This is a genomic window from Thalassospiraceae bacterium LMO-JJ14 (genome assembly GCA_021555105.2).
Lineage (GTDB): Bacteria > Pseudomonadota > Alphaproteobacteria > Rhodospirillales > Casp-alpha2 > UBA4479.
On sequence record CP134604.1, the window covers coordinates 518,836 to 576,506 of the forward strand.

55 protein-coding genes (2 of these 55 only partly in view) are annotated in these 57,671 nt (G+C 58.8%); 7 read left to right on the forward strand and 48 right to left on the reverse strand.

The genetic code is table 11. The annotated features are described in order from the left end of the window. The 41 genes from L2D14_02465 to L2D14_02665 all read right to left on the reverse strand — a co-directional run. Positions 1 to 367: the start of a hypothetical protein gene (locus L2D14_02465; GenBank protein WNK00298.1), read on the reverse strand. 686 nt of this gene lie to the left of the window's left edge; only the first 367 of its 1,053 coding nucleotides appear in the window; its start codon is at positions 365 to 367; its stop codon lies beyond the left edge, outside the window. After that, a complete protein-coding gene (locus tag L2D14_02470) occupies positions 364 to 1,380 on the reverse strand; it encodes a class I SAM-dependent methyltransferase (GenBank protein ID WNK00299.1) in 1,017 nt (338 codons plus the stop codon). Before L2D14_02470 ends, L2D14_02465 begins: the two co-directional genes overlap by 4 nt. Next, on the reverse strand, positions 1,377 to 3,170 hold the full coding sequence (locus L2D14_02475; GenBank protein ID WNK00300.1) for a carbamoyltransferase: 1,794 nt from the start codon (positions 3,168 to 3,170) through the stop codon (positions 1,377 to 1,379). Before L2D14_02475 ends, L2D14_02470 begins: the two co-directional genes overlap by 4 nt. 4 nt (positions 3,171 to 3,174) lie before the next feature. Beyond that, the gene (locus tag L2D14_02480) at positions 3,175 to 3,327 is read right to left on the reverse strand and encodes a DUF5989 family protein (GenBank protein ID WNK00301.1); all 153 of its coding nucleotides are present in this window, start codon (positions 3,325 to 3,327) and stop codon (positions 3,175 to 3,177) included. A 13-nt stretch (positions 3,328 to 3,340) separates the two neighbouring features. Beyond that, positions 3,341 to 3,727 (reverse strand): SxtJ family membrane protein, encoded by a 387-nt coding sequence (locus tag L2D14_02485; protein WNK00302.1) that lies wholly within the window; start codon positions 3,725 to 3,727, stop codon positions 3,341 to 3,343. Next, positions 3,724 to 4,788, reverse strand: coding sequence for a Gfo/Idh/MocA family oxidoreductase (locus tag L2D14_02490; protein ID WNK00303.1), 1,065 nt, complete (start codon positions 4,786 to 4,788; stop codon positions 3,724 to 3,726). The genes L2D14_02485 and L2D14_02490 overlap by 4 nt, the downstream gene beginning before the upstream one ends. A gap of 28 nt (positions 4,789 to 4,816) precedes the next feature. Further along, a complete protein-coding gene (locus L2D14_02495; protein ID WNK00304.1) occupies positions 4,817 to 6,565 on the reverse strand; it encodes a sulfatase-like hydrolase/transferase in 1,749 nt (582 codons plus the stop codon). Then, positions 6,565 to 7,269 carry a class I SAM-dependent methyltransferase gene (locus L2D14_02500; protein ID WNK00305.1) on the reverse strand — a complete coding sequence of 235 codons (705 nt, stop codon included), beginning with the start codon at positions 7,267 to 7,269 and terminating at the stop codon, positions 6,565 to 6,567. Before L2D14_02500 ends, L2D14_02495 begins: the two co-directional genes overlap by 1 nt. A 176-nt stretch (positions 7,270 to 7,445) precedes the next feature. Then, complete coding sequence (locus L2D14_02505; protein WNK00306.1) at positions 7,446 to 8,564, reverse strand: phosphonoacetaldehyde reductase; 1,119 nt, start codon at positions 8,562 to 8,564, stop codon at positions 7,446 to 7,448. Positions 8,565 to 8,568: 4 nt separating this feature from the next. Further along, on the reverse strand, positions 8,569 to 9,936 hold the full coding sequence (locus L2D14_02510) for a hypothetical protein (GenBank protein ID WNK00307.1): 1,368 nt from the start codon (positions 9,934 to 9,936) through the stop codon (positions 8,569 to 8,571). Then, positions 9,929 to 10,738 (reverse strand): phosphocholine cytidylyltransferase family protein, encoded by an 810-nt coding sequence (locus L2D14_02515; GenBank protein ID WNK00308.1) that lies wholly within the window; start codon positions 10,736 to 10,738, stop codon positions 9,929 to 9,931. The genes L2D14_02510 and L2D14_02515 overlap by 8 nt, the downstream gene beginning before the upstream one ends. Before the next feature lie 116 nt (positions 10,739 to 10,854). Then, entirely contained in the window at positions 10,855 to 11,961 is a 1,107-nt protein-coding gene (locus L2D14_02520; GenBank protein WNK00309.1) for a Gfo/Idh/MocA family oxidoreductase, read from the reverse strand. Positions 11,962 to 11,970: 9 nt separating this feature from the next. Beyond that, positions 11,971 to 13,572 (reverse strand): hypothetical protein, encoded by a 1,602-nt coding sequence (locus L2D14_02525; GenBank protein ID WNK00310.1) that lies wholly within the window; start codon positions 13,570 to 13,572, stop codon positions 11,971 to 11,973. Positions 13,573 to 13,591: 19 nt separating this feature from the next. Then, complete coding sequence (locus L2D14_02530) at positions 13,592 to 14,509, reverse strand: FkbM family methyltransferase (GenBank protein WNK00311.1); 918 nt, start codon at positions 14,507 to 14,509, stop codon at positions 13,592 to 13,594. A 1-nt stretch (position 14,510) separates the two neighbouring features. After that, the gene (locus L2D14_02535; GenBank protein WNK00312.1) at positions 14,511 to 15,281 is read right to left on the reverse strand and encodes an SDR family oxidoreductase; all 771 of its coding nucleotides are present in this window, start codon (positions 15,279 to 15,281) and stop codon (positions 14,511 to 14,513) included. A 69-nt stretch (positions 15,282 to 15,350) separates the two neighbouring features. Next, positions 15,351 to 16,163 carry a sugar phosphate isomerase/epimerase family protein gene (locus tag L2D14_02540; GenBank protein WNK00313.1) on the reverse strand — a complete coding sequence of 271 codons (813 nt, stop codon included), beginning with the start codon at positions 16,161 to 16,163 and terminating at the stop codon, positions 15,351 to 15,353. 76 nt (positions 16,164 to 16,239) lie between these two features. Then, a complete protein-coding gene (locus L2D14_02545) occupies positions 16,240 to 18,039 on the reverse strand; it encodes an ABC transporter ATP-binding protein (protein ID WNK00314.1) in 1,800 nt (599 codons plus the stop codon). A gap of 177 nt (positions 18,040 to 18,216) precedes the next feature. Beyond that, a complete protein-coding gene (locus L2D14_02550; protein WNK00315.1) occupies positions 18,217 to 19,173 on the reverse strand; it encodes a class I SAM-dependent methyltransferase in 957 nt (318 codons plus the stop codon). Positions 19,174 to 19,375: 202 nt separating this feature from the next. Beyond that, positions 19,376 to 20,260, reverse strand: coding sequence for a sugar nucleotide-binding protein (locus L2D14_02555; protein WNK00316.1), 885 nt, complete (start codon positions 20,258 to 20,260; stop codon positions 19,376 to 19,378). Then, a complete protein-coding gene (locus L2D14_02560) occupies positions 20,257 to 20,952 on the reverse strand; it encodes a class I SAM-dependent methyltransferase (protein WNK00317.1) in 696 nt (231 codons plus the stop codon). Before L2D14_02560 ends, L2D14_02555 begins: the two co-directional genes overlap by 4 nt. A 25-nt stretch (positions 20,953 to 20,977) precedes the next feature. Next, positions 20,978 to 22,177 carry a class I SAM-dependent methyltransferase gene (locus L2D14_02565; protein ID WNK00318.1) on the reverse strand — a complete coding sequence of 400 codons (1,200 nt, stop codon included), beginning with the start codon at positions 22,175 to 22,177 and terminating at the stop codon, positions 20,978 to 20,980. Continuing rightward, positions 22,143 to 22,805, reverse strand: a complete 663-nt coding sequence (locus tag L2D14_02570; protein ID WNK00319.1) for a class I SAM-dependent methyltransferase — start codon at positions 22,803 to 22,805, stop codon at positions 22,143 to 22,145. Before L2D14_02570 ends, L2D14_02565 begins: the two co-directional genes overlap by 35 nt. Continuing rightward, positions 22,792 to 23,229, reverse strand: coding sequence for a sporadic carbohydrate cluster protein, TIGR04323 family (locus L2D14_02575; GenBank protein ID WNK00320.1), 438 nt, complete (start codon positions 23,227 to 23,229; stop codon positions 22,792 to 22,794). Before L2D14_02575 ends, L2D14_02570 begins: the two co-directional genes overlap by 14 nt. Further along, positions 23,222 to 24,040, reverse strand: coding sequence for a hypothetical protein (locus L2D14_02580; GenBank protein WNK00321.1), 819 nt, complete (start codon positions 24,038 to 24,040; stop codon positions 23,222 to 23,224). Before L2D14_02580 ends, L2D14_02575 begins: the two co-directional genes overlap by 8 nt. 36 nt (positions 24,041 to 24,076) lie before the next feature. Further along, positions 24,077 to 25,006, reverse strand: coding sequence for a transketolase C-terminal domain-containing protein (locus L2D14_02585; protein WNK00322.1), 930 nt, complete (start codon positions 25,004 to 25,006; stop codon positions 24,077 to 24,079). Next, the gene (locus tag L2D14_02590) at positions 25,006 to 25,845 is read right to left on the reverse strand and encodes a transketolase (protein WNK00323.1); all 840 of its coding nucleotides are present in this window, start codon (positions 25,843 to 25,845) and stop codon (positions 25,006 to 25,008) included. Before L2D14_02590 ends, L2D14_02585 begins: the two co-directional genes overlap by 1 nt. Before the next feature lie 8 nt (positions 25,846 to 25,853). Next, on the reverse strand, positions 25,854 to 26,882 hold the full coding sequence (locus L2D14_02595) for a hypothetical protein (GenBank protein ID WNK00324.1): 1,029 nt from the start codon (positions 26,880 to 26,882) through the stop codon (positions 25,854 to 25,856). Between the two features lie 10 nt (positions 26,883 to 26,892). Further along, on the reverse strand, positions 26,893 to 27,591 hold the full coding sequence (locus L2D14_02600; GenBank protein ID WNK00325.1) for a hypothetical protein: 699 nt from the start codon (positions 27,589 to 27,591) through the stop codon (positions 26,893 to 26,895). Next, positions 27,588 to 28,847, reverse strand: coding sequence for a TIGR04372 family glycosyltransferase (locus L2D14_02605; GenBank protein ID WNK00326.1), 1,260 nt, complete (start codon positions 28,845 to 28,847; stop codon positions 27,588 to 27,590). Before L2D14_02605 ends, L2D14_02600 begins: the two co-directional genes overlap by 4 nt. Before the next feature lie 158 nt (positions 28,848 to 29,005). Then, the gene (locus L2D14_02610) at positions 29,006 to 30,007 is read right to left on the reverse strand and encodes an NAD-dependent epimerase/dehydratase family protein (GenBank protein ID WNK00327.1); all 1,002 of its coding nucleotides are present in this window, start codon (positions 30,005 to 30,007) and stop codon (positions 29,006 to 29,008) included. 11 nt (positions 30,008 to 30,018) lie between these two features. After that, a complete protein-coding gene (locus L2D14_02615) occupies positions 30,019 to 31,575 on the reverse strand; it encodes a PfkB family carbohydrate kinase (GenBank protein WNK00328.1) in 1,557 nt (518 codons plus the stop codon). Position 31,576: 1 nt separating this feature from the next. Beyond that, positions 31,577 to 32,566: an SDR family oxidoreductase gene (locus L2D14_02620; protein WNK00329.1), complete on the reverse strand. Its 990-nt coding sequence runs from the start codon at positions 32,564 to 32,566 to the stop codon at positions 31,577 to 31,579. Positions 32,567 to 32,758: 192 nt separating this feature from the next. After that, positions 32,759 to 34,615: a hypothetical protein gene (locus L2D14_02625; protein WNK00330.1), complete on the reverse strand. Its 1,857-nt coding sequence runs from the start codon at positions 34,613 to 34,615 to the stop codon at positions 32,759 to 32,761. Between the two features lie 88 nt (positions 34,616 to 34,703). Then, positions 34,704 to 35,870, reverse strand: a complete 1,167-nt coding sequence (gene neuC / locus L2D14_02630; GenBank protein ID WNK00331.1) for a UDP-N-acetylglucosamine 2-epimerase — start codon at positions 35,868 to 35,870, stop codon at positions 34,704 to 34,706. Then, positions 35,852 to 36,889, reverse strand: coding sequence for an N-acetylneuraminate synthase family protein (locus L2D14_02635; protein ID WNK00332.1), 1,038 nt, complete (start codon positions 36,887 to 36,889; stop codon positions 35,852 to 35,854). The genes neuC and L2D14_02635 overlap by 19 nt, the downstream gene beginning before the upstream one ends. 41 nt (positions 36,890 to 36,930) lie before the next feature. Next, complete coding sequence (locus L2D14_02640) at positions 36,931 to 37,758, reverse strand: SDR family oxidoreductase (GenBank protein WNK00333.1); 828 nt, start codon at positions 37,756 to 37,758, stop codon at positions 36,931 to 36,933. Further along, positions 37,755 to 38,750 carry a hypothetical protein gene (locus L2D14_02645; GenBank protein ID WNK00334.1) on the reverse strand — a complete coding sequence of 332 codons (996 nt, stop codon included), beginning with the start codon at positions 38,748 to 38,750 and terminating at the stop codon, positions 37,755 to 37,757. The genes L2D14_02640 and L2D14_02645 overlap by 4 nt, the downstream gene beginning before the upstream one ends. A gap of 41 nt (positions 38,751 to 38,791) precedes the next feature. After that, positions 38,792 to 40,138, reverse strand: coding sequence for an aminotransferase class III-fold pyridoxal phosphate-dependent enzyme (locus tag L2D14_02650; protein WNK00335.1), 1,347 nt, complete (start codon positions 40,136 to 40,138; stop codon positions 38,792 to 38,794). After that, positions 40,135 to 40,875 carry an acylneuraminate cytidylyltransferase family protein gene (locus L2D14_02655; protein WNK00336.1) on the reverse strand — a complete coding sequence of 247 codons (741 nt, stop codon included), beginning with the start codon at positions 40,873 to 40,875 and terminating at the stop codon, positions 40,135 to 40,137. Before L2D14_02655 ends, L2D14_02650 begins: the two co-directional genes overlap by 4 nt. Positions 40,876 to 41,019: 144 nt before the next feature. Then, positions 41,020 to 41,523: a transcriptional activator RfaH gene (locus L2D14_02660; GenBank protein WNK00337.1), complete on the reverse strand. Its 504-nt coding sequence runs from the start codon at positions 41,521 to 41,523 to the stop codon at positions 41,020 to 41,022. After that, positions 41,520 to 42,173: a winged helix-turn-helix transcriptional regulator gene (locus L2D14_02665; protein WNK00338.1), complete on the reverse strand. Its 654-nt coding sequence runs from the start codon at positions 42,171 to 42,173 to the stop codon at positions 41,520 to 41,522. Before L2D14_02665 ends, L2D14_02660 begins: the two co-directional genes overlap by 4 nt. A 199-nt stretch (positions 42,174 to 42,372) precedes the next feature. Here L2D14_02665 and L2D14_02670 point away from each other — a divergent pair, with 199 nt between their 5' ends. Together L2D14_02670 and pgl are read left to right on the forward strand one after the other, a co-directional pair. Beyond that, the gene (locus tag L2D14_02670) at positions 42,373 to 43,650 is read left to right on the forward strand and encodes a nucleotide sugar dehydrogenase (protein WNK00339.1); all 1,278 of its coding nucleotides are present in this window, start codon (positions 42,373 to 42,375) and stop codon (positions 43,648 to 43,650) included. Then, complete coding sequence (gene pgl / locus L2D14_02675; GenBank protein ID WNK00340.1) at positions 43,647 to 44,324, forward strand: 6-phosphogluconolactonase; 678 nt, start codon at positions 43,647 to 43,649, stop codon at positions 44,322 to 44,324. Before L2D14_02670 ends, pgl begins: the two co-directional genes overlap by 4 nt. A gap of 168 nt (positions 44,325 to 44,492) precedes the next feature. On the opposite strand, the gene L2D14_02680 is transcribed toward pgl, so the two are convergent. Together L2D14_02680 and rsmB are read right to left on the reverse strand one after the other, a co-directional pair. Beyond that, the gene (locus L2D14_02680) at positions 44,493 to 46,004 is read right to left on the reverse strand and encodes a heparinase II/III family protein (GenBank protein WNK00341.1); all 1,512 of its coding nucleotides are present in this window, start codon (positions 46,002 to 46,004) and stop codon (positions 44,493 to 44,495) included. A gap of 92 nt (positions 46,005 to 46,096) precedes the next feature. Beyond that, positions 46,097 to 47,413: a 16S rRNA (cytosine(967)-C(5))-methyltransferase RsmB gene (gene rsmB / locus L2D14_02685; GenBank protein WNK00342.1), complete on the reverse strand. Its 1,317-nt coding sequence runs from the start codon at positions 47,411 to 47,413 to the stop codon at positions 46,097 to 46,099. Positions 47,414 to 47,624: 211 nt separating this feature from the next. Between rsmB and L2D14_02690 the strand changes: the two genes are divergently transcribed. From L2D14_02690 to cysN, 3 genes are all read left to right on the forward strand, one after another. Continuing rightward, positions 47,625 to 48,320: a phosphoadenylyl-sulfate reductase gene (locus L2D14_02690; GenBank protein WNK00343.1), complete on the forward strand. Its 696-nt coding sequence runs from the start codon at positions 47,625 to 47,627 to the stop codon at positions 48,318 to 48,320. A 126-nt stretch (positions 48,321 to 48,446) separates the two neighbouring features. Further along, positions 48,447 to 49,340 carry a sulfate adenylyltransferase subunit CysD gene (cysD, locus tag L2D14_02695; protein ID WNK01637.1) on the forward strand — a complete coding sequence of 298 codons (894 nt, stop codon included), beginning with the start codon at positions 48,447 to 48,449 and terminating at the stop codon, positions 49,338 to 49,340. Further along, positions 49,340 to 51,205 (forward strand): sulfate adenylyltransferase subunit CysN, encoded by a 1,866-nt coding sequence (cysN, locus tag L2D14_02700; protein ID WNK00344.1) that lies wholly within the window; start codon positions 49,340 to 49,342, stop codon positions 51,203 to 51,205. Before cysD ends, cysN begins: the two co-directional genes overlap by 1 nt. 34 nt (positions 51,206 to 51,239) lie before the next feature. Here the strand turns inward: cysN and htpX are convergent, their stop codons facing one another. Continuing rightward, positions 51,240 to 52,094, reverse strand: a complete 855-nt coding sequence (htpX, locus tag L2D14_02705; protein ID WNK00345.1) for a zinc metalloprotease HtpX — start codon at positions 52,092 to 52,094, stop codon at positions 51,240 to 51,242. Between the two features lie 111 nt (positions 52,095 to 52,205). Here htpX and L2D14_02710 point away from each other — a divergent pair, with 111 nt between their 5' ends. Both L2D14_02710 and L2D14_02715 read left to right on the forward strand, forming a co-directional pair. Then, a complete protein-coding gene (locus tag L2D14_02710) occupies positions 52,206 to 52,382 on the forward strand; it encodes a DUF1674 domain-containing protein (GenBank protein ID WNK00346.1) in 177 nt (58 codons plus the stop codon). 209 nt (positions 52,383 to 52,591) lie between these two features. Next, the gene (locus tag L2D14_02715) at positions 52,592 to 53,980 is read left to right on the forward strand and encodes a tetratricopeptide repeat protein (GenBank protein WNK00347.1); all 1,389 of its coding nucleotides are present in this window, start codon (positions 52,592 to 52,594) and stop codon (positions 53,978 to 53,980) included. Between the two features lie 52 nt (positions 53,981 to 54,032). On the opposite strand, the gene acs is transcribed toward L2D14_02715, so the two are convergent. From acs to L2D14_02735, 4 genes are all read right to left on the reverse strand, one after another. Continuing rightward, positions 54,033 to 55,979: an acetate--CoA ligase gene (gene acs / locus L2D14_02720; GenBank protein ID WNK00348.1), complete on the reverse strand. Its 1,947-nt coding sequence runs from the start codon at positions 55,977 to 55,979 to the stop codon at positions 54,033 to 54,035. 156 nt (positions 55,980 to 56,135) lie between these two features. Then, complete coding sequence (locus tag L2D14_02725; protein WNK00349.1) at positions 56,136 to 56,471, reverse strand: Rieske (2Fe-2S) protein; 336 nt, start codon at positions 56,469 to 56,471, stop codon at positions 56,136 to 56,138. Next, complete coding sequence (locus tag L2D14_02730; GenBank protein WNK00350.1) at positions 56,468 to 56,881, reverse strand: EVE domain-containing protein; 414 nt, start codon at positions 56,879 to 56,881, stop codon at positions 56,468 to 56,470. Before L2D14_02730 ends, L2D14_02725 begins: the two co-directional genes overlap by 4 nt. 37 nt (positions 56,882 to 56,918) lie before the next feature. Then, on the reverse strand, positions 56,919 to 57,671 hold the 3' portion of the coding sequence (locus L2D14_02735) for an NAD(P)H-dependent glycerol-3-phosphate dehydrogenase (GenBank protein WNK00351.1). 252 nt of this gene lie beyond the right edge of the window; the window shows 753 of its 1,005 coding nt (coding positions 253-1,005); its start codon lies off the right edge, out of view — the gene reads right to left on this strand; the stop codon is at positions 56,919 to 56,921.

Sequence of the window (57,671 nt, forward strand, 5' to 3'; positions counted from 1 at the left end):
CCGCGGAATACATTTCATTCCCCTCGACGCCCCAGCCGAAGGCCATGGAATCGCCGATGACCCAGATACGTCCGTCCGCCGCGCCGACCGGCTCAGCGTCGCGCATCCCGAAATCGTTGATCGCGATATGGGCGCGGAAGTCCCCGTTATTCTGCGAGAAATACCCATCAAAGCCCTTGCGGCCGATAGCGACATCCCCAAATCCCGGTACATGTTCGACGGTCAGAAAGCGCCCGGCGAAAAACTCGTTCCATGTCGGATAAACGACGCGGACAACGGCTTCGGAAACACCGATGAGCAACACCAGCCCCAACAGCAAGGCGATCAGGCCGCCCTTCCAGTTTATCCTGACGTCCTTGTCGCTCACGATGCAGCCTTCTTTCCGATAACGTCGAACAATGCCCCTTCGCGGGCGATGGTGCCGAGCCAGGTAAGCTGCGTCACGCAACGCTGATAGCGTGTGCCGGGCGAGGTTTCGGCGAACAGGTTGTCGGCGTCCTCGCCATCGGTGCCGAGGATCGCCGGCGAAGCGTTGAGGTAATCGACATTGTTCTCGTGAAACCAGCCCATGACCTCGTCCAGCGAATGCCATGTCTCATGCGGGTTATAATACTGATCGGCGATCCAGATCGCCGCCTTGCGCTTGTCGCGGATACGCGAGCGCACGACGAAATCGATGTTCGGGCCGAACAGGCCGATCAGCTTGGAGCGGATAAGTGTCGGCAGGCGGGCCGGGCGGTTGTAAAGGCCGACCATGATGATGCCGCCGGGCTTCAGTTTCTTGACGATTTCTGCGAAGGCGCGCCGGGCGTCGAAGGTGTGATGCAGGACGCCGTGCGAAATCACGACATCGAAGCTGTTGTCCTTAATCGCCAGGTTGAAGATGTTCATCTGTGCGAAGGAAGCGCGCATCAGGGCATTTCGGTTCTTATGTTCGACGGCGAGGCCGAGGCTCGCCAGCGACATGTCGATACCCAGCACGTGATTGTTGTTGAGTTGCAGGTAATGCGACAACTGGCCGGTGCCGCAGCCGCATTCGAGGATCGTCTTGTTATAGCCGATGGCGTCCAGCAGGTTCTTGGAAAAACTGTTGGCATGTCCCTTGGTGACCAGCTCGCCGAATTCCTCCAGCCCCTCGTAACTCGGGAACGGGTTCTCTTCATAGAACGAGCGGACTTTTTCGGTGACGTCCTTGCCTTCGCCCGGACTTGGCGCGAACAGTGACGGAATGCCGTTGATGACCGGAAACGTTTCGCCGGTTTCCGGGCAGCGGAACGCATCCCCGTCCTGAACCAGCGATGCCTGATCGCTGGCGCCAGGCGCGCGCAGGCGCTCGAGAATGCGTTTCGAAAACAGCGACGGGGCGGTCTGTGTGCTCATTGTGCGTCTTTCCTGAGCACGAAGTTGCCGAGCGCCAGCATGTCCATTTCCGTTGCCATGAAACAGCGGTAGGCGTCATCCGGTGAGCACACCACGGGCTCGTCGCGGACGTTGAAGCTCGTGTTCACCAGAACTCCGTTGCCGGTGCGTGATTTGAAGGCGCTGATCAGGTCATAGAACCGCTTGTTGCTGTCCGGCGTCACGGTCTGGATGCGCGCCGAATAATCGACATGCGTAATCGCCGGCAGCTTGGCGCGGACGACGTTCAGGCGGTCCAGCCCGGTCTTGTTCTTGTCTTCGTCGCCTAGTTCGACCCGGTCCTCGTCGCGGACCGGTGCGACGATCAGCATGTAGGGGCTGTCGCCATCGAACTTGAAGTGCTCGGCGGCATCCTCCCTGAGAACGGCCGGCGCGAACGGGCGGAAGCTTTCACGGTATTTGATTTTCATGTTCAGCGTCTTTTGCATCGACGCCGACGCCGGGTTGCCGAGGATCGACCGGTTGCCGAGTGCGCGCGGGCCGAATTCCATGCGGCCCTGGAACCAGCCGACGATGCCGTCGGCGGCCAGTGCATCGGCGACGGTGCCAATCAGCTTGTCGTCGTCCAGGCGTTCGTAAGCCGCACCATTTCCATCAAGCGCGGCGCGGATTTCTTCGTCATCATAGGCCGGGCCGAGATAGCTGCCGTGCATGGCGTCGTGGCCGTTTCGGCGTGCCGGCACGCGTGTCTCGCCGAGAAGATTGGCGGCCGCTAGCGCAATTCCGAGCGCCGAGCCGGCATCGCCTGAAGCCGGCTGGATCCAGATGTTTTCGAACGGCCCCTCGCGGGCGATCAGGCCGTTGGCGACACAGTTCAGTGCGACACCGCCGGCCAGGCACAGATTTTTCGAACCGGTCAGCCGGTGCGCTTCCAGGCACACGCCCATGATCAGCTGTTCCGCGACCGCCTGAACGGAGCGTGCGATATTCATGTGAAAATCCGTCAGCGGATCGGCCGGATCGCGGCGCGGCTCTCCGAAAATCCTGGCGAACTTGTCGTTGGTCATGGTCAGGCCGGTCGTGTAGTTGAAATACGACATGTCCATGCGGAACGACCCGTCGTCTTTCACATCCAACAGCTTGTCCATGATCTGATCGGCAAAGATCGGCTCACCGTACGGCGCCAGGCCCATCACCTTGTATTCGCCGTCATTGACCTTGAAGCCGAGATAATAAGTAAACGCCGAATACAGCATACCCAGTGAGTGCGGGAAGCGTACCTCGCGCTCGAGTTTGATATCGCGGTCCTTGCCGTAACCGATCGAGGTCGTCGCCCACTCGCCGACACCGTCCATGATGACGATGGCCGCCTCGTCGAACGGCGACGGATAAAAGGCCGCGGCGGCATGGGAATGGTGGTGATAGCCGAACAGGATCGTCTCTTCGTTGATCGTGCCGCGACCGAGGCCGTTGAGCCCCTTGGCGATCCGGCTTTTCTGCAGAAGCTTGTCCTTGACCCAGATCGGGATCGCCTTGGCGAACGACCCGAAGCCGCTGGGCGCATAGGCGAGATAGGTCTCGAGCAGCCGGTCGAAGGTCAGCAACGGCTTGTCGTAAAAAGCGATGTGATCGACGTCGTCCAGCGAAATCCCGGCGGCATCCAGGCAGTACGCGGCGGCGTTCACCGGCAGATCGGAATCGTTCTTCTTGCGGGTAAAGCGCTCTTCCTGGGCGGCGGCGACGATTTCGCCGTCGCGGATCAGGGCGGCGGCGCTGTCGTGGTAGAACGCGGAGAGGCCGAGAACGATCATAAGTCTAGAAAATCGCGTAAATGAACGGTGTGATGGCGGAACTTTGCGCGGCGATCAGCAACACGCCGAGCGCCAGCAGCCCAAGGATCAGCGGTGCCATCCAGAACTTGCGATAGGCACGCATAAAACGAAACAGCTCTTTTATCAGTGAGATCATGGGTTACCCGTTCTCAATACATGTCCCGCAGCGTGTCGCGATCAAGTTGCCGCGCCGGTTGCTGCCAGTAGGTTTCCTGTCCGCCGCGTATTTTCCGGGTCATCGGGTCGCGACCGGCGAGGCGCATGACGAGACCGAACGGAATCATGAACAGAATATAGAAAAGACCAAGTATAAGCTTGTTGTTGATATGCCCCAGCTTACCGCCGAACCACGACCACAGCCGGTTGAGCGGTAATAGCACACCGGGGACCGCCAAGGCCAGAATTGCAAACACGCCGGCGGTGATAAACGGCCATAAAACCGGCGCGCCGCCGAAGAACCACAAAACGCCGCCGATAATCGTGAAAACGGCGGCAAAAGTAAGGCCGAAGGCCCGGTCTGTCTGTCGGATGCTCATGACGTCTGTTCCTGCGGATCACATTCCAGCTGCCACATCTCACGCCAGCGGGGGTCGGCGCAATATATTTTATAGACAAGCTGCATGGTTTTCAGCGCATCCATCGCCGAGCCGTTGACGATTTCACCGCCGCGCAGGATGGCATCGGCAAACTCGCCGACCTCAAGCGTCCAGGACGGATCGCGGTTATAGCGCCGGGTTTCCTCGTGCGGGTCGCCCATGTCGTCTTCGCCGCGCCGCGTGATGGTCAGCGTTTCGGCGCCGTAGCTTTTCGACCCCGACAAAATCCCCGAAAGCGTCAGCGCGCCCTTGGTCATGCCGATTTCAAGACGGAAGCGATGACGCCACTGCGACGCCGACGAATGCAGCATGGCGACGACGCCGGCATCGGTCTGCATCAGGGCATAAGCGTTGTCTTCGACGTCGTGACCCCAGACGTTGTTGGTGACGAAGCTTTTGATGTCGGTGAACTCGCCGCCGAAAAGCCGGATCAGGTCGAGCATGTGAATGCCCTGATCGAGCAAAACGCCGCCGCCGGCGAGCGCGCGCTCGGTGCGCCACGACGTCTGGTCGAAGGTGATCAGCTGCGACTTGCCGTATATGCCGCGCATGTTGATGACGTCGCCCAGCGTGCCGGCCGCCAGGACCGCGAGGGCATCCTGGACGGAATCGTGATAACGGTGATTGAAGCCGTATTTGAGCTGCTGCGACGGCCGCGTGCGATGACAGGCGACAACGGCCTCGATGTCGGCGACGTCGCGCCCCGGCGGTTTCTCGCAGAACACATGCAGCCCGGCTTGGAGCCCGGCGATGGTCACTTCGGCGGCGATGTCGTTGGACATGCAGACGAACAGGACGTCGAGATCCTCGCCCAGCAGCGCCTGATAGGCGGTGAAATACCGGACCCCGTCGTCGAACGTGCCGCTGCCGTCAAGGGTGCGGTCACAGACGGCGACGGTCTGCAGGTCGTCGCGGGCGTCGATGACGTCGCGGCGGCGCTTGCCGACAACACCGTATCCGGCGATGCCGACTTTCAGCTTGTGGTGAAGGGCCGCGCTCATAACCTGGGAATCCGGTAATGGGAGGTAATCATGCCGCGCCCGTTTGGAGCTTTCCGTCATACCACGGAAAAGCCTTGGCGATGCGTGCGGCCGGGACTTCCGCGATCGCTTCCATGCGTTTGGCGATGACTTCTTCCAGGGCTCTGAGCGCGGGATGGTCGTCACGGTAAATATTCATGCGCTCTTCGGGGTCCTGCTTGAGGTCGTACAATTCGCATCTGCTCCCAGCGACTGTGTCGCTCGGGTCGATATATTCGCGCCAGACCAGAAAATAATCTTTTGTACGTACAGCAAAATAGAGCGGCCGATGTTCGAACAGGCAGTTTCCTGCATAGAATGATTCGAACAGAATATGATCTTTTCCGTCTTCTTTCGATGCAAAACTTTGCCCTTCCCAGCCCTCGGGCGCAGGAATTCCCGCCAGATCGGCGAGCGTCGCGGGAATGTCCATTATGGAGTTGAAGGCCTTGATCTTGCGGCTTTCGATGCCCGGGCCGTGAATCACGCAGGGCACATGCGTTGCCGGCCGGGTCAGGCGGAAGAAATGACCGAAATGCCCGGTCTCACCCAGTTCCTCGCCATGGTCGCCGGTGATGGCAATGATTGTATTGTCCTCAAGGCCCGCATCACGGACGGCATCGATTACCCTGCCGATCTGTTCGTCCGTCGAGCGCAATGCGGCATCGTAGAGCGCGGAAAAGCCGCGGGCCTCTTCTTCGGTTTCCGGTTCCGGCTTGAATGCAAGGGCCGGCGGCGTATCGGGATCGTAGCCGAGTTGGCGCAGGTAGCCGGGCGTTTCCTTGTACCAATGCCGCCCGCGGCCGGATACATACGGCAAGTGCGTGTCCATGAAATGCGTCCAGGCGAAGATCGGTTCGCCGGTTTGCGCGGCCTCCTTGATCATATCGATCAGGCGGTCGGTGACGGACGGCACATCCGTGTAAATCTTGAACCGCTTTGCACGGGCATCGGCCAGGTTCGGGTTGAACGTGCGCAGCAACCTGTTCCCGGCCCGGTGAATAAGCTCGCTGGCGAGTTTGGTTTTGCGCCGCGCATAGTACCATTCCTTGGGCAACCAGCGCTGCATCCATTCAGAGCCCTGCGGCGAGGGCAGCAGATACTTTTCGACGTAAGCAAACCCGCCGGCATTGAACTCGTCCTCGTGGCGGCGTGTGATTTTAAGCAATTTGGCGTGGTCGTACCCGGAATTCATGGCCGCGGAATCGGCGAAGTATTTGTTCAGTACCGGCAGCTGGGCATCATGATTTTCGAAATAACCGACGAGGTTGGCAAACAGGCTCCGGAGCACCGGTTCCACGTGGCTGTATGCCTCGGCGGCATCGATGTCGCCATTTTCATAGGCCCGCAACGTGCCGCGCATCATGGCGAAAGCGACGCCAGGCAGGGTGATCACGCCGAATAACTGGTGCTCGTCATCAACGCCGTCGTTGTAGCCAAAGAACCGGTTCACCCAATGCAGGGTGCTGAGTGAAATCGTCCTGTAGCCGGCATCCTTGAAGACCCTGAAAATGGTCGAGGGACGGCCGACCGCGCCGCTGTCGTAGCCGCCGAAAGACAAAGGGCGTGTCGCCGTCAGCAGTTGGATCAGGGCCATCTGCGTGACCGGCCCCAGCGAATGACAGTTTTCAAACAGCATGCCGTTGCGGGCCAGCCGCTTGAGGTTCGGCGTCGTATTCCGCGCATAGCCGAAAAGCGAGGTGCGATCGGCCCGCGTCGCATCCACCGTCAGGAAAATAACGTTTGGCTTTTTATGCATCATGATTTCTGTGTGGGGATGTCGTCTGCATGGAAGACGACACGCGCAACGTGTGCATCCTCGGTTTTGTATTTTGCCATGCCAAAACTTTCGATGAAGTAGTCTACCTTGAAGCCCCTGGCCTTGATGTCCTGAATGAATTCAATCGGATCTATGAACCTGCGGTAATGCGGCTGGGCAATCTTGGACTGGCCCTGGTCGCGGTGGGTGCGGAATTCAAAGGCGTACATCATGCCCGGATCGCTCAACCGCATCAGCAGATCGAGAAATTTCTTCTGCTCCATGGCCGTCAGGATGTGAAGGAAAAACCGGGCGTAGACCATCGTTGCCCGGGCCGGGTCGAGACTGCCCAGAATATGGCTGGATAATTGATCCAGTTGTTTCTCATCCCAGCTTTCCTCGACCAGAAGACGTCGAAACTCGGCCGTCTCGGCAAGCGTCCGGGCGGCTTCGCGGTGGCAAATGTCGATCGCCGCGCCCGAACCGTCCAGCCCGACAACCTTGTAGCCCTGCCAGGCGAAGAAAATGGAATCCCGGCCCGAGCCGCATCCGAACTCGACGATATTCTGATTAGCGCTCAGGTAGTCGCATACGAAGACCGCGAACTGGCTGGGATAGGGCGGGACGCTGCTTTTCTTGTAGGCCTGATCCCAGTGTTTGAGGCGTTCAGCCAGACTTTTACTGTCTTCGGGCGTTGTCGTCATTGATTGCGGTTTCCTGATCCTTTGTCCGATTGCAAGGCATTGCTTTCGGATGACGTTGTGGAAAATTCTGAAATTGAAATTTGAATGAACCTGTTTCGGCCCGGGCCTTGTATGCGTTCATGACCCGTGCGCCCTGCGGCCCGCAGCGACAGGCCATGCAGGCACCATTTAACAAATCAGGGTATCAGGTTTTTGAGGCTCTTTCTGGCAATATCACGGGCGATATCGCTGTCGATTTCGCGGATATTGTTGGCGGCGCGGGCGCGCGTGATCAAATTGTCGCCGAACGAATCGACAGAGTCCGGCTGCACATACGCCGATATCATGCGTCCGACGTCGAGGGTTTTGAACCAGTCATAAAGGCATGAAGTAAGAGCATCCGGCGGGCAATCCAGGGCGTCGGCGATGAGGGCGGTTCTGTCGGGACCGGTTGCGCCGTTAAACGCCGCCATTTCCGGCAGTGTGAACGAGCAGGCCAGCCCGTGCGGCACGCCGTGCACGGCGGTAAAGGGATAGCTGATCGAATGGCACGCCGCCGTTTGCGTGACACTCATCGCCATACCGGCAAGCGTCGCGAACGTCTGCGTTTCACGTCTGGCGTCAATCGAGAGCGGGTCGGCGAGCGATACCGGCAACGTCCTGTATATGCCCCGGATGGCCGCCTGTGCGAGCGCGTCTGTAATGCTGGTGGCATTGTTGTTCCAGATGGCTTCCATCGCATGGCTGAGCGCATCGAGACCGGAAGCGACCGTCAGGTGCGCCGGCATGCTGACGCAAAGCGCGGGGTCGAGAACGGCATACTTCGGATATAGTGCCGGGTGATTGACGGAGTACTTGATAAGATCGTCACCCCAGATGGTCCCCCATCGGGTTACTTCCGAGCCCGTACCGGACGTCGTCGGGACGGCAATAATCGGTGTCGCTTCGAGGTCGTCGGGCAGCGGCGCGCCATCGCGCAGGTGCGCCCAAAAGGCATCCATGTCGCCGTTCAGCCCCTTCAGCGCGACAACCCCTTTCGCCGCATCCATGACGCTGCCGCCGCCGATGGCGACGACATAATCGACATCCGGGAACTTTTCATAGCTGGCGCGGACTTCTGAAAGCTTGGGGTTCTCATGCACATCTGAGATGACGGCTTTCGGCGCGCCCTGCGCGTTCAGAAAGGGCTGCAGGCTCGAGCGGTCGAGCCAGCCCTGGCTGGTGACGAGGGCCCAGGACCTTTCCCGGATCAAGCTTGGTATGATTTCAGCGACGTGACCTTGGTGAATAACCGTCGGCGTAACGAAAGGTCTCATTAAGTTAAAACCACACTTTTGTTTCAAAGAACAAGCGATCGCGCTGATCGGGATTGTAGGCGGCAAACTCGGCAAAAACCTCGTCCGTCATCAGGCCGGGGACGCGAAGGACGCAAAGCTCTGCGGCTTGACTGTCATTCCCGGTCTGGGCGAATGAATGCGAAACGCCGGGCCGGATATAGGCTGAATCGCCGGTCTCCAGGGTTTCTTCCAAGCCGTCCGCCCAGCGGATCGCCGCAGGGGTTTCGCCGTAATTATAAATATACTGGTGACCCGAGTGGATCAGCTCGGCACCGCCCTGATTCATGATCTTGAGATCGAAGCCCTTCAGGTTGGACTGATGCGGGGTGCGGGCCAAAGGCGCAATCCGGTACGCGGGCTCGTTGCTGGCGGGATAGTTCCGCCATTCGGCATCGCGTGCGTAGGAGATAACGACCTCCTGCTCAGGGGTCATCAGCTCGCTCATCAGGTCTGCGGCGCGAACGTTGAGAATATCGGCAACCTGCTTAAGCTGCGCGGCGGGGATGTCGCCGGTTTCAAGTATGGCGTTCACGGTGTCCCCATCCATGCCGCAGTCCAGTAGTTTTGTGCGGAATGTCTGAAGGTCCAGCATCTCGGCAGCCAGGCGCCGGTGCAGCAGATTCAGCCTGATTTCGGGGTTCCTCAAATCGCCGGCAAAATGTGCGGCAGTATCTGAATCCATCCTTGCGAATTCGCCAAGACAGCGGCGCAATGAACCGCCATATGTCACCGCGATGATCAAGCCCGGATTGTCAGGGTCCCGGCTGGCAAAGCTGTGCGGCACATACGGGGTGATATAATTTGAATCGCCGGTATTCATTTCGCAGCAGTAACGCTTGCCGCGAATTTCATAGTAGAAATTAACTGCCCCGATAAAGAACGTGCACTGATGCATCAGGTGGCCGTGGTTATAGGCGACGTCCGGATTATACGGGTCGTTGTCACTGACGGTTCGGAGCTCTTTGATCCATTCCGGCTTGAAAGGGCCGAGGCGGCTCATCGCCGTATCGCGATATTCGTAGTATGGCGTTTTATCGCCGTTTCGGTCGTCGCGGTCGAAAACGCGCGAGGACGCTTCGCTTTCAGCCGCGCGCATCACGCGCACGCCGTCATTTGTGTCGTCATCGTCGAGCCAGAGGTCTGCAATGCTGACGGGATAAGTCCGCGACATCTTGTGGAGGATATCCGCTGCCGCACTGGCCCCGGCGGCACCGGAGATAATATTGCTCAGGGTTTCGGCAGAGATACCGATTTCACCGGCAAGTGCATCGGGCGTCCGCTTCAGATCGTTCGCCTCGCTCAAAATACGGGCGCCGAGTAATTCTGCATACCCATTTTTGACGTCAGACATCATGACTTCCTAAATATTTAGTCAATTCAAACATGCGTTGCCGCACCGTAATACCAGGCAGCCGTTCATAATCCTGCACGGTATCCAGTTCGGCCCAACCTCTTTCGATCAAAGCGGAAGAAACGGCGCCGCCGTTGTCGATAATTTCCTGCAATATATCGGTGATGTAGGCTTTTTGCCATTCCTTTGCGTTCTGGAACGGCTCTGTAAGCGTCAACCGGGCTTCGATCTGCTCGAACATATCGACGAACTGCCTGGCCCCGTCCGGGGTCATGCGCCACAACCCGAGGAACTCGCCAAACAGCATGTCAGATGCGTCGTCGGCCGTCAGGTGTTTGCCGATTCTCACGATACCGCCGTCCGGCCCGACGACGACGCTTTCGGCTTCCGACAGGGGATGCTCGGTGCGTCCCTGATAATAAGGCTCCCAGTCCTTGTCGACAGCGATAACGATATCACCCGAGGCGGCGCACAGGGTTTCGTAAATATCCGGTTCAACCCAAATATCCGAGTAAGTGATGATCACGTCGCCTTCGATGTAAGGTTTGGCGTACATCAGTGAATGAAGGATGTTGTTGTCTTTGAAATTCGTGTTTTCCACCCGCACAAGGTCATCGCGCTGGATGGCGTCGGCGCAGTGTCCGGTAATGATGACGATTTCCTCGCAGCCGTTAGCCCGTAGCCGCTCGACGGTAAAATCGAGCAAAGTCCGCTCGCCGATCGGCAAAAGACATTTCGGACGCTCCCTGGTCAGCGGCGCCATCCGTATGCCCCGCCCTGCTGCTATAATGATTCCACGCATTGCCAATCCTGTTTACCCGAAATTGGAACGGTCTGTTTGCATCTTACCAATGCCGTTTCCCACATGTGCCTTATACATTTATTGGCGCCGCGCCGACGCCGACATTCAGCGTCCGCTCAAATTCGCGGCGTCCGGTACAAATCGGAAATCGCATCGTCGGGACGGCCGAGCCGCGCCGATTCGCCGCCAGAGGCAACATCGACCCATGCGCCGGCTTCGTCGGAGCGATAAAACGCGTGCAATAGCTCCAGCGTTTTCAGGCAGTCCTCGCGCTGAACCGGATAGACGGCATCGCCCCGGAAATCGGCGACGATGTCACGGTACATTTCGGTGTGACCGAAGCCGTAAACCGCGCCGTGGCCCTCGATCCCCTTGAAGTCCTCGGAGTTGGCCGCGCAGGCATCGGGATCGGGGGTGAACATCTGCAGCTCGTTGACGGCGATGCCGCCGATCTGTGCCAGACCTTCCGAGCAGACGAACGAAATCGAAGCTTCGAAATCGTCGGGCCGTGCGGCGGTCGTCGATTCCAGCGTGCCGACGGCACCGTCGACATAGGAAAGCGTGGCCGCGGTCGTATCCTCGACCTCGATATCGGCGCCCAGCGTGCGCATGGTTGCGTTGACGCGGGCCACCTCGCCGCCGAGATGACGGAGCAGGTCGACGTGATGAATGGTCTGGTTGGTCAGTGCGCCGCCGTCGTGCGAGAATGTGCCGCGCCACGGCGCCAGATCGTAATAGCGCTGCGGCCGGCACCAGCGGAGCCGCACGGAGACCGTCCGGATGTCGCCAAGCTCGCCCGTCTCGAGCGCCTGTTTCACGCGCCGCACGGCCTTGTTGTAACGGTTCTGGAACACCGGGAAGATACGCGCCCCCGCGGCATCGGCGGCGGCGTAGGCGTCGTGTAACTGTCCCGGCCGCATGAAGGTCGGCTTCTCCATGACGATATGCTTGGCGAAATCCCGGATGACCTCGAGGCCGTGCTCGTAATGCATGCCGCTGGGTGTGATCACGGCGGCGATGTCGATCGCCGGTACGTCGTCGAACATCCGGCGGTAATCAGTAAACGCGGGGACGCCGAATTCCTGCGCATAGGCGTCGGCTTTTTCGATGTCCAGATCGCACACGGCGGCCAGTTCGACGCCATCTACTTCGGCGATGGAGCGGCAGTGATGTCCGGCGATGCGGCCGCAACCGATCAGGGCGACTTTCAGGGATGTGTTCATGCGACTTGTTCAGTCCGTTCGTTGATCATCGTTCAGCAGGCGTTTCCAGAGCTCCATATCGGGCGGCGGAAACAGGGTCTGCGAGGGGTGATTAACCGCTTCGGGCGGGTTCTGCAATGCCTGGGACAGGCCGGCGGCGCTAACGGACAGCGGCTGCATGCCGTCAGGCTGGTTCCGGGGCAGGATATCCAGCGCGACGCCACCGTCAGGCACGAAGCGGATCGTCGGTACGCCGCCCAGCAATCCCTCCAGTCCGGTAGTGCCGGTACAATATATAAGGGCGCGGATCGCGGGCAGCTCGGCAATCGGGGCGCGGGTGTAGCCGAACTGTTCGCTTTCCGTGACCGGGTACGGGCTCAAGGGGTGATCCTTGACGATAAACGGCTGCCCGGACGATGCCAGCGGCCGTGCGGCGTCGATCATCTGGCGGGCGAAGGCCGGATTATTGGAAAGCGCCAGAAAAACCGGTCCGTCGGGATCGTACTTTGGCAGGTTGCGGGCACCGATGCGATGCGATCCGGCGATCTGCATGCGCGCGTCCGGAATGCCCCGCGCCGCCAGATCGCCCCGGTATGCCGGTCCGTTCAGCAGAATAAGCGCCGGTATGCTGTCCAGCCCATCCAGGTTGGCGTCGCTACCCTGATTGTACATGTGCCGGCCGACTACGGTGTGCTGATAGCCCAGTGTCTGTGTGCCGTTGGCGCTGGCCTGGCGGACGAAATCGCGTTCCCACGGATGGTTTTCCCAGGGCCAGGCAACGGTTTTCGGATTGGCTTCCTTAAGCCAGTTCGCGTGACACGTCATTTGCCAGCGGCTCATGGCGGCGGACCCGCCACTGCCTTCAATCGCGGCGGCGCGCTTGACGAGCCACGCGGTCACGGCGTCGAGTTTCGAAGTATCCGGCCGCCAGCGCTGAAACGGCAGTGTCAGCGCGGTCATGACAGATCCCCACGCATGCAGGGAGTGTGTTCGTCCGTCAGCGGCGAGCCGCAGCGCGTAATCGGCGCGGCAGTCCGTATGCATCAGCCGCTTGAGGCCCGGAATCTCGCGCATCAACCGGCCGAAATAGGCATCCTCGCCATCGGCGTTGCTGTCGGGGTGGCCGTATACGAGGATCCAGTTTTCCTGCACGGCACAGTCCCGGTGATGGCGGGCCCCGATGCGTGCGCCGAGACAGCGGAGGGAGGCCCGTGTTCTGGCCAGGATGCCACGACAAAAAAACCGGAGCCGCTGCGCGGCTATCCCCGGCGCCGGATCGGCTTTAACACCAGGCAACAAGGAAAGTGCTCTGTATAGCCAGGGATCTTTACACGCGACGCAGGTTTCCGCCGAATCGTTCGCCAGTTCACGTACGACAGAGACCCATGCCAGCATCATACCGAAATCGGAAGCATACGTGCTCATCGTCGGCATGTGGGCAAGCGCCGACGTTTTCTGGCTTTGCAATGCAAGGGCTGCCACCCGCCATGGTGCGTAGGCGGCATCGAAAGCGTTCTCCAGCCGGTCCGCCATATCGGGAATTGTTGGCGGAGGGAGCCCCTGCATATCGATGGACAGCCGATGATCGGACCGGGCGTAGACATCCGGATCATGGGTCAGAATAACGCTCACAATAAGAGCCGGCAGCCCCTCACGACGTGATGAGTTTCGGCAACAACAGAAGATTGACGGCAATTTCCGGCGGCTCGCCTTCGAGCGGCTGCAGGTTCAGGAACGGATTAGCCGGGGTCACCGGATGAATGATGTAGATGTGATAATCCGCAAAAGTTTCCGTATACCAGCCAAAGTTCAGACCGACTTCCTTCAGTCGATTTGAATGTGCTTCGACCAACAGTGCAGGACGGGTTTTCCGGAGCGTCTCGAGCGCGCCGCGTATGACCATCGGCTCAAAGCCTTCGGTATCGATCTTGACGAAATTGATGCGATCGGAAATCCCGAGACCGGCGGCGATATCATCCAGGCGTTTTACCGATATGGTGCGTTCCTCATAACGGTCCGGGCGATTGGCGACATGGACCGATGCAATCATCGAATTGGTGCCTTCCATGCCCGGGTCGCCCAGATTGGCCTGAATCGTTGCCTCGCCCGTTTCTTCGCCCAGCGCCGAGCGGATCAGGGTCACGTTGTCGGCACGGTTGAAGGCACAGTTTGCGGAAAGCCTGTCGGCCATCTCACTGACAGGCTCGAAGGCAATGACGCGGCCGTTGCCGACAAGCCCTGAAAGGAAGACCGTGTGCAGGCCGACATTGGCGCCGATGTCGAGCACGACATCGCCCGGGCGGACGAGCTTGCGCATCAGGAACGAGATATCGGTTTCATAGTCGCTGCCGTCAAACGCCATGCGCGCGCCCTGGGGGGAGCTCAGAAACAGGTAGCTGTCGGCATTGGTGATGTAGTGACTGTCTTCGCGTTCTATGACGAACGTCGACAGGTGAAACGGATTGCGCAGACCCAGCAGATATTCACGTTTATGTGTCGCCCGCCCAAAGGCGCCGAGCAGTCTGCCGAATATCGGATGGTCACATATTGAAAGGATAAATTTTTTCATCTTACAGCCAATCCCCACCGGTCAGCGGAATCATCTGGCCGGTGATGAAGCCGGCCCAGTCGGAAAGAAGATATGTCATCAGGGCCGCCGCTTCATCGACATGGCCCCCTCTTTTGAGCGGCACCAGTTCGGCGCGTTCCGCCATTTGCTCCGGCGTGCGGTCGTGCCAGCGCTGGTGAAAACCGCTTTCGATGTATCCGAAGCGGATACCGTTTACAAGAACGCCGCTGGGCGCGCCTTCGCGTGCCAGGCCCTGAACCATGCACTCGGTGCCACGCTTGGCGACGGCGTACGGGAACGAGGTTGCCGATCCGCCGTGCAGAGCGGATTCGGTGCCGGTCAGCAATATCCGCCCGCCCTCGCCTGCCGCCGTCATATGCTTCATAGCGGCCTGGGCCAGAAAAAACGGCTGGTTCAGATTGACGTCGATTTCGCGCGACCAGCCTTCGCCGCTGATGTCCTTCCAGTGGCCGGTGTGGCGGATCGAACCCGACAGAACGACCAGCGCATCGATGCCGCCCGCGGCATCGGCGAAGGCATCGACCGTTTCGCGGCAGCTTGCGTCATCCGTAAATTCACGCTGTAGCGCAATGACCCGATCGCTGTCCGATTTCGGCCGTTTCGAGGCGCCGTGCGCGCCGATGATGCAGTCGCTTCCATTCAGCAGCATCTCGACAAGTGCGCTGCCCAGTCCGCCGCTGGCGCCCGTGACAAGGATGCGCATGCCATCGGCAACGCTGGGCGTCCAGTCCGGTCGTGTGAAGGTTGTCATGACAGGGCATCCTTAGCGATTGCAGTTGCCGCGTCCGCGCCGTCGGCGATCGGATACGTGCCTAGCTTTTTATCCATGATAATGCCGCCTCAGTTGTTCATAGCTTTTCGTGGCATCGGTCATGTATGCCGTTTCGGAGAGCATGCGTTGCTCGGCCGAGACAAAGGCATCGTAGCCGATATCCGCAAGCATGGCGCCGATGCGCGCGTGATCGATACTGCCGCTTGCGCCCAGCACATCAAGGCCGGGCTCATTGGCATGGACATGGACCAGATCGGCCCTGACCGTATCGACGATGCCGGGATCGACCTCGTTGTTGTCGACGAGTGCCTTGACGTCGATCTGTATCTTCAGGTTGTCGCGTCCGACGGCATCGGCAATGGCTTTTGCTTCCACCACACCGTTGACGAAATCCGAGTCCTTCGGTCCCAGCGGCTCGAAGCAGAAGACGGTGCCGTGATCGCGGGTGCGTTCGCAAAGCGTATCCATAAAGGCAATCGCCCGCTCCGTCGCCGTATCGGCAGGGACCTCGCCGCGCCGGCGACCGCCGCCCCAGATCAGGGTGCGCCCGCCGAGATCGCGGCACAGGCCGGAAAGATGAACCATGAAATCCTGCGTTGCGCGGGCCGACGCCGCATCGCCGAACAACTGCAGCTCGGGGTGATCGAAAACAAGAGAATGCAATCCAACGACAACAAGCCCGGCGTCTTCGACGGCCTGCCTGTAGGCGGCAACATCTGCGGATGAAAGATCGTGCCATGTGTCTTGCCAAACCCGGCTTGGCGCGACTTCAAGACCCCGGTAGCCGATTTGCGCGAGCTTATGCAGGTCCTTGATGTGGTCATATGCCGGCAAGGCAATATTTGAGATTGCGTAATCCATCAGCGGTCTTTCAGTACGAGCAGGACCTTAATTTCGAAGTTTCAAACCGGAAACGAAGCCGAGACGCTCGCGTACATTAAATATGAGCGAAGGAAGCCAGGTTCTTGAAAACCTCATTCTCTTCGCGGAGCTTCTGAAACGGGCCGACACCCACCAGCTCTCCGTCTTTCATCACCAGCAAGCGGTCACAGTTTTTTATGGTGCTTAGGCGATGGGCAATCAGGATCACCGTTTTCAAGCCTTTGAGTTCGTCAATGGATTGTACGACTTCCGACTCCGTTTCGTTGTCGAGAGCAGAGGTCGCCTCGTCAAAAATCAGCACAGCGGGATTTCGATAGAGCGCCCGCGCGATGCCGATGCGCTGCCTTTGTCCGACAGAAAGCCGAACGCCGCCTTCGCCGATCACGGTGTGCTTCCCTTTCGGGGAATCTGCCACGACATCGCTCAAACGGGCGAGCTTGATTGCCTGATCGACCGCCTCGTTGTCGATCTCGGCTTCTTCAATCCCCAGTGCGATATTGTTCTGGATGGTATCATCCAGCAGATAAATCGTCTGCGGCACGTAACCCACGTGCTGCTGCCATTCTGTAATCACCTCTTTTTGATTGTATTCGTCCAGCAAGATCCGGCCTTTCGTCGGCGATAAAAGGCCGAGCAACAAGTCGACGATCGTGGTTTTGCCGGCGCCCGAGGCTCCGACGATGCCGATCGACGTGCCCGCGGCGATATCAAAGTTCAACGACTTGATGGCATCTCTGTCGGCGTTGGGGTATCGGAAGCTGACGTCTGAAAAGACAATTTTCCCGGTGAAAGTTTTGGACGAGCCCGGTTTCTCGGGTCTGCGCGTGGGCAGAGCCTTGGCCGCTGAAATATCTTCCGCGACAATCTCGATGGATTCTCTTGAGTTGTTGATGACGTTCGTTGCGCCGATTATCCGATTGGCTGAGGGGACAAGGCGCATAGCGGCGACAGCGTAAACAGACAGATAGGGGAATATCGATGTGGGCTCGTCCAGCGTCATGGCGAAATAAAGAATGGCCATAAGCCCGAACGACACAATCACTGTCTCGATCCATAAGCGCGGAATGACCGCCATGATTTGGCGAATGAATGTGAACTTCAGGGTGTCGTCAAAAGCCCGGCTGAATGACGTGACAAAAAAGTCTTCTTTCCCCAGTACGCGCGTCTCTTTGATGCTTCCAAGACCATGGTGTAATGATTTCAAAGCAATTTTTCGTGCCTCGATTTCACGTTTGCCCCACGCAATCAGCCGCTTTCTGAACACTGCGTAATAAACAAGTATGAGCGCGGAAAGCGTCGCCACAATGAATAAGGTGATGAAAAAATCAACGAACAATAGGAAAGAAAGCATGCCCAAAACGACCATGCTTTCGGAAAGAAGAATTAAATAACTCATCAATGCCCCGCCAAAAGCTTGTCGGCACGCGCTGTTGATGTTTTCGAAAAAATCCGCGGAGTTGCGTTCAATGTGCAGCGTATAGGGCGCGTACATATAATAATTCATCATCTTACGCGCAGCTAAATCTGTATTATTTTTAGTATACTTAGCCTGTATCCAATGTACCGTTAAAAGGAAGAAGTTTTTAAGTACAAACAGCCCTAATAGCAAAAACGCCAAGGCCATCAGGATATTATTCTTATCCATCAGGTCGAAAATCGGAAAAAACTCATTGAACCGCGAAACAGCCGTTGGCAATTCGCTCGGGTCGCTGAGCATGCCGACGAATGGAAATATCGTCGCGATACTGATCGTCTCGAGGAACATCGCGACCCACATCGACAAAAGAACGACTAATGCCTGGTTTCGCGTCGAACGGTCGATAACGGATATAAGCTTTAAAAAATCTTTGATCATTAATTATCCGGGGGCTGTCTGCTGTTTCTAAACGGCTTAGCGTTGCTTGCTAAGACAAGGAATCCATGCGCCGGCGACGGGCGGAACATCGAGGCGCATGACGTGCATTGTTGCGGGTGTCCGCTCTTTGACTCGAACTGGATTGATCGGCCCTCCGGGCATTCATAATGCTCGGGGTTAAACGCTGTTTTGTGCTTTCGCTAAACCGGGGTGGATCACCTGCAAGCCATGACTGCGCAGTCGCTCTGCGACATTTCTGGCCGCCTCTGGTGCCAGCGGCACCAGCACTTTTACTCCCGACGAGGCACTGTCCACCGAAATGATGGGCTGGCCCAGATGCCAGTTGCCGATCCGGCTCACGTCCTCGTCGATAAAATAATCCGGCAGCCGGCCAAGCTCGCTGACCGCCCAGGAAGCCCCTATCGCCGTTCCGAAGATCGCAAAAGGACCGCTTGAAACCTCGGATTTCGCGCATTCGGCGAATTCGTGAAGCCACGCCAGGGCGCTTTCGGCGATCAAAAGGGCATTATCGGCGCCCGCCCGGCGGGCTGTCGTTTCAGGGCTGTCCAGGCGGCAGAGCACCGACAGTTCCTTGAAAACGACACGATCGGAAATCCATTCTATGACGAACCCGGCACGGCCGAGAATCTCCGTTATGCTATCGGCCGTAAAATGAGAACAGTGATCGAAGATGGCAAGATCGAACGGGTTTTCACCGAGGTTGGGCACCTGAATGAAAACCCGGCCGTTGTCGTGCAGATACGTCGAGAGCGTTCGCAAGTATTCACTTGGGTTCGGAATGTGTTCAAGAAAGTGAATCATCGAAATCAGGTCGTATCTTTCTGTCCCTACGTTTTTCAGGTCGGTGTGAAAATTGCCGACCTGCGGCAAGGCCCTTATAGCTTCGGCGTGCTGTTCATCCCATTCAAGACCCGACAAGGACCATTGCGGAAACATTCGATGGAAGCTGCGCAGCATGTTGCCATTGCCGCATCCGATATCCAATAAAGCGCCGGTCTCATTCAGCGTATCCTGATGCAAAAGCGCCTCGACGACGCGCATCGAGCGTTCGCTCGCGAGCGGCCCGGAAAGATCGAAAGATACCTGCTCCTTACCGTCGCTTTGCGGATACATCGTATAGCTGCTGTAAATGTTCCGGCAACTTTCCTGCCAGGACGCGGAGGTGCATTTCTGTACCAGACCGCATGAGGGACAGCAGGCCAGTGTTATCGGTTCCGGCCACGGGCGGCAATCCGACGTCACCGCGGCGATGGCAGTATTTTGCCCGAGCGCACGTAAAGCCGCGCTGCAAACGTGACAGGTTAGGGATGTATCGTCAGCTGTTGGAATTTATCGGACTTTCGCCAAGTCGGTTGAACTGTTCAAGCACCCGGTCCAGCGGGTCGAATGCAAGATCTAACGCGGTGCACGTTTCTCCGGTATCGAGCGATGTAAATGGCGGGCAATCCTCGGCCGGAACATCGCGATCGACGGCCCGGACAGGGATGACCTGATCGGCACTTGCGCCGATCAGCCGCGCCAACTGCTGGGCGGCTTCGAAATAAGTGACGTCATCGGGACCGGAAAAATGATGAACGCCGCAGAGTGACGTTTCGATGGCGCGGCGAATGCCATCGGCGGCGGCGTGTGATGATAACGGTGCCAGCGTCTTATCGGTGAACGCTTCGATTTTCCGGCCCGCCAACAGGGCCGCCCGCCATGTTCTGAACAGGGTATCCGAGGGGGCCAGAACCTTGGTCAGCCGAATGACAAGGCCGTTCCCTGTTTTCGCGGCCACGATTTTCTCGGCTTCGGCTTTTTGGCGGCCGTATTCGCTCATGGGGCAGACGGCATCTGCGGTTTGACGTTGCGGTATGCTGCCGTCGAAAACCTTGTCACTGGATAAATAGATCAGGTGCACACCATTCGTGTCGGCGCGCGCGGCAAGGTGTTCGACCGCCCCGACATTGATGCGATGGCTCCCCTTTGGATCGTCTTTACACGCTGCCAGACGCGATATCGCCGCGGTTAAAACCCAGGTATCTGCCTTTGGGAAAGCCGGCCAGGTATCCGGCGAAGCACCGAGATCCAGATATATCGCCTCGCTCAGCGGCGATTGCCGGCGTGTGGTCTGGGCGACATGGTGTCCGTGAGATTCCAAATTCCCGGCCAACGCCGCGCCGATCATGCTATCGCCGCCAATAATCAAAACCCGCTTCATTGCGTATGGGGGGACGTCCGTTTGGCGCTGCAGATCACAAAAAGGTAATGGGCAAGCGGATGAAAACCGGTATGAACGACTTCGTCGTTCATGGAAAAAAGCAACACGGAATCGAAATAGGCCTCAAAAGCGGCTTTTAAATCCAGACCCGATTTACAGTTCACGTGGCCCGCTTTACTCGCCGGCGAGGCATGGTTTTGCGATTCCAGGCTCGGCATTCCGACAATCAAGATACCGTTGCCGCTAAGGCTGGCGTGCAGGTTTTCGATATAGCGATGCTCGTTGCTCGCCGGAATATGCTCCATCACGTCGAGGCTATAAATCCCATCGAACGATCCGTCTACGGGGCCGTCCATGATATCATGCACGGCAAGTTCGACGGGCCACCTTGGGTCGACGATCTGTTTGCCGTCCTCGATAAAAACCGGATCAAAATCGATGCCGGTTAACTTCCCGACGCTCTGGCGAACGATACGCGATCCGAAACCGTCGCCGCATCCAACTTCAAGAACATTGTCGCGCCCCCCAAGCATTTTGCTGACGAATTTGTAACGCGACAGCATGAACACCAGGCGCTTCGGGTCGTCGTGCCAGACGTATCCGCTCATCAGGCCGAATCGCGGCAGACCCTGTTTTTCACGCAGCTCTACGCACACGTTATATTGCGGCTCTTTGGTCTGGTCGTCGTTCATGGCTTTTGCATCCCGGGCTTCGTTATCAGCGCTCTTTTGTGTAAGAGGCATACATCATTTCGCGCCCGAAGAACGGCGCGAGGGCGGTCATGCCGGCAACATCGGCGGGCGTAATCGCGGGCTTTGAAAAGGCCGCGATGGTCTCGGCGACCGCCGCGCCGGCGTTCGGGGAAACGGGCTGCACCGCGGCCTGGATGCGCGCCAAGGCCGCGAGGAGTTCGGATTCACTGCCGTTGTTGTACTCGAACGACATGGCGGCCTCGAGAAGGTCGGTTGAGGCGGCTTCAATCTCGCGGGCATGATCGGGGTGGGCGCTGTTTTTGATTTCTCTGTAATCCAAAAGATTATGAGCGGCGCTATAAAAGCTCTCGAGGAACACCGAATTGAAACGGCGCTGCCCTCCATAGAGGCTTTTGTACCAACGCCAGTCGCAAATGAACTTTGGCGAAAAACCGAAATGATCGAAGGACGGCTCCAGTGCCTTAACGGTCATTGCCGGCGTCAGACAAACGCCGTACCAGGCGGGGTTGATCATGTTGTCGACGATCCAGTCTTCGTGCGGGCGTGACATATCCGCAAGGGTCGCAAGATGCGGGCCGAACGCTGCAAGAAGGGGCGCCAGCCGCTCTTCCATCGCACCGTCAGGACAAAGCCGAACGGCAAGAATTCGCCTTAGCGTATTTGCCAGCAGCCCGATCGGCGATACCAGCGAAACGCAAAGCACCCCGCCCTGACAGACGAAGCCGCCAAGTTTGGTGAGCATGGTTTGCTCGTGCGCCGCCGATCCAAGCCACCCCTCGCAGATGACAAGGTCGAAGGGATGATCCGGGGTAAAGTCCTCAAGGCGCGCTTGCACGACATCCGGTGTCGTGTGCTCAATATCGAGTTGACCGTACAGTTCCTCTATCTCGCGCACCGCGACGGGGTTTGGCTCCACCATCGTGAACTGCTGCGGCTTACATGATGCGATGAAGATACTATTGTGCCCCGACCCGGGGGCAACTTCCAGAACGCGCGCGCCCTCAATCAGTTTCGGCAGCACACCTAAGGAACGATACAACGACCGGCGGCGGTCGAGGTGGCGCGCCAGATCGGAAATATCCTGGTGGACAGGCGAGACGCCGCGTTCAAGATAGAACTCGAGGTGTGTATTCGGCGCTTTCAACGCAGGCCCCATTTGTTCAATTGCCTCATTCGAAAAATATAAATCCGATGTCGCCGTCATACCCGGCACGTTCAGCTTCCCAGATCCACTCGTCCGTGCTCATAAAGCTCATGCATGTGAGCTGCCAGTAAAGCAGATTCATTTTTTCGCGTTCGTTACGGTAGGACTCTATGCACAAGTATGCATCTTTGCGCCGCACCCGCTGCATTTCCTTGAGAGCTGCGTCCAACTCGTAATTTCGAAGGTTATGAAACACGTTCAGCGAATAAACAAAATCGAATGAATTGTCCTCGAACGGCAGGCTCTGGCAGTCGCCAACCTTCAGAAAAGGCCGCACTTCCTCTTTTGCGTTTTCGATTCCGTAGGCAGAGATATCGATGCCGCTCACTTCTATGCCAGGAACAACCTGCGTGAATTCATACAACAGGAAAGCCTTGCCGCAGCCGATATCCAGAATCCGGTCGCCTGCCTTGAGCCCGTAATGAGCCGCCATTTCTTCGGCGACCACGCGCCAGCGGCCGTCGTACGAGTAGCCGCCGTAACCGAACTGCCGCTCGCCATCCCAATAGTCATATCCCCACTGCCGCGCCACGGACGCGCATTCCGCCTTGTCGTGTTCGACGACACGCTGGACGTAATCGCGTTTGGTGGCGGTATGCAGTTTGCCGAGAAAATCAATTTCCTGCATGGCGTCCGATCCCTTTCGGGCAATGCGGCATCGTCAAGTGAAGCCGCCAGATGGTTTCGATCCGTTGGATGTCGTCTTCCGTCTGCACCGTGTAGTCTTCGACGGCGGCATACACGGTACCGCCATGACGGCGCAGTTTATCCCATAGTTTGGCGCGCCGCTCGTGCTCGGCGGGCATCATGAACAAGCTGTAAAGTACGACCCCCTCGACGGACGGCAGTTCGTCGAAAACCCGCTCAAGCATCATATAACAATTTTCCATCGCGTATTCGGTCGCGCTCAGCAAAAACTGTTTGTCCAGCCTGGTGCAGAAATTCCGGATAACCAGATTTTGCACATGTTGCGGCGCGCGTGATCCATAATACGAGCGCGACCCGATATAGCCGCGAAGGCCATGTCTGGCCGATGCAGGGCGGTCATTCATCGCCGAAGCCTTGTGGCAGGTTGTAATCTAGGGCCATTTCCGTGACCGCGCGCATGGTGATGGGTTCGAAAAATTCACCCAGCCGCTTGTCCGCATAAGGAGAGAACAGGCTTTTGAAGCGACAGTTCATCGACCAGCGGGTCTCGGGCTCTTCGTTGACGCGGTTGCCGTGCATAAGCGTCTGCGAAAAAACCAGCACATGGCCATATGGGACATTCATCCACTCGACATCGTTCTCAATGGCGGCGAACAGGTCTTCCTCGCTGGACCCCTTGAAGTCGCTGCTCATGTTGTTTTGTATTTTTCGGTCAGGTCCCGGCGGCGTCAGGTACATCGATTTGGTGTCATGGCAATCGACCAGGGGCACCCAAAGGACAATCTCGAAAGGGGAATCGCCGGACCAGACATCCGCATGGACCGGCAGGATCGAACTTTGATCGTCGGGAAGCTGGATCGACAGATTGACGCGGCGCTGCATGGCGAGTTCGTTGCCGACGATCGAATAAATCGCGTTACGTGCCAACGCAAAATATGCCGGACGGAGCCAGGTTTGCCGATTGAGCGCTTCAATGACGGAGAGTCTGACGCCGTTCAGCTCATCGACGCTGATGTATTCATGAAACCCGTTCAGAAAGGCGTCAATATCTTCGGGGATTCCCCTGCCCAACGCGACGGCCGCGTGCTCGGCGGCACAGGCACGGATGGCGTTCAGGGCCTGCATGTCTTCGACCGGTTGCAGAATATACCCTTTATCCATGAAGGTTTTTGCTGCGTGCGCGGCGTCAGGTTCTATGAATGTGTAATCGGACATACGTTTCTCTCGACTAGGAATAATTCCCGCTTCCACTCAGCGCCGGGCATCCAGCGCTTTTTGAATGCTTTCGGCAATGCCGGCCGGTTGCAGGCCAAAGGCTTCCAGTAGTTCGTCCTGCGAGCCGTAATTCAGCGGGAAGATATCATCGAGGCCAAGCCGGACGATACCCAATTCGGGCATGACATGCCCGTCGATCAAAAGCTCGCTCACGGCGCTGCCCAGCCCCCCTGATTTGAAATGCTCCTCGAGCGTGACGACAAGCTTGCTCCGAGCCGCCGAAATGACGGCGTCCAAGTCGAGCGGCTTGATCGTCGGCAGATGGGTGACGCCTGTCGATATGCCTTCTGCATTCAATGCATCGGCGGCATCAAGGGCGCGCTTCGACATAACACCGGTGGAAATGATCTGGACATCGTTCCCATTCGAGAGGGGCACGGCACGGCCAATCTCGAAATCTTGCTGGTCGCCGGTGATGACGGGATCGCCGCCCTTGCCAAGACGAATATATATGGGGTGCGGCCAGTCCGGCGTCACGGCCATGAAGCGCGTCATTTCCTCGGCGTCGGCGGGCGCCACGACGGTCATGTTGGGCAGCGCACGGGTAATCGCAATATCCTCGGTCGCAAGGTGTGTCGGACCAAGAGGTGCATATACGAGACCGCCGCCGTTGCCGATCAGGCGCACCGGCAAATCGTGCAGGCACAGATCGACGGCCAGTTGTTCGTAGCAGCGGCGGGTGATGAATGTTGCGATCGTATTGACGTACGGAATGAATCCGTCCATCGCCAAACCCGCCGCCATGCCGATGATGTGCTGCTCGGAAACGCCTTCCATGTAAAAACGTTCCGGCATCGCGTGTTTCATTTCGTCCAGCACGCCAGGCCCGAGATCGGAGCCGACAAAGACGATCCGGGGATCTTTCTTGGCCAGTTCGAAAACCATATTCAGGCAGGTTTTACGCATCAGGATTCCTTCGCCAGAGCAGCGTACATGGCCTCAATCTGATCGGCAGGTACACGTGATTTGTGGTGCCAGGTCGGCTCGTTCTCGGCGAATGCCACCCCCTTGCCCTTGACGGTATGCGCGATGACCATCGTCGGCTTTGCGTTGCCGAGCGGGGTTGAAAGATGTTTCCGCAAAGCCTCGACATCATGACCGTCGCACTCGACCGTTTCGAAGCCGAAGGCACGCCACTTGTCCGCCAGCGGTTCCATATTCAGAACTTCGGCGGTGCGGCCGTATGATTGCAATTTATTGTAGTCCACGACAGCAGTCAGATTTTCAAGCCCGTGCTTGGTCGCGGACATCGCCGCTTCCCAAACCGACCCTTCATTGATTTCACCGTCGCCCATAACCACGAACACACGCGTATCGGCCTTTTTTATACGCGCCGCCAGGGCAATCCCGACGCCGATTGAAAGCCCGTGCCCGAGGGCTCCGGTGGAGGCCTCGACGCCCGGCACCTTGGCGCGTTCCGGATGGCCGCCGAGCATGCTCGGGAAATGACAGAAGGTTCGCATCTCCTGCCTTGAAAAATATCCGTGCGCCGCCAAGGCGGCATATTGGGCAAGGCAGCCGTGTCCTTTCGACAGGATGCATCGATCGCGGCCGTCCCACGCCGGATCATCGGGACGATGGCGTGCGACATCGTCGTAGATCACACGCAGGATCTCGATAAGAGACATGGAGGAGCCGAGGTGCCCGCGGCCACCGCCATCGAGCGCATCGATCACCAGTCGGCGCAGATCCTTGGAACGCTCGTCCAGCGGGGGCGAGTGCGGAAACATTTCATCAGAAAACATGTGTGCCATCAGTTGTTCAAAAGCCTTGTACTCGCTTCTATGTCGGCCAGCAGCCGCGTTGCTTTAGTGAGTTGAGCAGAGAATATCTCGTCTGCTTCTTCCGAGGTGCCCGCGGCACGGCGGCGGGCCATGCGTTCGGGCAGGAACTCATTCAACACGATCATGCCCCAGCGCAAACCGATCATCGGGTATAGCGCATTAAGGCGGGTCATAAAAAAAGTGTCGTTGTCAGTAAATATGCTTCTACAGGCGGCCGTGAAACGATCCTTCTGCGCTTTATCGAGCACATGTCCCGGATGCAGAAGAAAATCACTGACGAGCCGGACCGGATCGTCCCAGCCGAAGTATTCGAAGTCCACGAACACAAGAGAGCCGTTCTGTGCCCGCACGGCGTTATGCAATCCGAAATCGGACGGGCTCAATGTTTGGTGTTGGCGCGGCAAAGGATCATTGGATTCTATTCCCGCGCTTTTCAGGATTCTTATGGCCCGGGCTTTGTATCGCTCAAGAGACGGGTCAAAAGCGGTCTGCAAAAACCGCTTCAGTTCCGCATGCGAGTTCGTGACCTCTTCGAGCCGCCGTCGTCTCTGATCGACCTGCACCATGACGTCGTCCGGCGCGGGGCAAGCTTCCGCGGCGGCGGGCAGGTCATCCGCATCCATGTGATCACGCGCTTCGTAGAGATGTCTCACGAAATCAATGCAGGCTTCTATATCATCGGTGTTCGCGAATGTTTCGGCGGGCGTGCCGTTGGCCGTCATCACGGCGATGCGTGCTTCCTGATTTTGACCGACAAGGGTTGGCGTGCAATCGAAACCGTGCCGGCTCATGAAATCAAGGGCGCGGGTTTCCGAAAAAAAGCGGTCACGCGTTTCATCGGGCGATTGAGGATAGTGCTTGGCTATAAAAGACCCGCCCGCGGTTTCGAGCAACAAGGTCACGTTGTTACGGCCACGGGTCAGTTGGCGTGCGCGCAACGCCGGAAACCCGATGATGTCGGCCGCGGCAGCGAGAACATGCGCCTCGACGCCGTTCATGTCCGGCTGTTCATCGGCCAAAGACAGCGCGCTCAATGCTTTGCCAATCGGCATGTCGCTCGAACAGGCTGTCCGGCTGTGCGCCGCCCGAGGCGTCATAGAGGATTCTGCTGACATTTTCCGGAAAACCCGGCTCTTGGAACACTTCCACCAGGTCGTCGACAAACCACGTGCATCCCAGTTGCGCGATCCGATTGATTTTCTCTGTTCGTGTGCTCTCAAAGAATACATTGCTTCGGTTCAGGCCGTAGCCGTCGGCGTCGAAAAATCCCTGCGCCGTCATCCACATCATGGCCGCTTCGCGGAGGTTGACGCGGTCGTTGTCGTAATGACCGTATTCCGTTTTGTGGCTGACGATTACCACGGGGGCGGCGTATTTTTTGCACGCGCTCAGAAACTCGCCCGCGCCCGGCATTAACGTGGCGCCGTGCATGCGTTTACCGTAAACCTCGCCTTGTAAGGCCATCCATTTTTTTTCGCCGCCCTTCAGGCCGAGCACATGCGTTCGCACTTCTGTTTTTGAGAGCGGCGATGCACCCTGGATAAAGCCGTGTTCTCGCGCAGCGTCGCTAAAAACATGGTCATACCCGGCGAGCGTGTTGTCGAAATCGAGACCAATCAGCAAAGCGTTTCCGATTATTTCTGGTTCGTGTCTTGCATCGTGTGTGGCGGTAGGGAACCAAGGCCGGCTATTTGCCCTGGAAATCACGCCTTGGCGCTATTTGTTCCGATTGAACGGTCATGCATTTCATTCGGCACAATCAGCTCGCGGTATTTAAGGGCAAACCGCGCGCCGATTTTACCGGCACATTCGTGATCGGGCTTATGGGACAGGTAAAGCTTGCCGTAAATATCCTGAATTTCCCTCGCCTGTTCGGGGGGCTGCCGGCCATCCAGGATGTCGAGTATGTCCTTAACGCCATCCAGAATATCGTCATCCGTAGACGGCAGTTGTTCATATAGGCCCCAGGTTGGGTGATTGCTGTGTACACGATCCCAGCCCACGAAATAACCGTTTGCCTGTGCTTCCCAGTATGGAACCGGAACGCCGCTACGGGGGTTTGCCAGCAACCGGGGAACCAGAACCGAAGCGCGGTTATAGCGGCTGAAATTGTACGGGCTATGATTGGTTGAAACGAGGGGCACATTGAAAATGGACGCGACCGAATCGATCCCGGACAATGAAGAGATAAAGAAGCGGCATTTTGCAGCGATATAAATGTCCATGAAATCGCTGCGATACGTCGTTGCGTAGTCGATAATACGGGGGTTCATGCCACTTGGAAGCGGCTTTTCCACCACGGCACCGACCCGGATTGCGAAGCCGCCGCTTTCGGCAATATGCGTCGCCGCTTTGAGCATGGAATGAACATCGACGTTTCGAGCAAGCTGAAAACGCTCGTTCCACAGCGCTTTCTGATCAGGGCGCCAGGTTTCGAGGTATTGGTTGTCACGGGCGTGAAACGCGACAAACCAGTCATCTTCGCCGATGCCCATTTTTAACAGTTCCTGGCGGCCCTTCTCTTCCTCCTCGGGTGTGAAGCTCAAAACCGGTTCGGTTTGATCGTATACGCGATAATCAATGTGCGTATCTTGATAGCGTTCCCAGAACCGCGTGCGCGAAAGTATCGGGCGTATGGAGAATGCCAGCCACGTGCCGATTTTGCTCTCGATAAACCGGACGGGATAGGCGTCGGTTCGCAGCCACATTTCGAAAAGCTGTCGATTGGATGGGTTGAGTCCAAAAAAAATGTACAAGGTGCGCTTTGGCATGCCGTGCACCTGCATGCGTCGAATGAACACCTCTGCATTTTCTGCCAGGTGTCCGATCCGTTGCGTGTACATCGTGCCGAATCGAAACTTAAAGAAAGGCTCTATCAAATAGAGCATGGGCAGGCCGATGAGCGTAAAGGCCAGCCGATAGATTTGCCGGAAACAAGTGATGATGTAGGGCTTAATCGGCATTGTGTTTCAAGTTCCTCAGGCGATCGAGTTCTTGCCAAACAGCGGCCGTGGACTCACATCGCGCGAGGTGTCCTGCGCTGGTGATGTTTTTTCTTTGCGGCTGAGCAAAGCCAAGCCGCAAGCAAGGACGCACACCGGTGACGGAGAAGCGCTCACCGTCATTTCATGCTCTTTTCCTGCATCAACTTGATGTTGAAGTATTTCGGATCGTCCATCGGATCGGGGACCCGGCCGTCGGCAAAGGCCTCTGCCAGATCGCGGACGGCATCGACGACGGTGCGCGTTGCGGTGAAACCCAACTCGGTGCGCATTTTCTCTGACGAGACGTGATACGAACGGTTGTCGTCGCTCGGCACGCTTACGATCTCGACGTCGGTGCCGAGGCCTTCGCGGACCATCTCGGCGATGTCCTTGACTTTGAAGTTCTCGTACCCGGCGTTGTAGATCTTGCCGTCGATCTTTTCGTCGTCGCACTGCAAAAGGAACAGATACAGATCGACCATGTCGTCGATGTGGATGTTCGGGCGTTTTTGCTCGCCGCCGAAGACCGTGATCTTGCCCTTGTTGAGGGCATGATTGGTAAGGATGTTGACGGTCAGGTCAAGGCGCAGCCGGGGCGCATAGCCGCACACGGTCGACGGGCGGATGGTGCAGGTGACGAAACCGGGCGCGCGCTCTTCATCCAGAACCTTTTCGCAAAGCGCCTTGTATTTGGAATAGTCGGTCAACGGCTCCAGGGACATGTCCTCGGTGACGTTTTCCTCTTCCTTGATGCCGTAGACGCTTGATGATGAGGCGTAGATGAAGCGTTTGACGCCGGCGGCTTTCGATGCCTGAACCAGCGGGCGGAACGCATCGTAGTTGATGGACTTTCCGAGATCGGGATCGAGGTCGTAGGACGGATCGTTGGAAATACAGGCGAGGTGAATGACCGCGGTGCACCCCTGAAGCGCCTTCGCCACGGCTTCGGGATCGCGCAGATCGCCTTTGACTTCGGTGAGCCGGCCACTGTCGCGGTAATCCTTGAACAGGTCCTCACCGTACAGATAAAGATCGAGCACCGAGACTTCATGGCCTTCGGCGAGCAACTTCGGCACCAGCGCACTGCCGACATAGCCGGCACCGCCCGTGACAAGGACTTTCCACTGTTTTTTTGACATCGATGTTTCCGTTATTTCAAGAGGGTTGTGATGTAGCGCGAGAGCGGCACTTTCTCGATCGACCGCCGGTGTCCGACGATCCCGACCTTAATCGCACCAGCCGCATTGCCGACGAAACCGACAAGATTGAGCGGCGTGCCGGTCGAGGCGAGCGGCGACGAAATGGCCAGGAAGGCATCGCCGGCACCGACCGTATCGACGACGGTCCGGGTGAAGGCGGGAATGCGCGCCGGCGGCTTGCCGTCCTCGAACACCACACAGCCGTGCTGGCCGTGCGTGATGATGAATTTCTTGCAATCGATCCGCTTCGAAAGATTGTCCGTGACCACGGATTCGATAGAACTGAATCTGTCGCCCGAGGCCAGTTGCGCTTCCGGTGCATCGATGCACACGAAGTCGCATTTGCGGTATTTTGTGATCAGATTGAATCCGAGATTGGCGCTATTGGTCTGTGTGTTCACGGCCAGGAATTTCGATTTTTCTATCAGCACCTCGATCGACGGCATGGTCAGCATGCCGTGGCCAAAGTCGGTGGCGATGACGACGTCGGCATCCGTTATCCGGTCCGAGATCATATCCGTGATCTGCTTTTCCAGCGCTTCGTCCGGCAGCGAATCGTCGAAGTCGTAAACCTCGAACAGCTTGCGCATATACCCATCGTCGATGTAACGGCACTTGCGCGTTGTCGGCGCATTGTCACGATAGATCGGCGACAGCTTCACGTTCGGCTTGAGCTGGTCGCGGATCAGCTCCTCGAACGAATTCTTGCGGCCTAGCACGGTCACCACCTCGACCTCGGCACAGAAATCGGCAACGTGGTTGGCGGCGGCCAGCACGCCGCCGGCGAAAATCTCACCGTACTTGGCATGCGTCGCGATCATGTTTTCCTTGGGTGCCTTGGCCATGGCGCGAACGTACTGGTACTCGTCGATGATCGCGTCGCCGACCAGCAGGACCCGGGTATTGGCGACGGAATCGATGGCGCTGCTGATGGCCGCCTCGGTGCCGTCATTGCGGTGCGTCTCAAGGAATTCGCGCAGCGTCTCGTCGTGGACGTCCATGTATTTGTTGATCAGTTCCGACGACGAGAACGTGATGTCGTTGGTAAACACCAGCCGTCCGCCGTGCCGTTCGACAGCGTGGCGTTCCTGGACGATCTTGCCGGTGATATCGTCCTTCGGGTTTTCGTAGTCCGATCCCTTGACGTATGCCGACGGCCTGATGATTTCCAGCACGGCTTCGGCCGACGGCTCGCGCGAGATGCCGACATAGTCCACGTACTCCAGCGCGCCGAGCATTTCAGCACGCAGATTCTCCGTGAAGATCGGCCGTCCCGGCCCCTTGTTGACGAGGCTGTCGGTGGTGATGGTCACGATCAGAACATCGCATTCCTTGCGCGCCATCTGCAGGTGGCGGACATGCCCGAGGTGCACCAGATCGAAAACGCCGTGGCACAGCCCCACGGTCTTGCCGCCGTTGCGCAGTGCGGCGGCGATCTCTCCCAGGTCGGCCAGGGATTTAATTTTCGCGCGCGCATCGCGGACGCTGGTCAAATTCTGATTGGGCATATTATTTCTTATCCAGGTATTTGAACCACCCGGCGGTGGCATCGGCGATCTTGTCGGTTGTCCAAACGGGGGCTTCGCCCCAGTAGTCTATGTTCTCGAGCATGATGGCGACACCGTCCTCGAACGGGACCTTGGCCTGCCAGTTCAGAAGTTCCTTGATCCGTGTGGTGTCGGCATAGGTGCAATCGGGCTCGCCGGGGCGTTTCGGGATATGCACAACGTCGCCGCCGAGCAGCTCGACCAGCCGGTTCACACTATATGTATTGTCGGAACCGATATTCATGATTTCGCCGCTGACATTCGATTCCGCTGCCGCCTCGAAGGCCGCCACGGCATCGCCGACGAAGGTGAAGTCCCGGGTCTGGGTGCCGTCGCCGACGACGGTGTACGGCTCGCCGGCCAGTTTCTGCGCCAGAAAGACCCCGAACACGGCGCCGTAGGTGCCGCTGGTCCGCGACCGCGGCCCGTAGATATTGAACATCCTGAGCGACACCGCGGGCAGGCCGTAAAGCTGGCACCAGTGCATCACGCACTGCTCGCCCAGATATTTTGCCAGCGCATATGGATACTGTGGCCGCGTCTCGGCCGTTTCCGGTGTCGGATAGACATCGGGGATGCCGTAACACGATGACGACGCGGCATAGACAAAGCGCTTTACGCCGGCGGCGCGCGCCGCTTCGAGGACGGCAAGGGTGCCGTCGACGTTGGCGTGCATGTATGCCATCGGCTGCTCGATGGACGGCACGATGTCGGCCAGCGCGGCCAGGTGAAATACCCACTCGGCCCCGTCGAACGCGGCGCCGAGGACGGCGGGGTCGTTGATGTCGCCGACATGAACGCTCAGCCCGTCCTGGTCTTTCAGGTGCGCCAGGTTATCAAGGCGTCCGGTCGAGCAGTTATCGATAACCGCAACGGTGTGCCCGTGCGACAACAGCCGTTCCGTCAGATGAGAGCCGATAAATCCGGCGCCGCCGGTTACGATACAACGCACATTCTACTCCTTGGTGCCGCAATTAACATGTGATTGAAGGTCCCGTTATTCGGATAAGATGAAAAAGTGTTTTTGTCGATGTTAGAGGTGCCCGCGTTTCCGCAATTGCACCAATCGACGGCACGTCGTGAGAACAGCCACAAGATTTCGTCGGTACGTTTTTCGATGCGGGTCAGAAAATGACATCATCGATTACTTCGATTCGAAACGGCCGGGCGTTGATGCCACGGTCGCCCAAAACCGTTGCACGGGGTCGGGGATCGACCGGATCGAATAGACCTCTTCGAGTATCGCTTCGGCGTCGGGCACGACATTGCCCTTCAAATCCTCCGCCAGTTGCTCCGGCGTTTCGTAGATCGGGTAGTCGCCGTAATAGCGGGTGTCCATGCTGTCGACGGGGATCAAAAACGGGTAATAGGGCTTGCCTGCCGCAAGGGTTTCGAACATGGCGCCGGACAGGATAGGGCCGACGACGAAGTCGGCCCACGAAAGGGCCTCCTGGTAAGGCTCGGACTTGGACAGAGGACAGTCGAGCTGGAAGGCGCGCGCGACATTTTCGTAATAGGACGGCTTCCACCTGCCTGGACCGGGGTGCAGCTTGAAGCGGACATTGTAGCCGAGGGATTTCAGCATCCTGACGGTGCGGACAAAGAACACGAAGGCGTAACTGTTCAAGCCACGAAGATCCTGGAGCAGCGGCGTGTATTGCAGGACGAGCACGTTCGCGCCCTGGGAAGGCGCCTTCTGCAGGGCGCCTTGCCGGCGTGGTGCCAATGCAAGCGGCGAGCCGACGTGAGCGCGCGGTTGACGGGCGCTGATATCGTCCAGCCACATGTCGTTTACGCGGCCCCAACTAAGACATCGTGTGACCATAGGTTCTGTCCGCGGCTCCCCGCCAAGCGAATCGACGCGGTCGACGATCGGGATATGCGGGCTGTGCCAGATATAGTCGACCTCGATACCCGCGTTCTTGCCTTGCTCGCAGTAAAACCGATTGGGCGGGTTTCTGACCCCATCGACGACGACGCGGCACGGCCGATGCCGATCACAGACCGCCGCGGCTTCCATGGCTTGCGTGTAGGTTTTCTTCAACTCGTCCGCGGCCATCCGGTTCGCGATAATACGGCGAAGCGTCGTCGGCAGGTGGGAAGGGTGGTTTTCCAGATAAGCAACGATTTCCCGCGACTTGTCATCGATTGCTTTTTCTTGGGCTGCGCTGAGCCGGACGGGTTGGTGTTTGCTGAACACAACGCCGGCCTTAAGACATTTCCAAATCAGCATGAATTTCTTTGGCGCGGCGCGGGCAGAAACCACGGGGGCACATTCGCTCTGCGTGATACCCGTCAGCAAAACGCCGAGCAGGTTTGTGTTCACGAGAACAAGCACCCTGTCGCGCTTCTTCCGCCACATGGCCAGGAAGGATGAAAGGCCCGACAACGAAAGCTCATAGACCCTTGCCAGGCATTCGCGGAAATCGATCTGCCGTTTCTTCGCGTAAGCACGGTCGGCGATGGATGACAGTCCGTCGGAATCGTCGCTTCTGTCGGAAAACAGGATTTGAGCGTCCTTGCAGACGGCCTCGACGATGCTGCACCGCTCGGGTTTCGAGAGCACGTTCAATTCGCTGGCGAACTCATAGAAGATAATTTCACGGCATGAAAACTCATCGATCAGTTGGCGCAAAGCCCGGTCGAGCCGGTAAAAATTCATCATGCAAACAAAAATCTCGCCGTGCAGGGCCTTGCCCAGGGAAACGCCGTCGATGACCGTGACGTCTTTATTCGACGCGTCGTAAACCCACCCGTTCGAATGAATGAAAATATCCGGGCCAAGTTTTTCCGGAATGTCCCAGTTCAGTAACCCGCGTTCAAAATAGATACAGTCGTAATCGTTTTGCGTTAGTTCTTCGGCCAACAGCCAATTGCACGTGACGATCAATGTGTCTGGATCGACAATCGCTTCATCGGTGAGCGGCCGATCATCGACGATCAGCGCAAGACGCGCGTACCGCGCGCGCAAATTTGGCGGCGTTACGAATATCTCACTCAATCCCGCAGCCCGTGACGCTTTGGGCTGCGAACTCGAATCGTTCATCAGGTCAGTGTTGTCTATTGTTCTGGCGCTCAATCGCTGAATGTTATCTGACAGGCCGGTCGATGAAGCTTTTCTGCAACGGAAGCTGCCATATTTCTTCGCCTCGAAGGATCTCGAAAAATTTGTCCGCGCTGCCGCCTTCGCCGAAAGACATGCAGGGTTCAACGCGGGACGGAAGATTCATGATCGTCGTATAGATCGCATCCGTATCTTCCGGGGTATCGAATATGGCGTGGTTTTCCGCACGGTTTTTCTGCCGGGTTCCGATGTTGACGCATGGCACGCCGAACACCGGTGCCTCCCTGACGCCGGAGCTTGAGTTTCCGACGATATAACGGGCATTTTTCAAGAGCGTCAGATATTCCTCGAACCGAAGCGAGGGGAACAGTTTTACATTGGGCTGTTCCGCGAAGTGGTTCACTTCGGTCATGATGTTATCGGAGCCGAGATCGTTGTTCGAGTGGACCACGATATAATTATGTCCGGTTTGGGCCAGCGCCTTGATAATGGCTTTGATCTTCTTTTCCTGCAGATTTATTTCCGTCGTTACCGGATGACAGATAAAGATGGCGTACTCATCGAAGTCGATTTCATAGTATTCTTTTGCTTCATCCAAGGTCGGCAAGTTGTTGCTTCGCAGGACATCCACTTCGGGCGAGCCGATCACGAAAATAGAGTCTTCGCGTTCCCCCAGTTGCAACAGCCTGTCCTTGGCGCTGTCGTTCGAGACGAAATGCACATGTACCAGCTTGGAAATTGCGTGGCGCATCGACTCGTCGATTGTTCCCGAAACTTCACCGCCTTCGATGTGGGCAATTCGGACGTTGTTCAGCGACCCCGACAAGGCGCCGGCGAGGGCCTCGATCCGATCGCCGTGCACGACGAACAGATCCGGGTTCCGTTCATTGATGTAATGGCTGAATTGCGTCAGGGCGCTTGCCAGCGACAAATCCATGCTGGTCATCGTGTTGGAGGATTGATTGAACAACGGAAAGATGTTCGAGAAACCCGCCTTGTGAATCGCATTCACGGTAAAGCCGTACTTTTTCAACAAGTGCATGCCCGTCGCAACGATCTCGGTATGAAATTTACCGGACGCTTCAACCCGTTCGATCAAGGGCTTGAGCTTGCCGAAATCGGCACGGGTCGCCGTCATGAAGGTGACGAACGGTCCCGCCAGTTCATCGTTTCCTATTGGATATCGGTCCATGAAATCTGCTCATCCGAATTGATGTCACGAGTCGCGACCTTGCCCAGTATGTCTTTGAAGTGCTCGGCAAGAATTTCGCCGGTTCCGGGACGCTTGACCCACAGATTGTCCATCGAAAAGGCCTCGCCCTTGCGAACCGGACGAATGGAAACGACACTTGCATAGGCGAAGGCAATGGTCGGGGCTTCACCTTCATGGACCTTCTTGCCGCCGCCCATGGCCATATGAACGGCGCGGCTGCCAGCGATCAGTTCCGCCAGTTCGGCAGGGTCGATCGAAATCGGCACATCGGGCCCCGGCCAGGTTTTGTCCGAAGTGAAATGCTTTTCGAGGATGCAGGCGCCAAGTGCCGTCGCGGCGATGCAGGTATGGATACCGAGAGAGTGATCGCTCAGCCCGACCAGCTTCGTATCGTAACGCTGCTTGAGTTCATCCAGGGCGCGCAGGTGAACCTGATCGTAGGGCGTCGGATACATCGATGTGCATTGCAAAATGCAAACAGGCACATTCCTGGAGCGGAAGATTTCAACGCTTCTGTCAATCGCGTCCAGTCCGTTCATGCCGGTGCTGAGGATGACCGGCTTGCCGAAAGACGCAATGTGCTCAAGCAGCGGATAGTTGTTACATTCACCCGAACCTATTTTGTAGGCGGGCACATCCATACTTTCCAATAGATCCGCGGCGGCCCGGGAAAATGGTGTAGAAAGGTAGATCATACCTTTGGACTGCACGTAGTCCATCAGCTTCTTATCTTCTTCCGGGGTCAATTTACACCGATCCATGATGTCCCAGATGGATTCTTTTGCGTTTCCGGGAATCACGTCGTTTCGAATCATTTCATCTTCGATGACATGGCACTGGAATTTTGCGCATTCGCATCCGGCGGCGGCGGCGTCATCAACCATTTGTATGGCTTTATCGAAAGAGCCTTCGTGATTAATGCCGATTTCCGCAATAACCAGGGGCGCGACATCCGGGCCGACCTCTCGGGTGCCGATAATAAAAGGAGCCACGTCCATATTTGCGTTCCTGTCCTTCCTATTGATTTCAGTTTTCAGCGTCACCAGGCGGTCCAGCCGCCGTCGACGACAAGCATCTGGCCGGTCATGTAGCTTGACGCATCGGAGGCCATATAGACGACCGCCCCGACCATCTCGTCGACATGCGCCATCCGCCCAAGCGGGGTGCGCGCGCCGTAGTTTGCCTGAAAGGTTTCGTTCTGACCCGACTCGATGCCGCCCGGAACGAGCGTGTTGACGCGAATGCCCTTATCGCCCCAATACGTTGCAAGGTATCGGGTCAGGGCGACGATAGCACCTTTCGAAGCACTGTACGCCGCCGGCGTCGTTATCGTATGCCCCATGTACTCGGAACCTTCATAGATTCGAAAGTCCGGACCGACGACACCGTATGTGGACGCGGTTTGAATGATGCTGCCGCCGCGTCCCTGCTTGAGCATTTGCTTGCCGACCGCCTGGGCCATCAAAAACATACCGTCGATATTGACGCTCATAATGTCGCGCCATACCTGAAACTCGAACTCGTCGAAGTCCTTGAAGTAATCGGCCGGATTTTTTGTCTTGGAAGCTGCATTGTTGTGCAGGACATCTATGCCGCCAAGTGTTTCGGTTACCTGGTCGACCATGGCGCGGACCGACTCGGGGTTTGAGACATCGCAAGCGATACCGATCACGCGGCCACCGAATTCCTGGGCGATGTCGCGGGCCAGATCTTCCGCTGCGTCGGCATCGAGGTCGACAATCGCAACGTCGGCGCCGTTGGCTGCGAGGCCACGGGAAATGCGCTGGCCTTGAATGCCGGTTCCGCCGGTAATCAAAGCCACTTTTCCCGACAAATCGAACAGATTGGAAAGATTTTTTGCCGTCATGTTTTGCCTCGCATACGCATTCCTACTCTAATTATTTCACCGGCCGGGACTTCATCGTCCCGGGTCCGCAAGCTTTCAATGTGTAACACGCCGCCACCGCAGGCAACATCGACTCCGCCCGTACGGCTGGCCGACAGAACGCTGCCGTTGGCGAGCCAATGAAGCGCCGGCATCGGACTTTCGGCGATGTGCGCGCGGGCAACGTGGATGCGCTGTTGTGTCTTTCGGTTGGCCGCCTGCATATGGGCCGAGGCGCCAGCATGAGGCCAGCCGAACGCGCGGATAACCCGCTCGGCTTCCGCCGGAGGCCGGTTCCAATCAATCCATCCGTCGTCGTCCGTATATAGCGAAGGAAGATAGACCCGCGTCGTATCTTGCCCGATTTTCGGAATGCTGCCGTTCTTTGCGCAGGTTATCCAGGTCTGAGCAAGCTCGCCGTAGGCTTTGCGTTGAGCCCGGAACAGATCAACAGGATAGGCATTTTCCGGCCATGTGTAAGGCGCCTCTGAAACCGCGTCGCCCGAATCGATGCCCAGGTCGATCCAGTGCAGAACCACCGAATCATCGACGACACCGTTAAGAATATTCCAGCTCAGCCCGGCGCGGCCCCGGTAGTGGCGCGAGCCGTGCAGGTTGAACACCCACCCATCGAAATTGTCGAGAAACGCCGCCTTGAGGATCGGTGCGGATACGGAAAAAGCGACATTCGCCCCGGTTTCTTTGATTGAAGCGAGGGCTTCCGGCGAATTGGGGTCCTCGACACAAAGCAACGGCGCCCCGGCGACGTCAGCGATTTCCGACATCGAATCGAACAAACCGAACCTGGAAAGCGTCGCTTCAGGTTCCTTCTTTCCGGTGCGGTCATCTATATGGGTCACGACACAGACAACGTCGATCTCGTTGGCGCGGAATACTTCAGCCAGGTTGAGAAGCGCACCGTGATAGCCGACCAGGCACACACGGATATCTTCCATCGGCCACTTGAGAGGCACGCTCCCGGCTTCAGGCGTCGTTGCGTTTGTCGAAGGCGACACTAATTCAGCCGGGCAAAATGCGCATGTTTGACGGGGCCGTTCAGGCGTTGCTCAAGATCGTCCGCCTGCACGCCGGCGGCGATTTCACCGAACACTTCGGCAACGTTCGCGAGGTAGCCGTCGATCATGTCGTCCGTATGCGCGAGCATCGAATAGACCTGGCCGCCGGCCAGATAGCCGCGTCCCAACATTTGCTGGGTAAACAAGGTCATCGGCACCAGGGGCGTGGCGTGGTCGAAGGACAGGGTCGCCAGCGGCGGTATGCCGGTAACGTTGATCTTCAGGCCCACCGCATCCGCGGCCTGGCGCCACCCGGCCTGGACTTTCTCGCCCTTGGCAATCAGTTGCCGCGGAAGATCGAGTTCCAGGTGTTTTTTGATTGTCGCCAGAGCGGCGACGGGGCCCACTCTTTCGGTCCAGTACGCGCTGGAGATGAACGAGCTTTGCGCCGAATCCATGACCGCGCGCTTGCCGATACATGCCGCCATCGGATAACCGTTGCTCATGCATTTGGCGAAGGTCGCGACGTCCGGCGTAACCCCCATCGTCATGTGAATACCGCCCGTCGTCATGCGCCAGCCCGACGTGACTTCGTCGAAAATCAGGACCGCGCCTGCTTCATCGGCAAGCCGGCGCGCTTCCTCGAGAAAACCCGGTGCCGGCGGGAGCGTGCGCATCGGTTCCATGACGATGGCGGCCAACTCCGATTTTCGGGCGGCCACGATGGCGCGCAAATCTTCAATGTCGTTGTAGGCAAACGGAAATACCGTGCCGCCAAGGCGGCTGGGAACACCGGCGGATGGAATGCCGGCCAACAAGTGGTTGTCGAGATTGGAGTCGTCACTGATGTTCGCCGCGACATACCAGTCGGCCCAACCGTGGTATCCGCAGTAGGCCACGCCGTCACGACCTGTCGCGGCCCGGGCGATCCGCACCGCGATCGACAACACTTCCCCCCCCGTCCGGGCGAAACGCGCCATGTCCGCCCATGGATGACGATCAATGAGCAATTCGGCGAGTTCGACCTCTTCGTGGCAATTGAGCGTCGTCATCGTCCCTTTGGATATGGCCTCGGCGACCGCCGCGTTTACATCCGGGTCGGCATATCCGAGTGCGGACGTGCCGACACCGCAGTGGGTGAAATCAAAGTACTTGCGCCCATCGAGATCCCACACCTCGGCCCCGCGCGCCTTCTCGAAATATGCAGGCCATTGATCCGGCAAAAACATTTCCGGACGCTTGGAAAGCAACTGCGTGCCGCCGGGCATGATGTTCCGGGCCGCGGCATACAGCGCCTGGCCCTTGCCGGTTGCGGGGGTCGTTTTGTCGTGTTTTTTTGTGCTCATTGCCAATCCGCCATATCGACGGTTCCTTCGCGAACGAAGAATTCCGCCAGTTTCAAATCATGCATCGTATCGATCTCGATTGAGTGGAAACGGTCCATCCTGTAGCCGTAAGACTTTTCCGGATTGCCGTATATGGTGCCGGTTGATCTCATGGTGTCCCAATCGAACAGATATAACGCGCCGTTCATCGTATATTCGCTGACCATTGCCTGGCGCCGGAGTTCACTTATGCCCGAGAGCTTTTGGATGATTTGCCGGGCATTGCCGTCTTCGCTCAGGGGGCCGACAAAAACGGAATTCACTTCTGTTTCGCGCATGCCCAGCACGCATTTGGCCTGAAGCCGGTCATACATTTCGATCGCCGCATCGTAGTCCGCACTGCGCGCGAAGGGCGACGACGGCTCGAGGAGCATGATCGCATCGTAGCGGCGGTTTTCCGTCTGTTCCAAAAAATCCATGGCGTGAAGAATCACATCATTGCTTCGGGCGTCGTCCGTTGCCAGCGCCGCCGGCCGTGTAAACGGGATGTCGACCCCATGGCGTGCCGCTTCCGCCTGTATTTCCGGATCATCCGTGGAGATCATCAAGCGCGCGCAGTATTTCGAACCCAACGCCGAACGCGCCTTAAACCCGACCAGGGACAAGCCGCCGATCTGACGCAGATTTTTTTGCGGCACGCCCCTGGAACCGCCGCGCGCCGTGATCAGAAACAAGACCTCTTTGTTTTCAGTGCGCATACCGATGTTCCTAAAAATGCAGCGCCGGTGGGGCTGCAAAAAATGCCCGGCGTCTGCGAGCCGTTCGGAATTTTTCCATGCTACCGCACTCCGGGTGAAACGACCCGGAGTGGGGGGATACCACAGGTGAACGCCGCCGCCGCTTTAAGTGGAGGCGAAGACGTCCTCTTTATTGACCTGCGCCCGGACTTGCCGGCCGAGGATACTCAGCAACACCGTGACCCGGTTCCGGTCACAGGTGGCTTCGAACAGCGCCTCGAACTCACCGAGCGCGCCGCGCAGGATGCGGACCGGCTCGCCGGCCTTGAACATCTGCCCTTCGCTGGTTTTGATCAGGCCGTTCGCGTCCTGGCGTGCGCGGATCTCGTCCATCACGCCGGCCGGTACCGGGGCCGGCCTGTCGCCGAAGCGGATGACGTCGAAAATGCCGACCGTCGAGCGGATCGCCCGCCACGGCGAAAACGCCGGATCGATTTCGATGAACAGGTATCCCGGGAACAGCGGACGCGGCACCCAATCAACCTTGCGGGCATGGCTGCGCCGCTTCAGGTGCTTGGGCAGCAGAACATTGAAGCCCTGACGCATCAGGTGGAAGACCGCCTTGTCCTCGGCGTTGGGCTGGGTATTGGCGACACACCAGTAGCTCATGGGGCGTCTCCTGGCATGACCGCGCTTTGCTTGTCGAGGCCGAGAAACGCCGGTGCCAGCACGCGTTCCCGGGCGAACAGGCCGAGCGCCGTGTCGCGCAGCTGTATCGGATCATTCATGTCGCAGACGATGACGCAGTCGTAGTCCTCAAGCTCGGCTTGCGTGCCGAGCCGCTTAAGGCCCGCCAGCGACACGTTGTGGGTGTCTGAATTGGCGAACAGTGCCAGCGTCAGATCCTTGTCGTTGGCGGACATTGCGAAGATCTCCACCAGATCGCCGTCGCCGAGAAGGACGACGCGCCGCCAGTTCTTCTCGAGACATGTACTGTAAATCTGTTCGGCCTCGTTGCGCGAGACGCGAAACAGGTTCAGCGACTGCGAAAGATAGGCCGCCGTCAGCCGGGTCTTTTCGCTGAATCCCTTCGGCGTCAGGTAATACGCATACCTGTTGGCGGGCGCCTGATTGACCTTGATCAGGCCTTTTTTGATGCATCTTTTGAGGTAGGTATTGGTCAGGCCGAGCGCGATCGACAGCTCAGACGCGATCGAGCGCTGCGAGACCCGCTCGTTTTCATGCACCGCATTCAACAGACCCAGCGTGATGCGGTGCTCGTTCTCAATGTGGTCGGTACCGAATTTGGCTTTTGTCATCTGTTTTCCAGGACAGAAAGGGCGAAAAATAGATACCAGATATTGCGAAATGCTGACCTTTATTACACTGTTCATAATGTGAACGTCAAACGCGTTCACATTATGAACGTTAAAAATATCGTGCATGAACAACTGACTGGCCCTAGTTTTGCGGTCGATCGTCCTGCCGGGTCGTGGACAATTCAGGGGATTCGCTTACATGACCGCACGCGCCAACGAAAAAATCGCCGTCATCGGCCTTGGATATGTCGGTCTGCCGCTGGCGCTGGCGTTGGCGCGGCATTTCCCGGTGACCGGGTTCGATGTCTCGAAAACGCGGATTGCCGAGCTTCGCGCTGCCGTCGACCGTTCCGGCGAGGTCGACCCGGCGGTCCTCAGGTCCAGTACCATCGCGCTCAGCGACACCCCGGCCGAGCTTAAGGATGCCGGTATCTATATCGTCACCGTGCCGACGCCGGTGGATGCGGAAAACAAACCCGACCTGGGCGCACTCACGGCGGCCTGCGGGACACTCGGCAAGATTCTGAAAAAGGGCGACGTCGTCGTCTTCGAAAGCACGGTCTATCCGGGCATAACCGAGAATTTCTGCGGCCCGACCCTGGAAGCCGTCTCGGGCCTCGCCTGCGGCGAGGAATTTTTCCTCGGCTATTCGCCCGAGCGTATCAACCCCGGTGACAAGGAATACACCGTCGAGCGCATCACCAAGGTGGTCGCGGGGCAGACGCCGGAAATCGCCCGGCGTCTGGCGCATGTCTACGGCCGCGTCACCGGCGACAACATCTTCATCGCCAAGGACATCAAGACCGCCGAGGCGGCCAAGGTCATCGAAAACGCACAGCGCGACATCAACATCGCCTTCGTCAACGAACTGGCGATGATCTGCAACAAGATCGGCCTGTCGACCCACGACGTGCTGGCGGCGGCCCGGACCAAATGGAATTTCCTGCCATTCACGCCGGGCCTCGTCGGCGGGCACTGCATCGGCGTCGACCCGTACTATCTGGCGCACCTGTCGCGCAGTCTCGGACACGAACCGGAAGTGATCCTGTCGGGGCGGCGGATCAACGAAAGCATGGCCGGCTTCATCGCCGCCCAGATCGACCAGCATCTGGACACCAAGCCGTCGCGGATTCTCGTTCTCGGTCTGACCTTCAAGGAAAACGTACCGGATCTCAGGAACTCCAAATCCGCCGATCTGGTGCGCATTCTTGCCGATATGGGCCATCATGTGGATGTGCACGACCCGTGCGCCGACCCGGCGGAAGCGAAACGCGAATACGATCTTGAGCTGCATCCGGTGATCGCCGATATCCCGCCCGCTGACTGCGTCATCGGCGCCGTCCGCCATGCGGCCTATTGCGACTATACGGCGGAAATCCTGGCGGCACAGGTTGCCGCCGGCGGGCTGATCGCCGATCTCAAGGGGATGTGGCGCGATATTGAATTGCCGGACGGCATCCGCCGCTGGGATCTTTGATCCGCACCGATTATCCCGGCGCGGCAGTGTGCGCCGAGGCGCTGGCCGATGCGCTGGCCGATGCGCTTGGCAAGGTTCTGGCGGAAAAACCCCGTGCCACGCTGGCGCTGTCGGGCGGTCGCTCGCCCCGGACCGTACTGCCCCTGTTGGCGGCGAAGCCGATCGACTGGTCCCGCGTCGACGTGACGCTGGTCGACGAGCGCCGGGTGCACCCGGATCACCAAGACAGCAACGCAGGTTTGGTGCGCCGCTGTTTTCTCGAACGCGGTGCGCAGGCTGCCGGTTTTGTCCCGCTTTGGACGGGGACGATGCCGCTCGATGCGGCGCTTGACGCCGCGACCCGGAAACTGGCCCCGATCCTGCCCTGCGATGTCGCCTATCTCGGCATGGGGACGGACGGGCACATCGCCTCGCTGTTTTCCGCCGCCGATGCGGCGGCTTTTGAAAGCGCGACTTCGCCGGTCATTCAAAGCGCGGCGCCTTCGGCGCCCCGGGGGAGAATAAGTCTGACGCTGAGTGAACTTCTCAGGGTTCGGTATCTGTTTCTGCACGTTTCCAATGCTGAAAAACACGAGGTGCTTGAACGAGCTGAGGGACATCCCCCAAGTCCTGCCGTGCCGGTTTCATTACTTGTGCATAAAAGGCTCGATATTAAAATTTTCGCCTGTCCCTGAGCCCCCTCACCTGTCCTCTCCCCCGCTACGCGGAGGAGAGGGACTCACGCAGCACCATTTCCTTCGAACCGGCGAAAAGGGGAGCCGTTCGTTGCGTCAGGGTCCCTCTCCCCCATTCATGGGGGAGAGGACAGGTGAGGGGGAGAGAACAGGTGAGGGGGACAGGATCTAGCTGTCGATCGCGAGGCGCCATTTGACGACGGTTTCCGCCGGCTCATGGTTTCCCAGAATGACGATTTGCTGCGCGCGGTGCTGGCGGCCGTCGAAGAAGCTGACACTGTCCTCGAGGCGCACCGGGTAATGGCAGGTGAAACGCCAGCCACGGCCGCGCGGCGGCTTCACGATCACTTCGCCGCCGCCCGCGACCATTGAGGCACTGATATCCGGATACAGATGAAAGCGCACCGAAAACGGCTGCGAGCCTGCGCCTGAGAGTTTGTCTTCGCCGCGGATATCGCTGCCGCTGGCATCCAGATAAATGCTGCGGGTGTGCATCAGCCCGGCGGGACGCAGATAGCCGTCGTGGGTCATTTCGATCAGCCGTGCGCCTTCGTGATCGCGGCGCTGGACGTCGGCCTGCGTTACCGCACCGGCGTCGCGTGCGCCGACAATCAGGGCGCTGTGCGCGGCGGTAGAGGAAAGCGCCTCAAGCCACCCGGCGCGCTGCGCATCGGCGGCAAGACGCATGCCGCAGTTGCCGATCAGGCGGACTTTGCCGGCGCTCAGCTCGAAACTGGCGGGTGCGTGAAACGGCGCGTCTGCGGAAAGCGTACGCCCGCAGTCGCAGATCAGTGTCGTCTGCCCGGCGCGGAGGCGGTGAAACCCGGTGTGCGGCGCGCTCGCCATGGCCCGGCCCTTGCTGCCGGATGCCGCGATCACGGCATCGATCAGCGCGCCGGTGTCCGCCGTTGCGCCGGCGATCAGGGCGAAGCCGCCATCCGCATGTTGCAGCGCCTTGATAAACGGGACCATGCGGTCGAGGGCGGAAATCAGGCCCGTCGGCGGTTCTATATGATGGCCGCTGAGCGCGTCGCGGATTTCCGTCAGGATGGCCAGCACGGCCAGGGCGCGGGCCGGGGCGCGTTCGATATGACCGCCGTCGCCGGCAATCTGCCGCTCCACATCCTGACCCAGCTCGCTCAGGCGTTTTGCCAGGGTGCCTTCCAGTTCCGGCAGGGCAATGGCGGCATTGATGCGCGCCTGATGCACGAGAAACCGCCGCCACGGTGCGGTGTCGATGTTGCGAACCCGGTTCAGATGCAGGGCGCTTCTGAGAATCTCCGTCGCCCATGCGGCGCGGTCGGCGGGGTCGATGCCGATGCTGATGGCGTCATAAACCGTCAGCCAGCGCGTGAGTCGCTCGGCCAGAATATCGGCTCGCCAGGCATCGGGGGACCAGCGCCGGTGCCGGGCAATCCATGCGTCGATGGCCGGCCAGATGTCCGCCGGGTTGGCCTGGGCGGCGTCGAGGCCGCGAAAATTGTCGTCCATGACAGGGGCGTGGGCGGCGCTTTGTTTCGGTGCGGCAAGCATGTCAGCAGGCCAAGCCGATTTTGCGCCGAGGCCATGCAGGCCCTTGGGGGCGCGGATACTGGACGGAGCCCTCGACGGCAACAGCCAATCATAGATTGCCGAGCCGAAAATCAGTGTACGCAGCCGCTCGGGCATCACGTCAAACATTCAGCCTGTTGCTCCCCATCATCACGCCCAGGCGGACAGTGCGGCGGTATTTTGTCAAATCAAAGGCACGTTTCAAGTCAAGCTGCGTGAAGTCACGAACGGCGGACAAGTCTGGCGGCGAAGAAACCGTCCATGCCGCCGGCGTCGGCCAGATGACACGGCAGCGTGCGCAGATCGCCCTCCGCCGTCAGGGCTTCGGCAAAGCCGCCGATGTCCGCCGCGCTCAGGGGCGCGCGTTCAAAGCCGGGCGTCTTCGCCAGAAAAGCCCGGATGACGTCGAGGCCTTCTTCGGGTTGCAAAGAACAGGTGGCGTAAAGCAGCGTGCCGCCGATGCGCACCATCCCTGCGGCGGCGTCCATAAGCGTGGTCTGTACGCCGGAAAGCTTGGCAATGTCCTCAGGGGTCTTCAGGTAGGCGATATCCGGGTGACGGCGCAGTGTGCCGGTCGACGAACACGGCGCGTCGAGCACGACAAAATCGGCAGGCGCCTTCGGCGCCCAGGTGCGGGCGTCCGCCGCCACGGTTTCCGCGACAAGTCCGGTGCGTTCAAGATTCTCCGTGAGCCGGGCGAGGCGCTTTTCGGAAATATCCAGCGCCGTTACCTGCGCCCCGGCATTGGCCAGTTCCATGGTCTTGCCGCCGGGGGCGGCGCACAGGTCGATGACATTCTTGCCCGCAACGTCACCCAGAAGCCCGATCACCAGCCGTGCGGCAGCGTCCTGTACCCACCACGTACCGTCATCGAAGCCGGCCAGCGCGCTTACGTCGGCGGCTTCCGAAAGGCGGACCGTACCGCCGAGAATGACCGTGCCGCCCAGTTTTTCCGCCCACGCGGCGGCGTCCGATTTGACCGTCAGGTCGACGGGCGGCGTCTGCAGGTGCATGGCGGCGATGGCATCGGCGCGATCGCGGCCATAGGCTTCGACCCAGCTTGTGCGTAACCAGTCCGGTGTGTTGAGCCGGGCGGCATCCTGTGCATCCAGCATCGCCGCGCCTTCGCGCTGCAGACGGCGCATCACGGCGTTGACGAGTTTGGCGAACGGCACCTGGCCGACGGTACGGCACAGATCGACCGTGGTGGCGACGGCGGCGTGATCGGCGGTCACCGAGAACAGCAATTGCGCGACGCCGATGCGCAACACGTCATAGACGGGCCGTGCCTTACGCGGCAGCGGATCCCTGACGCAGTGCGCGATCAGATCGTCGATCTGTCCCAGGCGCCTGAGTGCGGTGCGCGCCAGATACGCCGCGAAGGCTCTGTCCGAGCCCTTGAGGACAGCATACGCCCGGGCCGAACCCATCGCGTCGTCGAGGGCTTTTTTCCGCTTCAGGACATCTTGCAGAATCTCGAACGCGGCCAGCCGCGACATCAGCGGGTCGGGGTCATGAAGGTCGGCGGGATCGGGCATGCTTTATCCTGGCTTTATTCCGGTCGGGCGTTTCGTTGCAGTGAAGGTGGCCACTCATAGGCCGCCGGGCGTGGTGCAGCAAAGAAAAATATATTACATAGTAAATTTGTATTTACATTGTATAAAACAAGTTTATAAAGTGAATATATTGTAATGAACAAATTAAAAGTGTTTATTATAATATAATGTTAATATTAACAGTGAGATAGAAATGGTTATCCATACATCCGATGCACTCAATGCGCGCTTCGCAACGCAATCGGCTCAGGACATCGTCGGCGTGGCGGTCACCGAGCTGTTCCCCGAGCGCATTGCCCTGGTCTCGTCTTTCGGCACGGAATCCGCGGTTCTTCTGCACATGATCGCCCGCATCGACCGGGCCACCCCTGTGTTGTTTCTCGATACCCTGAAGCATTTCAATGAAACGCTCGACTATCGTGATCGCCTGATCGCCCGGTTGCGCCTGGAAGACGTGCGCAGCATACGGCCGGCCACGAGCGATATCATCGCCCGGGACCCGGACGGCATGTTGTGGGCGCGCGATGCGGATGCCTGCTGCGATCTCCGGAAAACCCGGCCGCTGGCCGATGAAATCATGCGTTTCAAGGCGCTGTTTACCGGCCGCAAGCGCCATCATGGCGATACCCGGGCGCGGCTTGATTTTTTCGAAGACGACGGTGCGCGCATCAAGGTCAACCCGCTGGTGCACTGGCACGCCGGGGATGTCGGTGCTTATCTTGAAAAGCACGGTTTACCGGCCCACCCGCTCAGGGATCAGGGCTATCCCAGCGTCGGTTGCGCGGTTTGCACGTCCAGGGTCTCGGCAGGCGAGGATTTTCGCGCCGGGCGCTGGCGCGGCAGCGGCAAGGTCGAATGCGGGCTGCATAAAAGTCAGGACGGCAGTTGATACGCCACGCCGGCAACACCTTCCCTCATTGAATATACGGGGCATCCTTGCTTCTGCAGTTTGTGCTTGGCCCCGGATGCGTTAGAAAGATGATCCCACACCATGACCGATATCGGATTACGACGATTGAATAACCTGCAGCGCCTCGAATCGGAATCGATCCACATTCTTCGTGAAGTGGCCGCTTCGTTCGAGCGTCCGGTGTTGATGTATTCCATCGGCAAGGATTCGTCGGTGCTTTTGCATCTGGCGATGAAGGCGTTTCATCCCGCCAAGCCGCCGTTCGCACTGTTGCACGTCGACACCACATGGAAGTTCCGCGAGATGATCGCCTTTCGCGACCGGCGGGTGCGCGAACTGGGCCTCGATCTGATCGTGCATGTCAACGAGGACGGCGTGAAACGCGGCATCTCGCCGGTGGCCAGCGGGGCGGGCGTACACACCGACGTGATGAAGACCGAAGCGCTGAAGCAGGCCTTGGGCCTGCACAAGGTTGACTGCGCCATCGGCGGCGCACGGCGTGACGAGGAGAAATCCCGCGCCAAGGAACGCGTCATGTCGTTCCGCGATGCCAACCATGCCTGGGATCCGCGCCGGCAGCGGCCGGAACTGTGGAACCTCTATAACTGCCGGGTCGGCCCGGGCGAAAGCGTGCGCGCGTTTCCGCTGTCGAACTGGACCGAACTTGATGTGTGGCGCTATATCAAGCTTGAGGGCATTCCCGTGGTGCCGCTTTACTTCGCCGCCGAGCGCCCGGTCGTCGAGCGCGACGGGCAGTTGATCATGGCCGACGACGCACGGTTGGAACTGGCGCCGGGCGAGGAAATCCGCACCGAGAAAATTCGCTTCCGCACGCTCGGCTGTTATCCCTTGAGCGCCGCCGTGCGCTCGGACGCCGCCGATATCGACGGTATCATCGCCGAAACGCTGTCGTCCAGATCCTCGGAGCGCCAGGGACGGATCATCGATCATGATCAGACGGCCTCGATGGAAAAGAAAAAGCGCGAGGGGTATTTCTGATGGGTGCCGGGAACCACGACGTGGCGGATGACAAAGGCCAGCTCCGGTTTCTCACCTGCGGCAGCGTCGATGACGGCAAGTCGACACTGATCGGCCGCTTGCTGCATGACGCCGAACTGCTGGCCGACGATCAGTCGGCGGCGCTGGCTGCCGATTCGAAACGCTTCGGTACGGTCAAGGACGGTGTCGACTACGCGTTGCTCGTCGACGGGCTTGAGGCCGAACGCGAACAGGGCATTACCATCGATGTCGCGTACCGGTATTTCCAGACCCCGGCGCGCAGCTTCATCGTCGCCGACACGCCGGGCCACGAACAGTATACCCGCAACATGGCGACCGGGGCATCGACCGCCGATCTTGCCGTGATCCTGGTCGACGCCAGAAAGGGCATCCTGCCACAGACGCGCCGCCACAGTTTCATCGCGCATCTGCTCGGCATTCGTCATGTTCTGCTGTGCGTCAATAAAATGGATCTGGTCGGCTACGCCGAAGATGTCTTCACGGGCATTGAAAACGACTTCCGGGCGTTCACCGCTACGCTCGATTTCGTCTCCGTGACGGCATTGCCGGCATCGGCGCTCAAGGGCGACAATATTACCGCTAAAAGCAGCGCAATGCCGTGGTTCAAGGGTAAATGCGTGCTCGACTATCTGGAAACCGTGCAGGTCGGTGCAGGAAAAAGCACTGCCGGGGCGCGTCTACCTGTGCAATGGGTGTGCCGCCCGGACGGTGATTTCAGGGGTTTCGCCGGGACCGTTTCCGGGGCCCAGCTGCACACCGGTGACGCCGTGGTGATCGAACCGGACGGCGTCGCAAGCACGGTTTCAGGCCTCGAAACCCTTGACGGGCCGCTCGCGTCGGCGGTCCCCGGACAGGCCGTCATGCTGACCCTCGCCGACGATGTCGACGTCGCCCGCGGCCACGTCATCCGCCACGCCGAAAGCCCGATGCAGTGCGCCGATCAGGTGCAGGCGCATCTGATCTGGATGTCCGCCGCAGCAATGATTCCGGGCCGCCACTACGCCATCAAGCTGGCTGCCGGCAGCGCGCGGGCGTGGATCAGCGATCTGAAATATAAGATCAATGTCAATACGTTGGAACATGTTGCTGTAAAAACACTGCAGCTGAACGATGTTGCCGTCTGCAACCTCAGCTTCGATCGGCGGATTGCCGTCGATGCCTACAAGGATAACCGCGAAACCGGCGCATTCATCCTGATCGACCGCGACAGTAATGAAACCGTCGGCGCCGGGATGATCGACTTCGCGCTCATGCGGGCGACCAACCTGACGCGCCAGAAACTCAGTCTCGACAAGCAGTTGCGCGCCGAGGCCAAGCATCAGACGCCGGCCGTGCTGTGGTTTACCGGTCTTTCGGGCGCGGGCAAGTCGACTGTCGCCAATCTGGTGGATCAGAAACTGCATCGCGCCGGACGGCATACCTACATGCTCGACGGCGACAACGTGCGCCATGGCCTGAACCGCGATCTGGGCTTCACCGATGCCGACCGGGTCGAGAATATCCGTCGCATCGCCGAGGTTGCGAAACTTTTCGTCGATGCAGGCATGATCGTTCTGGTGTCGGCGATTTCGCCGTTCCGCAGCGACCGCGACATGGCCAGGGAGCTGATGCAGACGGGAGAGTTCTTCGAAATCCACGTCGATGCCAGTCTGGCGACATGCGAAGCCCGCGATCCGAAAGGCCTGTATGCCCGCGCCCGCAAGGGCGAGATCGCGAATTTCACCGGTATTTCGTCCCCGTACGAGGCACCGCCCCATCCGGAACTAAGGATCGATACGGACGCGCTCGCCCCGGAAGCGGCGGCGGACCGGATCGTCGCGCTGCTGGACGGCAAAGGCTTCTAGCGGATCCGAAGCTACGCCCTGTCGCCGATCTGGGCTAGCCCCAGGGACGGCCTATGCTGCCGGCCAGTTCGCGCAGCTTTTGCACACGGTTGGCGGTTTTCGGGTGGGTCGAGAATAAGCTGTCGGCGGCGCGCGCATGCAACGGATTGACGATGAACATATGCGCCGTTGCCGGGTTGTCTTCGGCGACGTCGTTGTCGATCGATTGCGCGCCCTGCTCCAGTTTCTGCAAAGCGCTGGCCAGCCACATCGGATTGCCGCAGATTTCCGCCCCGCCGGCATCGGCGCCGTACTCGCGGGTTCTGGAAATCGCCATTTGCACCAGCATCGCGGCGACGGGCGCCAGGATCATGACGAGGATGGTCCCGAGTATACCAAGCGGATTGTTGCGGTTGCCGCCGAAGAACAGGGCGAAGTTGGCCAGCATCGAGAGTGCCCCGGCAACGGTTGCGGTCACCGTCATGATCAGGGTGTCGCGATTTTTGACGTGTGCCAGTTCGTGCGCCATGACGCCGGCGATCTCCTCGTGGCTGAGGATTTTCAAAAGCCCGGTGGTCGCGGCGACGGCGGCGTGATCGGGATTGCGCCCGGTGGCGAACGCGTTCGGCTGATTGTTTTCAATGATATAGACTTTTGGCATCGGCAGCCCGGCCTTGACGGCGAGCTGTTTGACGATGCCATAAAGGCCCGGCGCGGTTTCCGCCGTGACTGCGCGCGCGTTGTACATGCGCAGCACCAGCTGATCCGCGTTCCAGTAGGCGAAAAAGTTCATGACGACGGCGATCACCAACGCGATCATCATGCCGCCTTCGCCGGCCAGCAGATATCCGGCCCCCATAAACAGTGCGGTCAGGCCGGCCAGCAGGATCGAAGTCTTCAGCCAATTCATGGGTGAAACGCCTCCATACGTTTCAGGCGCGGCTTGAAGCCACCGCCTGTATGAATTATCTCAGGATAGCAGCAATTCAATCCCAGCAGCGGAAATGACGGAAATTTAATCATGGCCGACGAGACACGCGATAAGCCGAACGCCCCGCAATCTGCGGCTAAAGCGGACCCCAAAATCGCGCCCGCCACCCCCGCCGCTTCGCAAACCGGAGAAACCGGCGGCCCCGAAGGTCCAGAGCCGACGCGTTACGGTGACTGGGAAAAAAAAGGCCGCTGCATCGATTTCTGAGCCGGGATTGCGGAAACTTTTCGCCCCCCACCGCCGCCTTTTCGGGAGTTGTCAGATTGCGGTCATTACAAGACCGCATTATCATTGCTGATAGTTGACGATTGCGCCGGCCTTTGGGGGCGGTGAAACATAAAATTTACGTGTCGTGTAACGTTTCTCGGGGGCGGGGGCATTGCCTTTTTCAGCGGTGATGTTTCCCTGTTGCGGTAATGGGTCTATTTGCCAGCATTCTTAAAAGTTTCATGCCCGGCGGGCGGCGGCGGAAGAAAAAACGTCGTGGTGCCGTCAGTGCCGGCGGCGGCTTTCGGCCGTCGGAAGCCGGCAGTGATGGCAAGGTCATGCTGGCCGAACTTTTCGGCTCCGGCGGCAAGGAAATCACCGAACGTCTGGCCGGGATGCTGTCCACCGAGTCGGCGGTGCAAACCGTCTTTGCCGGGAAGGCATTGAAGAAAAATCTGCGCGTCGGCCTGATCGAACGACTGCTGCTCGCCGAGGAAGAAGGCCGTAACTGGCTTGAGGAAGAATCCGCGGATTTGCTGATCTGGGGTGACATGGAAGAACTGGGCACCGTCGCAAGACTGCATTTCCTGGCGCTGGGCAGTGTGCAGGACGGCCAGCCGGGGACCTTCGGCATGACCGATACGCTGGACCTGCCGGTCCCGCTGCCCGATGACGCCGGCGCCATTGTGCGCGCCGCGACCCTTGCCGCACTTTTGCCGGTGAGCCGGGGCGCGCGGCGGACCCTCGCCGAACAGCTGGTCACGCATCTTGGTGACGCAGGTAAAATCCTCGACAATTTACCCAAGGACATGCCCCAGGACTGCCTGATTGCCATCCACAATACGCTCGGCAATGCCTATGCGACGAGTTTTCGCTTTGGCAACAAAAAGGCGCTGAGCGATGCGATGCAGCACTACGAGGCCGCCGACAAACTCATCGATCCGCAGAAAATCCCGATCACCTGGGCGGTGATCAATACGCATCTTGGTCTGGTTCAGGAAGCGGCGGCGAAAGTCGACCGCAGCGCCGACACACTGATGAATGCGATCAAGCGCTATGACGGTGTCGCCAAGACGTTGAGCCGCGATACGCACGGCAACGACTGGGCGCTGGCACACATGCGGCGCGCCATGGCGTACTATAAGCTGGCGCAGCTGCAACCGGTGCAGGCACAGGCACACCTGAAGACATCCGCCGGCGCGTTCGAAGAAGCTCTCACCGTCTATGATCGGTCGAAATCGCCGAACCGCTGGGCCGAAGTGATGAACCACTACGGTGTTGCGCAGATGGCGCTGGGTGGGCATGGCAAGGCGGAAGCGATCCTGCAGCAGTCCATCGTCACGTTCCGCAAGGCCCTTGAAGTCCGCAAACGCGAAACGCAGCCGGTGCTGTGGGCGCAGACGGCAAATAATCTGGGTGCGGCATGCTTTGCCCTGGCCAAGCAGACCAAGGAAGAATACCTCCTCGAAGAAGCCGCTTATTATTTTCAGGGCGCTGTGCAGATATACCGAAAAGCGCGCGGCCAGAAGAAAAAGGCCGAGGTCATCGCCAAGAACCTGATGCGTGTTCAGCAACTGCTCAGCGAAGACGCGGCTTAAAAAAAAGGAGGGCCTACGGCCCCCCTTGGTGTTTTCGTATCTGGTGTTTTGCTCAGCTCTGTTTGTTTTGTCTGTTGTCAACGAGATCATCGACGACCGCCGGATCGGCGAGGGTCGAGGTATCGCCGAGGTTCGAGAAATCGTCTTCCGCGATCTTGCGCAGAATGCGGCGCATGATCTTGCCGGAACGGGTTTTCGGCAGACCGGGTGACCACTGCAGCCAGTCCGGCGAAGCGATCGGGCCGATTTCCTTGCGCACCCACTGCACCAGTTCCTTTTTCAGCGCGTCGCTGGCCTCAACCCCGGCGTTGAGGGTGACATAGGCATAAATACCCTGCCCTTTGATGTCATGCGGTGCACCGACCACGGCGGCCTCGGCGACGTCATGGTGGGCGACCAGTGCGCTTTCGACTTCGGCCGTTCCCATGCGGTGACCGCTGACGTTGATCACGTCATCGACGCGCCCGGTGATCCAGTAATACCCGTCCTCGTCACGGCGGCAGCCGTCCCCGGTGAAGTATTTGCCGTGATAGGTCGAGAAGTAGGTTTGCTCGAAGCGCTCGTGATCGCCATAGACCGAGCGCATTTGCCCCGGCCAGCTGTCGATGATGCAGAGGTTCCCCTCGGTCGCGCCCTCAAGCACGCCGCCCTCGTTATCGACGAGCTGCGGCTGAATGCCGAAGAACGGTTTCGTTGCCGAGCCGGGTTTCAGATCGATGGCGCCCGGCAACGGCGTAATCAGGATGCCGCCGGTTTCCGTCTGCCACCAGGTATCGACGATAGGGCAGCGCGAATCGCCGACGACACGATAATACCATTCCCATGCTTCAGGGTTGATCGGCTCGCCGACCGAACCCAGCAGGCGCAACGACTTCCTGGACGTCTTGGTGACCGGGTCGTCGCCTTCGCGCATCAGCGCGCGGATCGCCGTTGGGGCGGTATAGAAGATGTTGACGTTGTGCTTGTCGCAGACATCCCAGAAACGCGACATCGACGGATAGTTCGGCACGCCCTCGAACATCAGCGTCGTCGCGCCGTTGGCAAGCGGGCCATAGACGATATAGCTGTGACCGGTGACCCAGCCCACGTCCGCCGTGCACCAGTAAATTTCACCGTCGTGATAATCGAACACGTATTGGTGTGTCATCGACGCATAGACCATGTAGCCGCCGGTGGTATGCAGCACGCCTTTCGGTGCGCCCGTGGACCCTGAGGTGTACAGGATGAACATCGGATCTTCGGCGTTCATTTCTTCAGGTTCGCAAACCGGATCCGCAGCCGTGCAGACGTCCTCGTACCAGACGTCGCGGCCGTCCTGCATGTTGACGTCGCCGCCGGTGCGCTTGACGACGATCACGGTGTCGACCGAAGGGCAGTCTTTGAGCGCGGCATCGGTGTTGGCTTTCAGCGGAATCTTGCGGCCGCCGCGAATGCCTTCATCGGCGGTGATGACGCAGTTGGAATCGCAGCCCTTGATGCGCGCCGAGAGACTGTCCGGCGAAAACCCGCCGAAGACGATGGAATGGATGGCGCCGATCCGCGTGCAGGCCAGCATGGCGACGGCGGCTTCGACGACCATCGGCATATACAGGGTTACGCGGTCGCCCTTTTTGACGCCGCGTGTCTTCATGGCGTTGGCAAGGCGGCAGACGCGCTCATGCAGGTCCTTGTAGGTAACGTGCTCGTCATCGGTCGGCTCGTCGCCTTCCCAGATGATGGCGGTCTGATCGCCGCGTTTTTCAAGATGCCGGTCGAGGCAGTTCACCGAGGCGTTCAGGGTACCGTCGTAAAACCATTTAATGGTGACGCCGGGCGTGTTGTAGTTTACGTCCTTGACCTTGGTGTATGGCTTGATCCAGTCAAGCCGCTTGCCGTGCTCGGCCCAGAAACCCTCGTTATCCTCAACCGAGGCCTTATACATCTCTTCGTACTTGGCTTTGTCGATGAGTGCGTTTTTGGCGAACTCGGCGGGAACCGGGTGTAAGTGAACTTCGCTCATGGTGTGCCTCTCCCTGCTCTGATGCGTTTGTGTTTTCGCGTGCGGGATTAGTCCCGCTTGGGGCCGATTATCGGCAAAGAACGGTTATATGCCAAGGGGGCTTGGCATCTTAACGGCTTGCCCGTCAGGTGCTTTACAAGCCGGCGGCTGTTTCGGTTACGGGGCGAGATATACGTCGCCCCCGCGCACCTCGGCATTGATCTGGGTCAAATGATCGCCGTAACACGGACCGTCGATGCATTCGCCATCCTCGATCTTGAACAATGCCGCATGGGTCGAACAGATAATGTATTCCTTGTCGTGTGTCAGGAATTGTCCGGGCGTGAAATCGAGCGGCGCGCCGATGTGCGGGCATTCGTTCTCATAGACATAGACGGAACCGTTCTTGCGGATCGCCATCACGGCGATCTTCTTTTCGCCGAGCTCGGCGACAAACGCGGCGGAACCGTCTTCGGGAATGTCGTCGACGGCGCAAAGCCGGATATCGCTCATGCCTTGACCCCGCCCAGATTGCAAATGATCTTCCACGAAGCCGCATCGATCGGCATGACCGAAAGGCGGGACTGCTTGAGCAGCGGCAATTCGGCAAGGCGCGGATCGGCCTTGATCTCGGCCAACGTCACCGGGTTCGGCACCGGTTTCACGGTCTTGAAGTCGACCATGCCGAAGCGGCCGGACGCATCCGACGGGTCCGGGTAATATTCCTTGCAGACCTCGACGATGCCGACGATGCGCTTTTCGTTCACCGAGTGATAAAAAAACGCCCTGTCACCCAGTTTCATCGCCTTCATGTTGTTGGCGGCCTGATAGTTGCGCACGCCGTCCCAGTGCTCGGTGCCTTTTTTGACCTGATCGTCCCAGGACCATGAGCCGGGTTCGGTTTTGACGAGCCAGTATTTCATCGTGATTGTCTCCGTGCCTCCGTGGATATCGTGCGGATTATTCGAACGTCAGCGGCCGGTCCATGAGCATTGCGATCGCGGTGTCGATGTCGCGGCCCTGATGAATGATGGCGTGCACGGCAGTGCAGATCGGCATGTCGATGCCGAGTTTTGCGGCAAGCTCGACGACGGAAACGGCGCTGGCGACCCCTTCGGTGACGGCAACGCGTTCGGACAGAATCTCCTCGGGAGTTTTGCCCTGCCCCAATGCATGGCCGAAGGAAAAGTTTCGCGACTGCATGGCGTTGCAGGTCAGCACCAGGTCGCCGAGCCCGGCCAGGCCCATCATGGTTTCCGTTGTCGCCCCCTTGGCGTGCCCGAGACGGACCATCTCCGCCAGGCCGCGCGTGATCAGCGCGGCGCGTGCATTGTCGCCAAGCCCCCTGCCCCCGACGATGCCACACGCAATCGCCAGCACATTCTTGACGGCGCCGCCGATTTCCGCGCCGACGATATCCGTCGACTGATAGAGCCGGAACATCTTGCTTGCCAGCGTGTCGACCAGTTGCCTGCCGAGCGCTTCGTCGGCACTGGCCAGCGTCAACGCGACCGGTAGCGAACGCGCCACTTCGGCAGCGAACGACGGACCGGACAGCACGGCGATGGGATGGGTCGGCAGGGTTTCCTCGGCGATCTCGCTCATCAGTGCCAGCGAGCCCTGCTCGATCCCCTTGGCGGCGAGCACCACCGGCGTGTCCTTGGGCAGTATCCCGGCAAGATCGCCAGCAGTGGCGCGCAGGAACTGTGCCGG

Excerpts from the sequence above, each read along its gene's own strand:
- L2D14_02470 (WNK00299.1), bottom strand. The coding sequence starts at position 1,380 with ATGAGCACACAGACCGCCCCGTCGCTGTTTTCGAAACGCATTCTCGAG.
- L2D14_02475 (WNK00300.1), bottom strand. The coding sequence starts at position 3,170 with ATGATCGTTCTCGGCCTCTCCGCGTTCTACCACGACAGCGCCGCCGCC.
- L2D14_02480 (WNK00301.1), bottom strand. The coding sequence starts at position 3,327 with ATGATCTCACTGATAAAAGAGCTGTTTCGTTTTATGCGTGCCTATCGC.
- L2D14_02485 (WNK00302.1), bottom strand. The coding sequence starts at position 3,727 with ATGAGCATCCGACAGACAGACCGGGCCTTCGGCCTTACTTTTGCCGCC.
- L2D14_02490 (WNK00303.1), bottom strand. The coding sequence starts at position 4,788 with ATGAGCGCGGCCCTTCACCACAAGCTGAAAGTCGGCATCGCCGGATAC.
- L2D14_02495 (WNK00304.1), bottom strand. The coding sequence starts at position 6,565 with ATGCATAAAAAGCCAAACGTTATTTTCCTGACGGTGGATGCGACGCGG.
- L2D14_02500 (WNK00305.1), bottom strand. The coding sequence starts at position 7,269 with ATGACGACAACGCCCGAAGACAGTAAAAGTCTGGCTGAACGCCTCAAA.
- L2D14_02505 (WNK00306.1), bottom strand. The coding sequence starts at position 8,564 with ATGAGACCTTTCGTTACGCCGACGGTTATTCACCAAGGTCACGTCGCT.
- L2D14_02510 (WNK00307.1), bottom strand. The coding sequence starts at position 9,936 with ATGTCTGACGTCAAAAATGGGTATGCAGAATTACTCGGCGCCCGTATT.
- L2D14_02515 (WNK00308.1), bottom strand. The coding sequence starts at position 10,738 with ATGCGTGGAATCATTATAGCAGCAGGGCGGGGCATACGGATGGCGCCG.
- L2D14_02520 (WNK00309.1), bottom strand. The coding sequence starts at position 11,961 with ATGAACACATCCCTGAAAGTCGCCCTGATCGGTTGCGGCCGCATCGCC.
- L2D14_02530 (WNK00311.1), bottom strand. The coding sequence starts at position 14,509 with ATGAAAAAATTTATCCTTTCAATATGTGACCATCCGATATTCGGCAGA.
- L2D14_02535 (WNK00312.1), bottom strand. The coding sequence starts at position 15,281 with ATGACAACCTTCACACGACCGGACTGGACGCCCAGCGTTGCCGATGGC.
- L2D14_02540 (WNK00313.1), bottom strand. The coding sequence starts at position 16,163 with ATGGATTACGCAATCTCAAATATTGCCTTGCCGGCATATGACCACATC.
- L2D14_02545 (WNK00314.1), bottom strand. The coding sequence starts at position 18,039 with ATGATCAAAGATTTTTTAAAGCTTATATCCGTTATCGACCGTTCGACG.
- L2D14_02550 (WNK00315.1), bottom strand. The coding sequence starts at position 19,173 with ATGTATCCGCAAAGCGACGGTAAGGAGCAGGTATCTTTCGATCTTTCC.
- L2D14_02555 (WNK00316.1), bottom strand. The coding sequence starts at position 20,260 with ATGAAGCGGGTTTTGATTATTGGCGGCGATAGCATGATCGGCGCGGCG.
- L2D14_02560 (WNK00317.1), bottom strand. The coding sequence starts at position 20,952 with ATGAACGACGACCAGACCAAAGAGCCGCAATATAACGTGTGCGTAGAG.
- L2D14_02565 (WNK00318.1), bottom strand. The coding sequence starts at position 22,177 with ATGACGGCGACATCGGATTTATATTTTTCGAATGAGGCAATTGAACAA.
- L2D14_02570 (WNK00319.1), bottom strand. The coding sequence starts at position 22,805 with ATGCAGGAAATTGATTTTCTCGGCAAACTGCATACCGCCACCAAACGC.
- L2D14_02575 (WNK00320.1), bottom strand. The coding sequence starts at position 23,229 with ATGAATGACCGCCCTGCATCGGCCAGACATGGCCTTCGCGGCTATATC.
- L2D14_02580 (WNK00321.1), bottom strand. The coding sequence starts at position 24,040 with ATGTCCGATTACACATTCATAGAACCTGACGCCGCGCACGCAGCAAAA.
- L2D14_02585 (WNK00322.1), bottom strand. The coding sequence starts at position 25,006 with ATGCGTAAAACCTGCCTGAATATGGTTTTCGAACTGGCCAAGAAAGAT.
- L2D14_02590 (WNK00323.1), bottom strand. The coding sequence starts at position 25,845 with ATGTTTTCTGATGAAATGTTTCCGCACTCGCCCCCGCTGGACGAGCGT.
- L2D14_02595 (WNK00324.1), bottom strand. The coding sequence starts at position 26,882 with ATGAACGGCGTCGAGGCGCATGTTCTCGCTGCCGCGGCCGACATCATC.
- L2D14_02605 (WNK00326.1), bottom strand. The coding sequence starts at position 28,847 with ATGCCGATTAAGCCCTACATCATCACTTGTTTCCGGCAAATCTATCGG.
- L2D14_02610 (WNK00327.1), bottom strand. The coding sequence starts at position 30,007 with ATGTCAAAAAAACAGTGGAAAGTCCTTGTCACGGGCGGTGCCGGCTAT.
- L2D14_02615 (WNK00328.1), bottom strand. The coding sequence starts at position 31,575 with ATGCCCAATCAGAATTTGACCAGCGTCCGCGATGCGCGCGCGAAAATT.
- neuC (WNK00331.1), bottom strand. The coding sequence starts at position 35,870 with ATGGACCGATATCCAATAGGAAACGATGAACTGGCGGGACCGTTCGTC.
- L2D14_02635 (WNK00332.1), bottom strand. The coding sequence starts at position 36,889 with ATGGACGTGGCTCCTTTTATTATCGGCACCCGAGAGGTCGGCCCGGAT.
- L2D14_02640 (WNK00333.1), bottom strand. The coding sequence starts at position 37,758 with ATGACGGCAAAAAATCTTTCCAATCTGTTCGATTTGTCGGGAAAAGTG.
- L2D14_02650 (WNK00335.1), bottom strand. The coding sequence starts at position 40,138 with ATGAGCACAAAAAAACACGACAAAACGACCCCCGCAACCGGCAAGGGC.
- L2D14_02655 (WNK00336.1), bottom strand. The coding sequence starts at position 40,875 with ATGCGCACTGAAAACAAAGAGGTCTTGTTTCTGATCACGGCGCGCGGC.
- L2D14_02660 (WNK00337.1), bottom strand. The coding sequence starts at position 41,523 with ATGAGCTACTGGTGTGTCGCCAATACCCAGCCCAACGCCGAGGACAAG.
- L2D14_02665 (WNK00338.1), bottom strand. The coding sequence starts at position 42,173 with ATGACAAAAGCCAAATTCGGTACCGACCACATTGAGAACGAGCACCGC.
- L2D14_02670 (WNK00339.1), top strand. The coding sequence starts at position 42,373 with ATGACCGCACGCGCCAACGAAAAAATCGCCGTCATCGGCCTTGGATAT.
- L2D14_02680 (WNK00341.1), bottom strand. The coding sequence starts at position 46,004 with ATGTTTGACGTGATGCCCGAGCGGCTGCGTACACTGATTTTCGGCTCG.
- rsmB (WNK00342.1), bottom strand. The coding sequence starts at position 47,413 with ATGCCCGATCCCGCCGACCTTCATGACCCCGACCCGCTGATGTCGCGG.
- L2D14_02690 (WNK00343.1), top strand. The coding sequence starts at position 47,625 with ATGGTTATCCATACATCCGATGCACTCAATGCGCGCTTCGCAACGCAA.
- cysN (WNK00344.1), top strand. The coding sequence starts at position 49,340 with ATGGGTGCCGGGAACCACGACGTGGCGGATGACAAAGGCCAGCTCCGG.
- htpX (WNK00345.1), bottom strand. The coding sequence starts at position 52,094 with ATGAATTGGCTGAAGACTTCGATCCTGCTGGCCGGCCTGACCGCACTG.
- L2D14_02710 (WNK00346.1), top strand. The coding sequence starts at position 52,206 with ATGGCCGACGAGACACGCGATAAGCCGAACGCCCCGCAATCTGCGGCT.
- L2D14_02715 (WNK00347.1), top strand. The coding sequence starts at position 52,592 with ATGGGTCTATTTGCCAGCATTCTTAAAAGTTTCATGCCCGGCGGGCGG.
- acs (WNK00348.1), bottom strand. The coding sequence starts at position 55,979 with ATGAGCGAAGTTCACTTACACCCGGTTCCCGCCGAGTTCGCCAAAAAC.
- L2D14_02725 (WNK00349.1), bottom strand. The coding sequence starts at position 56,471 with ATGAGCGATATCCGGCTTTGCGCCGTCGACGACATTCCCGAAGACGGT.
- L2D14_02730 (WNK00350.1), bottom strand. The coding sequence starts at position 56,881 with ATGAAATACTGGCTCGTCAAAACCGAACCCGGCTCATGGTCCTGGGAC.